The 56,278-nt window shown below is 73.0% G+C and carries 54 protein-coding genes (1 of these 54 cut by a window edge); 36 read left to right on the top strand and 18 right to left on the bottom strand.

Translation table 11 applies throughout. From position 1 onward, the window contains the following. Window positions 1–820, bottom strand: the 5' end (the start) of a protein-coding gene (locus tag ABTW87_RS26520; RefSeq protein ID WP_350653762.1) for a penicillin acylase family protein. It extends 2,432 nt beyond the left edge of the window; only the first 820 of its 3,252 coding nucleotides appear in the window; the start codon lies at window positions 818–820; its stop codon lies beyond the left edge, outside the window. 186 nt (window positions 821–1,006) lie between these two features. Between ABTW87_RS26520 and uvrC the strand changes: the two genes are divergently transcribed. Continuing rightward, window positions 1,007–2,986, top strand: coding sequence for an excinuclease ABC subunit UvrC (uvrC, locus tag ABTW87_RS26515; protein ID WP_350653760.1), 1,980 nt, complete (start codon window positions 1,007–1,009; stop codon window positions 2,984–2,986). A 136-nt stretch (window positions 2,987–3,122) separates the two neighbouring features. Here uvrC and recQ read toward each other — a convergent pair whose 3' ends face one another. Then, window positions 3,123–4,961 carry a DNA helicase RecQ gene (recQ, locus tag ABTW87_RS26510; RefSeq protein ID WP_350653758.1) on the bottom strand — a complete coding sequence of 613 codons (1,839 nt, stop codon included), beginning with the start codon at window positions 4,959–4,961 and terminating at the stop codon, window positions 3,123–3,125. 307 nt (window positions 4,962–5,268) lie between these two features. Here recQ and rapZ point away from each other — a divergent pair, with 307 nt between their 5' ends. The 8 genes from rapZ (at window position 5,269) to ABTW87_RS26470 (ending at window position 12,323) form a co-directional block, all read left to right on the top strand. Further along, window positions 5,269–6,153: an RNase adapter RapZ gene (gene rapZ / locus ABTW87_RS26505; RefSeq protein ID WP_350653772.1), complete on the top strand. Its 885-nt coding sequence runs from the start codon at window positions 5,269–5,271 to the stop codon at window positions 6,151–6,153. Beyond that, window positions 6,150–7,178: a gluconeogenesis factor YvcK family protein gene (locus ABTW87_RS26500; RefSeq protein WP_350653756.1), complete on the top strand. Its 1,029-nt coding sequence runs from the start codon at window positions 6,150–6,152 to the stop codon at window positions 7,176–7,178. The genes rapZ and ABTW87_RS26500 overlap by 4 nt, the downstream gene beginning before the upstream one ends. 54 nt (window positions 7,179–7,232) lie before the next feature. After that, window positions 7,233–8,213: a DNA-binding protein WhiA gene (whiA, locus tag ABTW87_RS26495; protein ID WP_350653754.1), complete on the top strand. Its 981-nt coding sequence runs from the start codon at window positions 7,233–7,235 to the stop codon at window positions 8,211–8,213. A 265-nt stretch (window positions 8,214–8,478) separates the two neighbouring features. Further along, window positions 8,479–9,483, top strand: a complete 1,005-nt coding sequence (gene gap / locus ABTW87_RS26490; protein WP_350653752.1) for a type I glyceraldehyde-3-phosphate dehydrogenase — start codon at window positions 8,479–8,481, stop codon at window positions 9,481–9,483. Beyond that, window positions 9,480–10,679, top strand: coding sequence for a phosphoglycerate kinase (locus ABTW87_RS26485; protein WP_350653751.1), 1,200 nt, complete (start codon window positions 9,480–9,482; stop codon window positions 10,677–10,679). Before gap ends, ABTW87_RS26485 begins: the two co-directional genes overlap by 4 nt. Next, window positions 10,680–11,471, top strand: a complete 792-nt coding sequence (gene tpiA / locus ABTW87_RS26480) for a triose-phosphate isomerase (protein WP_350653749.1) — start codon at window positions 10,680–10,682, stop codon at window positions 11,469–11,471. Window positions 11,472–11,566: 95 nt separating this feature from the next. Further along, window positions 11,567–11,830 (top strand): preprotein translocase subunit SecG, encoded by a 264-nt coding sequence (gene secG, locus ABTW87_RS26475; RefSeq protein ID WP_350653748.1) that lies wholly within the window; start codon window positions 11,567–11,569, stop codon window positions 11,828–11,830. Window positions 11,831–11,972: 142 nt separating this feature from the next. Then, the gene (locus ABTW87_RS26470) at window positions 11,973–12,323 is read left to right on the top strand and encodes an RNA polymerase-binding protein RbpA (RefSeq protein ID WP_350653746.1); all 351 of its coding nucleotides are present in this window, start codon (window positions 11,973–11,975) and stop codon (window positions 12,321–12,323) included. 52 nt (window positions 12,324–12,375) lie between these two features. Here ABTW87_RS26470 and pgl read toward each other — a convergent pair whose 3' ends face one another. The 6 genes from pgl to tkt form a co-directional block, all read right to left on the bottom strand. Then, on the bottom strand, window positions 12,376–13,146 hold the full coding sequence (pgl, locus tag ABTW87_RS26465) for a 6-phosphogluconolactonase (protein WP_350653744.1): 771 nt from the start codon (window positions 13,144–13,146) through the stop codon (window positions 12,376–12,378). Window positions 13,147–13,210: 64 nt separating this feature from the next. After that, on the bottom strand, window positions 13,211–14,224 hold the full coding sequence (locus ABTW87_RS26460; protein WP_350653742.1) for a glucose-6-phosphate dehydrogenase assembly protein OpcA: 1,014 nt from the start codon (window positions 14,222–14,224) through the stop codon (window positions 13,211–13,213). Between the two features lie 34 nt (window positions 14,225–14,258). After that, window positions 14,259–15,776, bottom strand: coding sequence for a glucose-6-phosphate dehydrogenase (gene zwf, locus ABTW87_RS26455; RefSeq protein WP_350653740.1), 1,518 nt, complete (start codon window positions 15,774–15,776; stop codon window positions 14,259–14,261). 37 nt (window positions 15,777–15,813) lie between these two features. Then, on the bottom strand, window positions 15,814–17,463 hold the full coding sequence (locus ABTW87_RS26450; protein WP_350653739.1) for a phosphoglucose isomerase-related protein: 1,650 nt from the start codon (window positions 17,461–17,463) through the stop codon (window positions 15,814–15,816). Then, on the bottom strand, window positions 17,460–18,638 hold the full coding sequence (gene tal / locus ABTW87_RS26445; protein ID WP_350653738.1) for a transaldolase: 1,179 nt from the start codon (window positions 18,636–18,638) through the stop codon (window positions 17,460–17,462). Before tal ends, ABTW87_RS26450 begins: the two co-directional genes overlap by 4 nt. Before the next feature lie 15 nt (window positions 18,639–18,653). Continuing rightward, window positions 18,654–20,792 (bottom strand): transketolase, encoded by a 2,139-nt coding sequence (gene tkt, locus ABTW87_RS26440; protein WP_350653737.1) that lies wholly within the window; start codon window positions 20,790–20,792, stop codon window positions 18,654–18,656. Between the two features lie 264 nt (window positions 20,793–21,056). On the opposite strand from tkt, the gene ABTW87_RS26435 reads away from it, so the two are divergent. The 3 genes from ABTW87_RS26435 to ABTW87_RS26425 all read left to right on the top strand — a co-directional run bounded on the left by ABTW87_RS26435 (window position 21,057) and on the right by ABTW87_RS26425 (window position 23,542). Beyond that, window positions 21,057–22,013, top strand: coding sequence for a heme o synthase (locus ABTW87_RS26435; RefSeq protein WP_350653736.1), 957 nt, complete (start codon window positions 21,057–21,059; stop codon window positions 22,011–22,013). Between the two features lie 262 nt (window positions 22,014–22,275). After that, window positions 22,276–22,611: a hypothetical protein gene (locus ABTW87_RS26430; RefSeq protein WP_350653734.1), complete on the top strand. Its 336-nt coding sequence runs from the start codon at window positions 22,276–22,278 to the stop codon at window positions 22,609–22,611. A gap of 10 nt (window positions 22,612–22,621) precedes the next feature. Further along, window positions 22,622–23,542, top strand: a complete 921-nt coding sequence (locus ABTW87_RS26425; protein ID WP_350653733.1) for an ATP-grasp domain-containing protein — start codon at window positions 22,622–22,624, stop codon at window positions 23,540–23,542. Window positions 23,543–23,855: 313 nt separating this feature from the next. Here ABTW87_RS26425 and ABTW87_RS26420 read toward each other — a convergent pair whose 3' ends face one another. Then, window positions 23,856–24,818, bottom strand: a complete 963-nt coding sequence (locus ABTW87_RS26420; RefSeq protein ID WP_350653732.1) for a COX15/CtaA family protein — start codon at window positions 24,816–24,818, stop codon at window positions 23,856–23,858. 98 nt (window positions 24,819–24,916) lie between these two features. Here ABTW87_RS26420 and ABTW87_RS26415 point away from each other — a divergent pair, with 98 nt between their 5' ends. The 10 genes from ABTW87_RS26415 to ABTW87_RS26370 all read left to right on the top strand — a co-directional run bounded on the left by ABTW87_RS26415 (window position 24,917) and on the right by ABTW87_RS26370 (window position 33,385). Further along, a complete protein-coding gene (locus ABTW87_RS26415) occupies window positions 24,917–25,687 on the top strand; it encodes a helix-turn-helix transcriptional regulator (RefSeq protein WP_350653731.1) in 771 nt (256 codons plus the stop codon). Continuing rightward, on the top strand, window positions 25,684–27,114 hold the full coding sequence (gene sufB, locus ABTW87_RS26410; RefSeq protein ID WP_350653729.1) for a Fe-S cluster assembly protein SufB: 1,431 nt from the start codon (window positions 25,684–25,686) through the stop codon (window positions 27,112–27,114). The genes ABTW87_RS26415 and sufB overlap by 4 nt, the downstream gene beginning before the upstream one ends. A gap of 62 nt (window positions 27,115–27,176) precedes the next feature. After that, complete coding sequence (sufD, locus tag ABTW87_RS26405) at window positions 27,177–28,319, top strand: Fe-S cluster assembly protein SufD (RefSeq protein ID WP_350653727.1); 1,143 nt, start codon at window positions 27,177–27,179, stop codon at window positions 28,317–28,319. Further along, on the top strand, window positions 28,319–28,645 hold the full coding sequence (locus tag ABTW87_RS26400; RefSeq protein ID WP_350653726.1) for a non-heme iron oxygenase ferredoxin subunit: 327 nt from the start codon (window positions 28,319–28,321) through the stop codon (window positions 28,643–28,645). Before sufD ends, ABTW87_RS26400 begins: the two co-directional genes overlap by 1 nt. Continuing rightward, window positions 28,645–29,418, top strand: a complete 774-nt coding sequence (gene sufC, locus ABTW87_RS26395) for a Fe-S cluster assembly ATPase SufC (RefSeq protein WP_350653725.1) — start codon at window positions 28,645–28,647, stop codon at window positions 29,416–29,418. The genes ABTW87_RS26400 and sufC overlap by 1 nt, the downstream gene beginning before the upstream one ends. Before the next feature lie 23 nt (window positions 29,419–29,441). Next, a complete protein-coding gene (locus ABTW87_RS26390; RefSeq protein ID WP_350653724.1) occupies window positions 29,442–30,746 on the top strand; it encodes a cysteine desulfurase in 1,305 nt (434 codons plus the stop codon). Further along, on the top strand, window positions 30,746–31,222 hold the full coding sequence (gene sufU / locus ABTW87_RS26385; protein WP_350653723.1) for a Fe-S cluster assembly sulfur transfer protein SufU: 477 nt from the start codon (window positions 30,746–30,748) through the stop codon (window positions 31,220–31,222). Before ABTW87_RS26390 ends, sufU begins: the two co-directional genes overlap by 1 nt. Next, window positions 31,219–31,644, top strand: coding sequence for a metal-sulfur cluster assembly factor (locus ABTW87_RS26380; protein WP_350653722.1), 426 nt, complete (start codon window positions 31,219–31,221; stop codon window positions 31,642–31,644). Before sufU ends, ABTW87_RS26380 begins: the two co-directional genes overlap by 4 nt. 338 nt (window positions 31,645–31,982) lie before the next feature. Further along, window positions 31,983–32,615 carry a LysE family transporter gene (locus ABTW87_RS26375; protein ID WP_350653721.1) on the top strand — a complete coding sequence of 211 codons (633 nt, stop codon included), beginning with the start codon at window positions 31,983–31,985 and terminating at the stop codon, window positions 32,613–32,615. A gap of 77 nt (window positions 32,616–32,692) precedes the next feature. Then, entirely contained in the window at window positions 32,693–33,385 is a 693-nt protein-coding gene (locus tag ABTW87_RS26370) for an acVLRF1 family peptidyl-tRNA hydrolase (RefSeq protein ID WP_350653720.1), read from the top strand. A gap of 52 nt (window positions 33,386–33,437) precedes the next feature. Here ABTW87_RS26370 and ypfJ read toward each other — a convergent pair whose 3' ends face one another. Then, entirely contained in the window at window positions 33,438–34,352 is a 915-nt protein-coding gene (gene ypfJ, locus ABTW87_RS26365; protein ID WP_350653770.1) for a KPN_02809 family neutral zinc metallopeptidase, read from the bottom strand. A 243-nt stretch (window positions 34,353–34,595) separates the two neighbouring features. Between ypfJ and ABTW87_RS26360 the strand changes: the two genes are divergently transcribed. Beyond that, complete coding sequence (locus ABTW87_RS26360; protein ID WP_350653719.1) at window positions 34,596–36,200, top strand: ABC-F family ATP-binding cassette domain-containing protein; 1,605 nt, start codon at window positions 34,596–34,598, stop codon at window positions 36,198–36,200. 13 nt (window positions 36,201–36,213) lie between these two features. Here ABTW87_RS26360 and ABTW87_RS26355 read toward each other — a convergent pair whose 3' ends face one another. Further along, entirely contained in the window at window positions 36,214–36,813 is a 600-nt protein-coding gene (locus ABTW87_RS26355; protein WP_350653718.1) for a cadmium resistance transporter, read from the bottom strand. A gap of 191 nt (window positions 36,814–37,004) precedes the next feature. Between ABTW87_RS26355 and ABTW87_RS26350 the strand changes: the two genes are divergently transcribed. The 3 genes from ABTW87_RS26350 (at window position 37,005) to ABTW87_RS26340 (ending at window position 40,136) form a co-directional block, all read left to right on the top strand. Then, complete coding sequence (locus ABTW87_RS26350; protein ID WP_007072022.1) at window positions 37,005–37,232, top strand: helix-turn-helix domain-containing protein; 228 nt, start codon at window positions 37,005–37,007, stop codon at window positions 37,230–37,232. Window positions 37,233–37,278: 46 nt separating this feature from the next. After that, complete coding sequence (locus tag ABTW87_RS26345) at window positions 37,279–38,046, top strand: enoyl-CoA hydratase/isomerase family protein (protein ID WP_350653715.1); 768 nt, start codon at window positions 37,279–37,281, stop codon at window positions 38,044–38,046. A gap of 113 nt (window positions 38,047–38,159) precedes the next feature. Further along, window positions 38,160–40,136: an ABC transporter ATP-binding protein gene (locus ABTW87_RS26340; RefSeq protein WP_350653769.1), complete on the top strand. Its 1,977-nt coding sequence runs from the start codon at window positions 38,160–38,162 to the stop codon at window positions 40,134–40,136. On the opposite strand, the gene mug is transcribed toward ABTW87_RS26340, so the two are convergent. The 6 genes from mug to ABTW87_RS26310 all read right to left on the bottom strand — a co-directional run bounded on the left by mug (window position 40,133) and on the right by ABTW87_RS26310 (window position 44,652). Beyond that, window positions 40,133–40,696, bottom strand: coding sequence for a G/U mismatch-specific DNA glycosylase (mug, locus tag ABTW87_RS26335; protein WP_350653713.1), 564 nt, complete (start codon window positions 40,694–40,696; stop codon window positions 40,133–40,135). The two genes, ABTW87_RS26340 and mug, sit on opposite strands and share 4 nt — an antisense overlap. Next, window positions 40,696–41,457, bottom strand: coding sequence for an SDR family oxidoreductase (locus ABTW87_RS26330; RefSeq protein WP_350653711.1), 762 nt, complete (start codon window positions 41,455–41,457; stop codon window positions 40,696–40,698). Before ABTW87_RS26330 ends, mug begins: the two co-directional genes overlap by 1 nt. Window positions 41,458–41,816: 359 nt before the next feature. Further along, window positions 41,817–42,263, bottom strand: a complete 447-nt coding sequence (locus ABTW87_RS26325) for an SCO6045 C-terminal-like domain-containing protein (protein ID WP_350653709.1) — start codon at window positions 42,261–42,263, stop codon at window positions 41,817–41,819. Further along, the gene (locus tag ABTW87_RS26320) at window positions 42,260–43,078 is read right to left on the bottom strand and encodes an MbnB/TglH/ChrH family RiPP precursor modification enzyme (RefSeq protein ID WP_350653707.1); all 819 of its coding nucleotides are present in this window, start codon (window positions 43,076–43,078) and stop codon (window positions 42,260–42,262) included. The genes ABTW87_RS26325 and ABTW87_RS26320 overlap by 4 nt, the downstream gene beginning before the upstream one ends. Next, complete coding sequence (locus ABTW87_RS26315; RefSeq protein ID WP_350653705.1) at window positions 43,075–43,980, bottom strand: TIGR04222 domain-containing membrane protein; 906 nt, start codon at window positions 43,978–43,980, stop codon at window positions 43,075–43,077. Before ABTW87_RS26315 ends, ABTW87_RS26320 begins: the two co-directional genes overlap by 4 nt. 99 nt (window positions 43,981–44,079) lie before the next feature. Next, window positions 44,080–44,652: a TetR/AcrR family transcriptional regulator gene (locus ABTW87_RS26310; RefSeq protein WP_350653703.1), complete on the bottom strand. Its 573-nt coding sequence runs from the start codon at window positions 44,650–44,652 to the stop codon at window positions 44,080–44,082. A 92-nt stretch (window positions 44,653–44,744) separates the two neighbouring features. Here ABTW87_RS26310 and ABTW87_RS26305 point away from each other — a divergent pair, with 92 nt between their 5' ends. The 3 genes from ABTW87_RS26305 (at window position 44,745) to ABTW87_RS26295 (ending at window position 47,410) form a co-directional block, all read left to right on the top strand. Next, window positions 44,745–45,614: a carbon-nitrogen hydrolase family protein gene (locus ABTW87_RS26305; protein ID WP_350653701.1), complete on the top strand. Its 870-nt coding sequence runs from the start codon at window positions 44,745–44,747 to the stop codon at window positions 45,612–45,614. 60 nt (window positions 45,615–45,674) lie between these two features. Then, window positions 45,675–46,319: an HAD family hydrolase gene (locus ABTW87_RS26300; protein ID WP_350653699.1), complete on the top strand. Its 645-nt coding sequence runs from the start codon at window positions 45,675–45,677 to the stop codon at window positions 46,317–46,319. A 155-nt stretch (window positions 46,320–46,474) separates the two neighbouring features. Next, on the top strand, window positions 46,475–47,410 hold the full coding sequence (locus ABTW87_RS26295) for a serine protein kinase RIO (protein ID WP_350653697.1): 936 nt from the start codon (window positions 46,475–46,477) through the stop codon (window positions 47,408–47,410). Between the two features lie 84 nt (window positions 47,411–47,494). On the opposite strand, the gene ABTW87_RS26290 is transcribed toward ABTW87_RS26295, so the two are convergent. Further along, on the bottom strand, window positions 47,495–47,749 hold the full coding sequence (locus ABTW87_RS26290) for a DUF2630 family protein (RefSeq protein WP_350653767.1): 255 nt from the start codon (window positions 47,747–47,749) through the stop codon (window positions 47,495–47,497). A gap of 254 nt (window positions 47,750–48,003) precedes the next feature. On the opposite strand from ABTW87_RS26290, the gene ABTW87_RS26285 reads away from it, so the two are divergent. The 7 genes from ABTW87_RS26285 (at window position 48,004) to ABTW87_RS26255 (ending at window position 56,136) form a co-directional block, all read left to right on the top strand. Next, on the top strand, window positions 48,004–49,341 hold the full coding sequence (locus tag ABTW87_RS26285) for a cytochrome P450 (RefSeq protein WP_350653695.1): 1,338 nt from the start codon (window positions 48,004–48,006) through the stop codon (window positions 49,339–49,341). Next, window positions 49,338–50,231 (top strand): terpene synthase family protein, encoded by an 894-nt coding sequence (locus tag ABTW87_RS26280; protein WP_350653693.1) that lies wholly within the window; start codon window positions 49,338–49,340, stop codon window positions 50,229–50,231. The genes ABTW87_RS26285 and ABTW87_RS26280 overlap by 4 nt, the downstream gene beginning before the upstream one ends. Then, entirely contained in the window at window positions 50,228–51,835 is a 1,608-nt protein-coding gene (locus ABTW87_RS26275; protein ID WP_350653691.1) for a prenyltransferase/squalene oxidase repeat-containing protein, read from the top strand. The genes ABTW87_RS26280 and ABTW87_RS26275 overlap by 4 nt, the downstream gene beginning before the upstream one ends. Window positions 51,836–51,922: 87 nt before the next feature. Further along, the gene (locus ABTW87_RS26270) at window positions 51,923–54,646 is read left to right on the top strand and encodes a sensor histidine kinase (protein ID WP_350653689.1); all 2,724 of its coding nucleotides are present in this window, start codon (window positions 51,923–51,925) and stop codon (window positions 54,644–54,646) included. Between the two features lie 95 nt (window positions 54,647–54,741). Continuing rightward, a complete protein-coding gene (locus tag ABTW87_RS26265) occupies window positions 54,742–55,161 on the top strand; it encodes a roadblock/LC7 domain-containing protein (RefSeq protein WP_350653687.1) in 420 nt (139 codons plus the stop codon). Window positions 55,162–55,166: 5 nt separating this feature from the next. Further along, on the top strand, window positions 55,167–55,553 hold the full coding sequence (locus ABTW87_RS26260) for a DUF742 domain-containing protein (RefSeq protein ID WP_350653685.1): 387 nt from the start codon (window positions 55,167–55,169) through the stop codon (window positions 55,551–55,553). Next, window positions 55,534–56,136, top strand: a complete 603-nt coding sequence (locus ABTW87_RS26255; protein WP_350653683.1) for a GTP-binding protein — start codon at window positions 55,534–55,536, stop codon at window positions 56,134–56,136. The genes ABTW87_RS26260 and ABTW87_RS26255 overlap by 20 nt, the downstream gene beginning before the upstream one ends. The last annotated feature ends 142 nt before the right edge of the window (window positions 56,137–56,278 follow it).

Raw genomic sequence — 56,278 nt, 5'->3', positions numbered from 1 at the left:
GCTTCGGACCGCCGGCGTTTGTGATCGCGTCGAGGTGACCGGCGAGCACGTACTCGCCGGGACAGTTGCGGTTCGCCATGCACGTGCCGATGTAGGCGTTGATGCCGGCGACGTACTCCCGTACGTCGGCGTAGAGCTGTTCGCCGCGGGCGCCGGCCTTGGTCCGCAGCGCCTGCACCTGCGTCTCCAGGTCGGCGTCGGTGTACGGCGAGTTGCGCCAGACGCTCTGCTCGAGCGCCCGGTTGCCGGGCGCGCCCCCGGCGAACGAGGTGAGGGTGCCCCGGCCGACGTGGCGCAGCAGGTCCATCGTGAACAGCCGGTCCTCGGCGCCGGCGTAGCCGGCGCCGAACATCGTGCCGCCGCGGGTGGTGCCGGTGATGTGCGGTACGCCGGTGGCCCGGTCGCGGACGATGCGCACGTCGGCGCGGGGCGAGTAGTCGCGCTCGACCTGGCCGGGCGGCACGCCGAAGGAGGCGTCGTTGAAGAAGGTGCCGATCTGGTCGGCGCGCAGGCCGGCGTAGCCGTAGACGAGGTTGGCGTAGCGGCCGAGCTGGTCGGCGGAGTGCCGGGGGAGGGTGCCGAGCGCCTGGTTTCCGAGGATCTCGACGAGGGTGGCGTTGCCGTTCTGCCCGGGCGGCAGGATGTCGGAGCACTCGCCGAGGCAGTGGTCGTCGGGGTGGAAGGTCGTGACGGAGCCGCGGGCCGCCGAGGTGGCGGGGGCCGCGTTTGCGGGGGTGGCGCCCGCGGGGGTGGCGGTCAGGAGGGCGGCGGTGGTGGTCAGGGCGGTCGCGGCGGCCAGCAGGCGGCGGGGACGGGTCATGGCGATCTCCCGGGGGATGGGGATCAGGACGGGACGGACGGTGCGACGGGACCGGCGAGCAGGACACGAAGAAGTTTCGGTTACCGGATGGTAACGGTCCCGGGTCGGGGATCGGAAGACGTCGATCGGGCAAAGGCGGTGTCGGTGTGACCGGGGCTGTCAGCCCCGCCGACTAGGCTCGATGGCGTGGCTGATCCCTCGACCTACCGCCCCGCGCCCGGCACGATCCCCGAGTCCCCCGGGGTCTACCGCTTCCGCGACGGCACCGGCCGGGTGATCTACGTCGGCAAGGCGCGCAACCTGCGCAGCCGGCTCAACTCCTACTTCGCCGACCCTGTCAACCTGCACCAGCGCACCCGGCAGATGGTCTTCACCGCCGAGTCGGTGGACTGGATCTCCGTGGCCACCGAGGTCGAGGCGCTCCAGCAGGAGTTCACCGAGATCAAGCAGTACGACCCCCGGTTCAACGTCCGCTACCGGGACGACAAGTCCTACCCCTACCTGGCGGTGACCCTCGACGAGGAGTTCCCCCGCCTGCAGGTGATGCGGGGCGCGAAACGCAAGGGCGTGCGCTACTTCGGGCCGTACTCGCACGCCTGGGCGATCCGCGAGACGCTCGACCTGCTGCTGCGGGTCTTCCCGGCGCGCACCTGCTCGGCCGGCGTGTTCAAGCGGGCCGGCCAGGTGGGCCGTCCGTGCCTGCTGGGCTACATCGGCAAGTGCTCCGCGCCCTGCGTCGGCAGCGTCTCCGCCGAGGAGCACCGCGCCATCGTCGACGGCTTCTGCGACTTCATGGCCGGCCGGACCGACACCATGGTCCGCCGGCTCGAGCGCGAGATGAGCCAGGCCAGCGCGGAGCTGGAGTTCGAGCGGGCCGCGCGGCTGCGCGACGACCTGGCCGCCCTGCGCCGGGCCATGGAGAAGCAGACGGTGGTGTTCGGCGACGGCACCGACGCCGACGTGGTCGCGTTCGCCGACGACCCGCTGGAGGCGGCCGTCCAGGTGTTCCACGTCCGCGACGGCCGGGTACGCGGCCAGCGCGGCTGGGTGGTCGAGAAGACCGAGGACCTGACCACCGGTGATCTCGTCCACCACTTCTGCACCCAGGTGTACGGCGGGGAGCAGGGCGAGACCGACGTCCCCCGGGAGCTGCTCGTGCCCGAGCTGCCCGGCGACGCCGACGCGCTCGCCGACTGGCTCTCCGGCCACCGTGGCAGCCGGGTGACCCTGCGGGTCCCGCAGCGCGGCGACAAGCGTGCCCTGCTGGAGACGGTCGAGCGCAACGCGAAGGACGCGCTCGCCCGGCACAAGCTCAAGCGGGCCGGTGACCTGACCACCCGGAGCAAGGCCCTCGACGAGATCGCCGACGCGCTGGGCATGCGCACGTCGCCGCTGCGCATCGAGTGCTTCGACATCTCGCAGATCCAGGGCACCGACGTGGTGGCCAGCATGGTCGTCTTCGAGGACGGGCTGCCGCGCAAGGGCGAGTACCGGCGGTTCATCATCCGGGGCGCCACCGACGACCTGTCGGCGATGTCCGAGGTGCTGCGCCGCCGATTCGCCCGCTACCTCGACGCCCGGGCGGAGACCGGGGAGGCGGGCGTCGAGTCGGCCGACGACCCGGACGCCCCGGCCGGTCAGGGGGTACCGGACGAGCCACGGGTGGGCGCCCTGGTCGACCCGACAACCGGGCGGCCCCGCAAGTTCGCGTACCCCCCGCAGTTGGTGGTGGTCGACGGCGGCGCGCCGCAGGTCGCGGCGGCCGCCCAGGCCCTCGCCGAGCTGGGGGTCGACGACGTGGCGCTGTGCGGGCTGGCCAAGCGGCTGGAGGAGGTGTGGCTGCCCGACGACGACTTCCCGGTCATCCTGCCGCGCACCTCGGAGGGCCTCTACCTGCTGCAGCGGATCCGGGACGAGGCGCACCGCTTCGCCATCACGTTCCACCGGCAGCGACGCTCGAAGCGGATGACCGAGTCGGCGCTGGACAAGGTGCCCGGCCTGGGGGAGGTGCGGCGCAAGGCGCTGCTGCGCCACTTCGGCTCGCTCAAGCGGCTCTCCGCCGCGAGCGTCGAGGAGATCACCGAGGTGCCCGGCGTCGGCCGGCGGACGGCCGAGGCGATCCTGGCGGCCCTCGGCGGCGAGTCGAAGACCCCCGCCGCCGACTGAGGCCGCCCGCACCCCCGACGAGACGGCACCATCGGGGAAGTTGCTGCCTCAGCCGTGCGGGAGGCAGCAACTTCCCCGATATTGCCCGGATCTTGGGTCGACGCGGCGTCGGGCGGTGCGGGCGTGACGGGTCGGGTCAGCCGTCGGCGAGGACCGCGAGGATCTGCTCGCCGTACTTCGCGAGCTTCGCCTCACCGACCCCGCTGACCCGCGACAGGTCGGCCAGGGAGGCCGGCGCGTCGGTGGCGATCTGGCGCAGCGTGGCGTCGTGGAAGATGACGTACGCCGGGACGCCCTGCTCCTTGGCGGCGGCCGCCCGCCAGGAGCGCAGCCGCTCGAAGGTGCCGGCGGCCGCCGGCGTCAACTCGGCGACGACGGTGGCCGCGCCCCGCGGCTTCGCCGACCGGCTCGACGCCGGGCGCGCCGGCTCGCGGCGCAGCATCACCGTGCGGCGGCGCCCGAGCACGTCGCCGCTGGTGTCGGTGAGGGCCAGGGTGCCGTAGTCGCCCTCGACCGCCAGTAGCCCCTCGGCGAGCAGTTGGCGGACCACGCCCCGCCACTCCGCCTCGCTCAGCTCGGTGCCGATCCCGAACACCGTCAGCGAGTCGTGCCCGTGCTGCCGGATCTTCTCGGTGTCGCGGCCGAGCAGGATGTCGACGCAGTGCCCGGCGCCGAACCGCTGGTTGCGCTCCCGGTCCAGCCGGAACACCGTGGAAAGCAGCTTCTGCGCCGGGATCGTGCCGTCCCAGGACTCGGGCGGGTCGAGGCAGGTGTCGCAGTTGCCGCAGGCGGCGGCGGTCTCGCCGAAGTAGTCGAGCAGCTGGACCCGGCGGCAGCGGACCGTCTCGCAGAGCGCGAGCATCGCGTCCAGGTGGGCGGCGAGGTTGCGCCGGTGGGCCAGGTCGCCCTCGGAGGTGTCGATCATCTTGCGCTGCTGCACCACGTCCTGCAGCCCGTACGCGAGCCAGGCCGTCGACGGCAGGCCGTCCCGGCCGGCCCGGCCGGTCTCCTGGTAGTAGCCCTCCACCGACTTCGGCAGGTCCAGGTGGGCGACGAACCGCACGTCGGGCTTGTCGATTCCCATGCCGAACGCGATCGTCGCGACCATGACCAGCCCGTCCTCCCGGAGGAACCGCTGCTGGTGCGCCGTGCGGGTGGCCGCGTCCAGGCCGGCATGGTAGGGCAGCGCGGGGATGCCGTTGTCGACCAGGAACTCCGCCGTCTTCTCCACCGAGGCGCGGGACAGGCAGTAGACGATGCCGGCGTCACCGGGGTGCTCGTCGCGCAGCAGGCCCAGCAACTGCTTGCGCGGCTCGCGCTTGGGGACGATCCGGTACTGGATGTTGGGCCGGTCGAAGCTCGCGACGAAGTGCCGGGCCTCGGCCAGCCGCAGCCGGGTGGCGATCTCGGCCCGGGTGGCGCTGGTCGCCGTCGCCGTCAGCGCGACGCGGGGGACGTCCGGCCAGCGCTCGTGCAGCATCGACAGGTTGAGGTAGTCGGGGCGGAAGTCGTGCCCCCACTGCGACACGCAGTGCGCCTCGTCGATCGCGAACAGCGCGATGCGCCCCCGCTCCAGCAGCTGGACCGTGCCGCGGCCGGCGAGCGCCTCCGGCGCCAGGTAGAGCAGGTCCAACTCGCCGGCCAGGAACGCCGCCTCGACCCGGCGCCGGGCGTCGAGGTCCAGCGTCGAGTTGAGGAAACCGGCCCGGACGCCGACCGCGGTCAGCGCGTCGACCTGGTCCTGCATGAGGGCGATCAGCGGCGAGACCACCACCCCCGCGCCCTCGCGGACCAGCGCGGGGATCTGGTAGCACAGCGACTTGCCGCCGCCGGTCGGCATGAGCACCAGGGCGTCGCCACCGGCCACCACGTGGTCGACGACCTCCCGCTGGAAGCCCCGGAACGCGTCGTAGCCGAACACCCGGCGCAGCACCTGTTCCGCACGGTCGGTCCGCAGGCTCGTGGGGGAGGTCATCCGGGGATTCTACGAGCGCCGACCGACCGGGCCGGTACGGCGCGGCGGCCCGGCCGGCCAGCCGGTGCGGCCGTCGGTGAACTCCCGGGCGGCGGAGTGCCGGCAACGCCCGCGGAACCGGGCGTAACGGGACGAGCAGGTGTTCCGGGCGTCACCCGTGGAATCCCCGCCGGGGTCGCAGCCGTTAGAGTCGCTGACTGACCATGCGCGGCCCGAGTGGCCGCGGCGTCACCGGGGTGGGGGTTTTCAGGTGAGCGAGGCGCGGACGGCGGAGCAGCACGTGCCGGCCGACACGGCCGGGGAGACGATGGGCCGGCCGGCGCCGGCGGAGTCGGACACCACGCTCGTCGTGGTGACCGGCGTCTCCGGCGGCGGGCGCAGCACGGTCGCCCGGGCCCTGGAGAACGTCGGCTACTACGTGGTGGACAACCTGCCCCAGGCCCTCATGCTCGACATGGCCGAGCTGGCGATGAAGGCCGGCGGCGCGGCCCGGCGTACGGCGATGGTGCTGGACGTGCGTTCGCGGGCGTTCTCCACCGACCTGGTGGGTGCGATCCGCGAGCTCAAGGAGCGCGGGTTCGCGCCGCGGGTGGTCTTCGTGGACGCGGACGACGAAGTGCTGATCCGGCGCTTCGAGAGCGTGCGGCGCTCGCACCCGCTGCAGGGCGAGGGGCGCCTCGCCGACGGCATCGCCGTCGAGCGCGGGCTGCTGGAGGGCGCGCGCGACCAGGCCGACGTGATCATCGACACCAGTCACCTCAACGTCAACCAGCTGCGCCGGCGCATCGAGGAGCTGTTCGGCGGCGAGGACGCGCGCCGGCTGCGGGTCACGGTGGTGTCGTTCGGTTTCAAGTACGGCGTCCCGCCGGATGCCGACTTCGTGTGCGACGCCCGGTTCCTGCCCAACCCGTACTGGGTGCCCGAGCTGCGGGAGCACACCGGTCAGGAGGAGGCGGTCAGCTCGTACGTGCTGGGCCAGGAGGGCGCCGACGCCTTCGTGGCGACGTACGCGGACCTGATCAACGCCACCACCGCCGGCTTCGAGCGGGAGGGCAAGCGGTACCTGACCGTCGCCGTGGGTTGCACCGGCGGCAAGCACCGCAGCGTCGCCATCGCGGAGGAACTGGCCGCGCGGCTGCGGCGGATCGGCATCGCCGCCAACGCGCAGCACCGCGACCTGGGGCGCGAATGACGGCCACCCGGGTGGTCGCCTTCGGTGGAGGGCACGGCCTCTCCGCCTCGCTGCGCGCGCTGCGCCGCTGCGCCCCCGAACTCGACCTCGACATCACCGCCGTGGTCACCGTCGGCGACGACGGTGGTTCGAGCGGGCGGCTGCGTGCCGAGCGGGGCGGCCTGCCGCCGGGTGACCTGCGGCAGGCGCTTGTCGCGCTCGCCGGGGACCACCCGTCGACGCGGCGCAGCGCCGGGCTGTTCCAGCACCGTTTCGCGGAGGTCCCGGCGCCGGCGGGCGGTGCCGGGACCGGCGTGGCCGGTCCGCGTACCGCTGACGGCACGGCGCTGCGGGGCGACGGCCTGGCCGGGCACGCGGTGGGCAACCTGGTGCTCTGCGGTCTGATGGAGCTGCTCGGCGACCCGGTGGCCGCCCTGGAGCACGCCGGCGCCATGCTCGGCGCGGTCGGCCGGGTGCTGCCGATGTCGTGCGAGCCGGTGGGGATCGAGGCCCGGGTCCGCGGCGCCGATCCCGCCCGTCCGGACGACGTCACCACCGTCACCGGCCAGCACCAGGTGGCGGTCACCACCGGGCGCGTCGAGTCGCTGCGGCTGAGCCCGGACGCGCCGGCGGCCTGCCGGCACGCCCTGGCGGCCATCGGCACGGCCGACTGGCTGCTGTTCGGGCCGGGCAGCTGGTACACGAGCGTGCTGCCGCACCTGCTGGTGCCGGAGCTGGCCGCCGCCATCGTCGCGAGCCCCGCCCGCCGGCTGGTCACGCTGAACCTCGCGGCCGAGAAGGAGACGTTCGGCCTGTCGGTCGCCGACCACCTGGCTGAGCTGCGGTGGTACCTCCCGGAGTTGAAGGTTGACTACGTGCTCGGTGATTCCAAGGCGGTGGGTGACCCCGAACCGGTCGAGCGTGCGGCAGAATCGCTGGGTGCCCGGCTGGTCCTCGCCCCCGTCGCGGTCACCGACGGCACTCCCCGTCATGATCCGGCCGCCCTCGGCGCCGCTCTGGTGCCGGTCCTGGGCGCCGCTCGTTAGACACGTACGTAATCTCCGGCGACACGCCGGAACCGGTCCGTGAGGGGACGCACAATGGCGATGACGGCGGCGGTCAAGGACGAGCTGAGCCGGGTCGACGTGCCCAAGCCCTGCTGTCGACGGGCGGAGATGGCGGCGCTGCTGCGCTTCGCCGGTGGGCTGCACATCGTCTCCGGCCGGGTGGTCGTGGAGGCCGAACTGGACACCGGCGCGGTGGCCCGGCGGCTGCGGCGGGAGATCGCCGAGGTGTACGGCTACCCCAGCGAGATCCACGTGCTCGCCTCCGGCGGCCTGCGCAAGGGCAGCCACTTCATCGTGCGGGTGGTCAAGGACGGCGAGTCCCTGGCCCGGCAGACCGGCCTGCTCGACGTGCGGGGCCGTCCGGTGCGGGGCCTGCCGCCGCACGTCGTCGCGGCAAACGTGTGCTGCGCGGTCTCCGCGTGGCGCGGCGCGTTCATGGCGCACGGCTCGCTGACCGAGCCGGGCCGCTCCAGCGCGCTGGAGATCACCTGCCCGGGTCCGGAGTCGGCGCTCGCCCTGGTCGGCGCGGCCCGCCGGATCGGCATCACCGCGAAGAACCGCGAGGTGCGCGGCGTGGACCGGGTGGTCGTCAAGGACGGCGACGCCATCGCCGCCCTGCTCACCCGCATCGGCGCCCACGCCAGCGTGCTGGCCTGGGAGGAGCGCCGGGTCCGGCGGGAGGTACGCGCCACCGCCAACCGGCTGGCCAACTTCGACGACGCGAACCTGCGCCGCTCGGCGCGCGCCGCGGTGGCCGCCGCCGCCCGGGTCACCCGGGCCCTGGAGATCCTCGCCGACGACGCGCCGCACCACCTCACCTCGGCCGGCCGGCTGCGGCTGGAGCACCGACAGGCCTCCCTGGAGGAGCTCGGCGCGCTCGCCGATCCGCCGCTGACCAAGGACGCGATCGCCGGCCGGATCCGGCGGCTGCTCGCGCTCGCCGACAAGCGCGCCCGTGACCTGGGCATCCCGGATACCGAAGCGGCCGTCACGCCCGACATGCTCGTGGTCTGATAGGACGGTGGCGGGTTCACGATGCGGTCGGGATCACCACCCGCCGCAGCGCGAGCACGTGCGCTCGGATATGGTCGCTGGGTACGGCAAGGGGGCCGGCACCGGGCTCCTCGCCGTGCTCACCGCCTCGGGCGGTCAGGTCCCTCAGACCGCGGCGGGGCGGCCGAGATGAACCGTCAACGGCCGGCTCCAACGGTCGGCGCACACCATTCCGCCGGCCCTGGGTCACCACGCCGGCGGACCAGAACGCGAGGAGATGGGACCTGTGACCATCCGGGTTGGCATCAACGGCTTCGGCCGGATCGGCCGCAACTTCTTCCGGGCAGTGCTGGCGTCCGGCGCTGACATCGAGGTCGTTGCGGTCAACGACCTGACCGACAACGCGACGCTCGCCCACCTTGTCAAGTACGACAGCATCCTCGGCCGCCTGCCGCACGAGGTGAAGGCCACCGCGGACGAGATCACCGTCGGCGGCAAGACCATCAAGGCGTACGCCGAGAAGGACCCGGCGAAGCTGCCGTGGGGCGACCTGGGCGTCGACGTGGTGATCGAGTCGACCGGCTTCTTCACCGACGCGACCAAGGCGAAGGCACACGTCGACGGCGGGGCCAAGAAGGTCATCATCTCCGCCCCGGCGAAGAACGAGGACGTCACGGTCGTCATGGGCGTCAACCAGGACCAGTACGACCCGGCCAAGCACACGATCATCTCCAACGCCTCCTGCACCACCAACTGCCTGGCGCCGATGGCGAAGGTCCTGCACGACACGTTCGGCGTCCAGCAGGGTCTGATGACCACCATCCACGCGTACACGCAGGACCAGAACCTGCAGGACGCCCCCCACAAGGACCTGCGCCGCGCCCGCGCCGCCGCGCTGAACATCGTGCCGACCTCCACCGGTGCGGCGAAGGCGATCGGCCTGGTGCTGCCGGACCTGAAGGGCAAGCTGGACGGCTACGCGCTGCGGGTGCCGATCCCGACCGGCTCGACCACCGACCTGACCGTCACCGTCGGCCGGGAGACCTCGGTGGACGAGGTCAACGCCGCGATGAAGGCCGCCGCCGACGGGCCGCTGCGGGGCATCCTGTCCTACAACGAGGACCCGATCGTCTCGGCCGACATCGTGACCGACCCGGCGTCCTGCATCTTCGACGCGCCGCTGACCAAGGTCATCGGCAACCAGGTGAAGGTCGTCGGCTGGTACGACAACGAGTGGGGCTACTCGAACCGCCTGGTGGACCTGGTCAAGCTGGTGGGTTCGTCGCTGTGAGCATCCGGACCCTCGACGACCTGCTCGGCGAGGGGGTGTCGGGTCGGCGCGTGCTGGTGCGCGCCGACCTGAACGTCCCGCTCGACAAGCAGACCGGTGACATCACCGACGACGGCCGCATCCGGGCGGTGCTGCCGACCCTGGGCGCGCTGGTCGGGGCCGGCGCGAAGGTCGTCGTCTGTTCGCACCTGGGCCGCCCGAAGGGCAGCCCGGACCCGGCGTTCAGCCTGCGCCCGGTCGCCGGGCGACTGGGCGAACTGCTCGGCGCCGACGTCCGGTTCGCCGAGGACACCGTCGGCGACTCCGCCCGGTCCACCGTGGACGGGCTGGCCGACGGTCAGGTCGCCCTCCTGGAGAACCTGCGGTTCAACAAGGGTGAGACCAGCAAGGACGAGGCCGAGCGGGGCGCGTTCGCCGACCAGCTCGCCGCCTTCGGCGACGCGTACGTCGACGACGCCTTCGGCGCGGTGCACCGCAAGCACGCAAGCGTGTACGACGTGCCGGCCCGGCTGCCGCACGTCGCCGGCCGGCTGGTGCTGCGTGAGGTGGAGGTGCTCTCCAGGCTGACCGGCGAGCCGGAGCGCCCGTACGTGGTGGTGCTCGGCGGCTCCAAGGTCTCCGACAAGCTGGCGGTCATCGAGGCGCTGCTGCCGACGGTGGACCGGCTGCTCATCGGCGGCGGCATGTGCTTCACCTTCCTCAAGGCCCAGGGCCTGGAGGTGGGCACGTCGCTGCTGGAGAAGGAGATGGTCGAGACCTGCCGCAACCTGATGGAGCGCGCGCCGGGCAAGATCATGCTCCCGGTCGACGTGGTGGCCGCGGACGCGTTCGCGCCGGACGCCGCCCACGACACGGTCCGCGTCGACGGCATCCCGAGCCACCGGCTCGGCGTGGACATCGGCCCGGAGACGGTGGCCGGCTTCGCCGCCGCGCTGTCCCAGGCGAAGACCATCTTCTGGAACGGCCCCATGGGGGTCTTCGAGATGGCGCCGTTCGCGCACGGCACCCGGGGCGTCGCCGAGGCGATCACCAAGGCGGACGCCTTCTCCGTCGTCGGTGGCGGCGACTCGGCGGCCGCGGTGCGTGCCCTGGGGCTCGACGAGTCCTCCTTCGGGCACATCTCGACCGGCGGCGGCGCCTCGCTCGAGTACCTGGAGGGCAAGACCCTGCCCGGCATCGCGGCCCTGGAGAACTGAATGGCGAGCACCACCCGCCGGCCCCTGATGGCCGGCAACTGGAAGATGAACCTCAACCACCTCGAGGCGAACCTGCTGGTGCAGAAGCTCGCCGCGAGCCTCACCGAGAAGCAGCTCACCGACGTCGAGACGGTCGTGCTTCCGCCGTACACCGACCTGCGCACGGTGCAGACCGCCGTGGACGGCGACAAGCTGCTGATCGGCTACGGCGCGCAGGACCTCTCGCCGCACGCGTCCGGCGCGTACACCGGGGACATCTCCGGTCCGATGCTGGCGAAGCTGGGCTGCACGTACGTGGTGGTCGGCCACTCCGAGCGGCGGGCGTACCACGACGAGGACGACGCGCTCGTGGGCGCCAAGGTGCAGGCGGCCCTGACCCACGGTCTCACCCCGATCCTGTGCGTGGGGGAGGGGCTGGACGTCCGGGACCAGGGCACCCACGTGGCGCACTGCAGCGACCAGCTCGACGGCGCCCTCAAGGGGCTCTCCGCCGAGCAGGTCACGAAGGTTGTCGTCGCGTACGAGCCGGTCTGGGCGATCGGTACCGGCAAGACGGCCACCCCGGAGGACGCGCAGGAGGTGTGCGGGGCGGTCCGCCAGCGCCTGGCCGAGAACTTCGGCCAGGACACCGCGGACCAGGTCCGGATCCTGTACGGCGGGTCGGTCAAGTCCTCGAACGTGGCGGCCATCATGGCGCAGCCGGACGTGGACGGGGCCCTCGTCGGCGGCGCCAGCCTGGACGCGGAGGAGTTCGCGAAGATCTGCCGGTTCCCGGAGCACACCACCGGCTGATCGCTCGCTATCCTTGGTTCCGCCCGTCCGCCGGCCGGTGCCACCGTGCCCGATCTGCCCGGGCGAGGATCGCAACGAGAGGACTGTCCCCAGCCATGCCGATCTGGTTCGCATACACGTTGATCGTGTTGCTGGTCATCACGAGCATCCTGCTCACCCTGCTGATCCTGCTGCACCGCGGTAAGGGCGGCGGGCTGTCCAGCATGTTCGGCGGCGGGGTCAGCTCCAGCCTGGCCGGGTCGTCGGTCGCCGAGAAGAACCTGGACCGCTACACCGTGCTGGTGGGCATCGTCTGGTTCGCCTGCATCGTCGGGCTCGGGCTGTGGCTGCGACTCCAGCAGACCAGCGGCGTCGCCTGAGCAGGCGCGCCAAGTCGTAGAATCTGCGCGCGGTCCGTCCCCGACGGGCCGCGCGCAGTCCGTTTCCAACCCGCTGCACCGCGTCGCCCGCCGCCACCCCCCTCCGGCGGCGGTTCCCCTCCGACGACAGGAGCGAGCAGCCGTGCGCAACGGTAACGTCCTCCGCGGCAGCCGGGTCGGGTCCACCCCGGCCCGCCCCAGCGAACGCTACGAGCCGGCGCCGTGCCGGCCGGTCACCTACTGGTGCCGCAACGGCCACCACGTCGAGATCCGCATCGCCGCCGAGGCGCCGGTCCCCGAGCTGTGGGACTGCCCGCGCTGCGGGCATCCCGCCGGCCGCGACCCCGGAAACCCGCCGGGCCGCACCCGGTCCGAGCCCTACAAGACCCACCTGGCGTACGTGAAGGAGCGGCGTACCGAGGCGGAGGGCGCGGCGATCCTCGCCGAGGCTCTGGACGCCCTGCGCCGCCGCCGCGGCCGGCCCGAGTGTTAGGAAGGGTCCCTTTTACAACGCCAGGCGTTAACAAGGGGCCCTTCCTTACATCTCAGCGCAGGCTGCGGAAGCGGGCCGGCACGTCCGCCGCGGCGGCCCGGTCGAGCAGCCAGAGGGTACGGCTCGTGCCCTGCACGCCGGCGGCCGGCAGCTGCACCGGGCCCGCCCCGGCGAGCGCCATGCCCACCGCGCGGGCCTTGTCCGCGCCGCTGGCCACCAGCCACACCTCCTCGGCGGTGTTGATCGCCGGCAGGGTGAGGGTGGTGCGGACCGGCGGCGGCTTCGGGCTGCCCCGCACCGCGCTGACCGGGCGGCTCTCGTAGTGCACCGGGTGCTCCGGGAAGACCGAGGCCACGTGCCCGTCCTCGCCCACCCCGAGCATGAGCACGTCGAAGTGGGGGAGAGCGGCGGTGCCCGGGCGGGCCGCCCGGGCCAGCTCCACGGCGTACCGGGCGGCGGCCTCCTCCGGGTCGTCGCCGGTCGGGCCGTCGGAGGCCGGCATCGGGTGCACCCGGGCCGGGTCCAGCGGGACCACGTCCAGCAGCGCCGCCCGCGCCTGTGTCTCGTTGCGCTCCGGGTCGCCGGCCGGCAGGAACCGCTCGTCTCCCCACCACACGTCCACCCGGGCCCAGTCCACCGCGTCCCGGGCCGGCAGCGCCGTCACCGCCCGGTACACGGCGGCGGCGATCCGTCCGCCGGTCAGCACCACGGACGCCTGGCCGCGTTCGGCCTGCGCGTCGAGGAGCCGGACCACCAGCCGGGCCGCCACCGCCTGCGCCAGCAGGTCGGCGTCGGCGTGCACGGCGACGCTAGCCTCGCTCATGCCACCACTCCGCTCGGCCGATCGGTCGGTACCACGGCCGCACTGAACTCGATGATCCGCCCGCTCATGCCTGCGCGGTCCCGGTGTGCGCGGTGACCCCCGCCTCGGCCCGCTGGGCCTCCGCCGGGTCCTTCCAGACGTGCACCCGCTGGACGGGGCGCTCCTCCAGCCCGGTGAGCCCCGCCGCCGCGCCGAGCGCCTCGGCGTACACCTGGTCGGCGTCGAGCCGGCGCAACTCCTCGGCCAGCTCGTCGCCGAGCGGCCGGCGCACCAGCGGCAGGAGCCGGTCCTCCTGGCCGGTACGCCGGAAGACCGCCATGCTGTCGTCGCGGGTCAGCGTCAGCTCGTCGCCGTTGGCGCAGCGCAGCTGCACCTCGTGCATCCGCGGGTGCTCGTCGGTGTGCTCCCACCGCGGTTCGACGCCGAGCCGGGCGGCCAGCCAGCCGCGCATCAGCGCGGCCGTCGGGTCGGTCCGCGGTGCCACCACGGTCGCCTCGGTGACCTCCGCCGCGGTGGTGTCGAACGCACCCGCCACCAGGGTCCGCCACAGCGTGATCCGGGTCCAGGCCAGGTCCGTGTCACCGGGGGCGTAGTCCCGGGCCCGCTGCCGCAGCGCCTCGATCGGGTCGGCGGCCTGCGCCGCGTCGGTGATGCGCCGGTCGGCCACCACGCCGAGAAAGTCGGTCGCGATCTCCGCCGGCGGCTCGCCGTGCCACCAGGTGACCACCGGCACGTCCGGCACCAGCAGCGGCAGCACCACCGACTCGGCGTGCAGGGCCAGCCGCCCGTACATCCGGGTGACCACCGCCTCGCCCGGCCCGAGCCGCCCACCCACGACGATCTCCGCGTCCAGCCGGTTGCGGTCCCGCTCGATGTCCGAGCGGACCACCACCAGCAGCCGGCACGGGTGCGCGGCCGAGGCGATCGTCGCCGCCACCTCCGCCTCCCGGACCCGCTTCTCGTCCACCACCACGATCAGGCTGAGCGCCATGCCGCTGGCCACCCCGCCGGCGCTGCGCCGCTCGGCGGCGAGTGCCTTGACCACCTCGTTGCCGGTGGTGTCCCACAGGCTGATCACAGGAGCCTCCCGGTCCGCTCGCGTCGCTCGGTCGTCACGCCCGCCGCCAGGCGCGGCCCTCGCGGGCCAGCAGCTCGTCGGCCGCGCGGGGCCCCCACTCACCGGCCCGGTACGGCTCCGGCTTCGTGTCCGCCCACGCGTGCTCCAGCGGGTCCACCACCGCCCAGCTCTGCTCGACCTCGGCGGCGTCCGGGAAGAGCGTGCGGTCGCCGATCAGCACGTCCAGCACCAGCCGCTCGTACGCCTCCGGACTGGCCTCGGTGAACGCCTCGCCGTACTGGAAGTCCATCGCGATGTCCCGGACCTCCATCGCGGTGCCGGGCACCTTGGAGCCGAACTTGAGCACCACACCCTCGTCCGGCTGGACCCGGATGACGAGCTGGTTGTTGCCCAGCGACTCGACGTCGGTCGCCTGGAACGGCAGGTGCGGGGCCTTCTTGAACATGATGGCGACCTCGGTCACCCGGCGGGGCAGCCGCTTGCCGGCGCGGATGTAGAAGGGCACCTCCGCCCACCGGCGGTTCTGGATGCCCAGGCGCACCGCCACGTACGTCTCGGTGGTGGAGTCCGGCGGGACGCCCTCCTCCTCGAGGTAGCCGACCGCCCGCTGCCCGGCGACCCAGCCGGGCAGGTACTGGCCGCGTACGGTGCCCTGGCTGACGTCCTTCGGCAGGGTGATCGCCTTGAGCACCTTGAGCTTCTCGGTGCGGATCTCGTCGGCGTCGAAGCTGGTCGGCTCCTCCATCGCCACCAGCGCCAGCAGCTGGAGCAGGTGGTTCTGCAGGACGTCGCGGGCCGCACCGGCCGAGTCGTAGAACCCGGCCCGGGTGCCGATGCCCACGTCCTCGGCCATGGTGATCTGCACCGAGTCGACGTACTTCGAGTTCCACAGCGGCTCGAAGAGGTTGTTGGCGAACCGCAGGGCCAGGATGTTCTGGACGGTCTCCTTGCCCAGGTAGTGGTCGATCCGGAAGACGTCCCGGCGGGTGAAGACGTCGTCGACCAGATCGTTGAGCGCCTTGGCGGACGGCAGGTCGTGCCCGAACGGCTTCTCCACCACCACCCGGCGCCACCCGCCGCACTTCTCGTTGTCGGCCATCCCGGTGCGGGCGAGCTGCTTGAGCACCACCGGGAACGCCGCCGGCGGGATGGAGAAGTAGAACGCCGCGTTGCCCGAGATGCCATGCGACTGGCGCAGGTCCTCGAGGGTGGCGGCCAGGTGGTCGAAGGCGGCGTCGTCGTCGAACGACCCGCCGACGAACTTGATGTTGCCGGCCAGCCGGGCCCACACCTCCTCCCGCCACGGGGTGCGGGCGTGCGCCTTGGCCGCCTCGTGGGCCAGCGACTCGAAGTCGCCGTCGCCCCAGTCGCGGCGGGCGAACCCGAGCACGACGAAGCCCGGGGGCAGCAGCCCCCGGTTCGCGAGGTCGTACACGGCCGGCAACAGCTTCTTGCGGGCCAGGTCCCCGGTGACGCCGAAGATCACCAGGGCGCAGGGCTCCGGGATCCTCGGCAGCCGCCGGTCCTGCGGGTCGCGTAGCGGGTTCGTCACACCGTCTCCTCGCTCCGCCTCGTCACGTCGGTCATCGTCACGCGCGCAGTGCCCCCACCGCATCCAGCAGCTGGGCCACGCCCGTGGACCGGTCGGTCAGGTGCAGCCGCAGCACCGGGCGCTCCCGGCCGGCCAGCGCCTGCCGGTCGCCGGCGGCCTGCGCCGCCTGCAGCTCCCCGAAGGTGTACGGCTTACCGGGCACCGGCAGATCAACGTCGACCGCACCGGTGATCTGAAGGAAGCTGCCCACCTGCGGGCCCCCCTTGTGGTACTGCCCCGTGGAGTGCAGGAACCGCGGACCCCATCCGAAGGTCACCGGCCGGCCGGCCACCTCGGCCAGCGCCGGCCGCAGCCGGGCCGCGTCCACGTCGGCGAACCGGTCGAGGTACGCCATCACCGCGAGGTATCCGTCGTCGCCGAGCCCGTCGACCAGCCAGCGCAGCACGCCCGCCAGGTCGCCCGGCGCGCCCGCCGGGGCGTACACCTCGATGGCCCCGTCGGTGAACGACGGCGTCTCGGCCGGCGGGCCCCCGGCCAGGATCTTGTTGGTGTTCTCCTTGCTCTCGGTGACGTTCGGCTGGTTGAACGGGTCGATGCCGAGCACCACGCCGGCGACCGCGGTCGCGTACTCCCAGGCGAGGAACTGCGCCCCGAGCGGGCCGTTGACCGCCACGTCCGGCTCGCACCCGCCGCCGGGCACCGTCCCGGGGGCCAGCGCCCCGCCGTACGTCACCGTGAGCACGTCGTCGCCGGTGGCGCCCGGGCCGGTCGGCGACTCGACGACGACCGGCAGGATGCCGACGCCCGACTTGCCGGTCGACTCGGCGATCAGCTGCTCGGCCCAGTCGCCCAGCCCGTCGATGCCGGTGCCGTCGGAGACCAGCGCGATTTTGTCCCGGCCCATGGTGGCCGCGGCGCCGAGGGCGGCGCCCAGCGCGAGCGCCGGATTGTCCCGCTCGCCGTTGAGCGAGGCGGCGAGCGCGTCGGCCTGGTCCAGCAGTTCGGCCACCTCGACACCGGCCAGCGCGGTGGGCACCAGCCCGAACGCGGTGAGCGCGGAGAACCGCCCGCCGACGTTCGGGTCGGCCAGCACGGTGAACGCGCCCATCTCGGCGGCGGTCGCCTCCAGCGGGGAGCCCGGGTCGGTGACGACGACGAAGTGTCGTCCGGCCTCCGCCTCGGTCATCCCCGCGTCCAGGAACGCCTGCCAGTACGCCCGCCGGTGGCTGTCGGTCTCCACCGTCGAGCCGGACTTGCTGGCCACCACGACGACCGTGCGCTCCAGCCGGTCGGCGAGCGCCGCCCGCACCTGCCCCGGGTCGGTGGTGTCCAGGATGGTAAGCGGCCGGCCGAGGGTACGGGCGATCACCTCCGGGGCCAGCGACGAACCGCCCATCCCGGCCAGCACCACGTGGTCCAGGTCGCCCAGCTCCGCGGTCAGCTCGGCGAGCTGGGGGAGCAGGTCCCGGCTGCGGGCGTGGGTGTCGACCCAGCCCAGCCGGATCTTCGCCTCGGCCTCCGCGTCCGGGCCCCACAGGGTCGGGTCCTTCGCGGCCAGCCGGCCCGGCACGCCGTTCGCGACGACCGCCGCCCGGGTGGAGGCCGCCGCGGCCTTGTCGACCGCGTCGGCGCCGTGCACGGTGAGACCGGCAGCCGTCTCGGCCGGCTGCGCGAGAAGCTCGCTCATGCATTTCCTCCGGCCTGCTCGGCGGCCTGCGCGTTGGGCTTGGCGGCGTCGCCCGGGTGGCCGATGCCCCGGCCGGCGGCGGCGAGCGACTTGCGGACGCCGTCGAGCAGCTCGTTCCAGCTCGTCTCGAACTTCTCGACGCCCTCGCGCTCCAGGGTCTCGATCACGTCGGTCATGTCCACCCCGACCGACGCCAGGTCCGCGAAGACCTGCCGGGCGTCGTCGTACGCCCCGGTGACGGTGTCGGCGCGGGTCTCGCCGTGTTCGGCGTACGCGTCGATCACCGACTCCGGCATCGTGTTGACCGTGCCCGGTGCGATCAGCTCCTCGACGTAGATGACGTCCCGGTAGTCCGGGTTCTTCGTCGAGGTGGACGCCCACAGGGGCCGCTGCGGGTGCGCTCCCGCGTCGGCGAGGGCCTGCCAGCGGGCGGACGAGAAGACCTCGCCGTACCGCTCGTACGCCAGCCGGGCGTTGGCGACCGCGGCCCGACCGAGCAGCGCCCGGGCCTGGTCCGAGCCGATCTTCTCCAGCCGCTTGTCGACCTCGGTGTCGACCCGTGAGACGAAGAAGGACGCCACCGAGCCGATCTTCGACAGGTCGTGGCCGTTCGCCTTCGCCTGCTCCAGGCCGGCGAGGAACGCCTCCATCACCTGCGAGTACCGGTCCAGGCCGAAGATCAGGGTGACGTTGACGCTGATCCCCTCGGCGAGAGCGGCGGTGATCGCCGGCAGGCCCGCCTCGGTGGCCGGGATCTTGATGAACAGGTTCGGCCGGTCGACAAGCCACCAGAGCGCCTTCGCCTCGGCGACGGTCTTCTCCGTCTCGTACGCCAGCCGCGGGTCCACCTCGAGCGAGACCCGCCCGTCCACGCCGGCCGTCGCGTCGTACGCGGGGCGCATCACGTCGCACGCCCACCGGACGTCGTACGCGGTCAGGTTGCGCACCGCCTCCTCGACGTCCACCCCCCGGGTGGCGAGGTCACGCAGCTGCCAGTCGTACTCGTCGGCGTCGCTCAGCGCCTTGGCGAAGATCGTCGGATTCGTGGTCACGCCGACGAGGTGCTTCTCCCGGCGCAGCTGGTCCAGCCCGCCGGAGCTCAGCCGTACCCGCGAGAGATCATCGAGCCAGACCGCCACCCCCGCGGCGGTGAGCTCACCCAACCTGTCCGTCATGCCGTCACGCTCCCCTCAGTTGCCGGTGGTGTAGCCAGTGATGTCGCCGACGCGGGCCAGCGCCGCGTGCGCGGCGGCCACGATCCGGTCGGGGGCGAACCCGAACTGCTCGAACAGCACCGAGTGCGGGGCGCTCGCCCCGTAGTGCTCCAGGCTGACGCACTCGCCGCTGTCGCCGACGAGCGCGCGCCACGACATGGCGACGCCCGCCTCGACGCTCACCCGTGCCTTTACCCCGCGTGGCAGGACCGACTCCCGGTACGCCTCGTCCTGCTCGGCGAACCACTCCTGACACGGCATCGACACCACCCGGGTGGGGGTGCCGTCGGCCTCCAGCCGCTCCCGGGCGGTGAGGCAGAGCTGCACCTCCGACCCGGTGCCGATGAGGATCACCTGCGGCTTGCCGCTCGACGCCTCGGCCAGCACGTATCCGCCGCGGGTGACCCCCTCGGCGCCGGCCAGGGCCGAGCGGTCCAGGGTCGGCAGCGCCTGGCGGCTCAGCGCCAGCGCGGTCGGCCGGTCGGTGTGCTCCAGGGCCTGCCGCCACGCCCAGGCGGTCTCGTTCGCGTCGGCGGGGCGCACCACGTCCAGGCCGGGGATCGCCCGCAACGCGGTCAGGTGCTCCACCGGCTGGTGGGTCGGGCCGTCCTCGCCGAGGCCGATCGAGTCGTGCGTCCAGACGTAGACCACCGGCAGCTTCATCAGCGCCGCCAGCCGCACCGACGGGCGCATGTAGTCGCTGAAGACGAGGAACGTGCCGCCGTACGGGCGGGTGCCGCCGTGCAGGGCGATGCCGTTGAGGATCGCTCCCATCGCGTGCTCACGGATGCCGAAGTGCAGCGTGCGGCCGTACTCGTGGCCCGGGAAGTCCTTGGTGGCGTGCACGGCCGGTACGAAGGATGGCTCGCCCTTCATCGTGGTGTTGTTGCTTTCGGCCAGGTCGGCCGAGCCGCCCCACAGCTCCGGCAGCACCGGCGCGAGCGCCTCCAGCACCTTGCCGGACGCGGCGCGGGTGGCGATGCCCTTGGCGTCGGCCGGGAACTCCGGCAGCGCGTCCGCCCAGCCCTCCGGCAGCTTCCGCCCCGCCAGCCGGTCGTACAGGGCCCTGCGCTCGGGGTTTTCCTGCGCCCACGTCTCGAAGCCGGCGGTCCACTCGCGCTGCGCCTGCGCGCCGCGCTCCATCACCTGCCGGGCGTGCTTGAGGACCTCCTCGTCGACCTCGAAGGTGCGCTGCGGGTCGAAACCGAGGATCTCCTTGGTGGCGGCGACCTCGTCGGCGCCGAGCGCGGAGCCGTGGATCTTGCCGGTGTTCTGCTTGTTGGGCGCCGGCCAGCCGATGATCGTGCGCAGCGCGATGAACGACGGGCGGCCGGTCTCGGCCCTGGCGGCCAGCAGCGCCCGGTGCAGCGCCTCCACGTCCTCGTGGTAGTCGCCCTGGTCGGCGTCGCCGCGGCGCCAGTCGACGGTCTGCACGTGCCACCCGTACGCCTCGTAGCGGGCGGCCACGTCCTCGCTCTTCGCGATGCGGGTGTCGTCCTCGATCGAGATCTCGTTGTCGTCGTAGATCACGCAGAGGTTGCCCAGCTGCTGGTGACCGGCGAGGGCGCTCGCCTCGTGGCTGATGCCCTCCTCGATGTCGCCGTCGGAGGCGATGCACCAGATGTCGTGGTCGAAGACCGAGGCGCCCGGCTCGGCCTCGGGGTCGAACAGGCCGCGCTCGCGGCGGGCCGCCATCGCCATTCCCACGGCGTTGCCGAGGCCCTGCCCGAGCGGGCCGGTGGTGGTCTCCACACCCGGGGTGTGCCCGTGCTCGGGGTGCCCGGGGGTGAGCGAACCCCACTGCCGCAGCGCCTTCAGGTCGTCCAGGCCCAGCGGGTAGCCGGAGAGGAACAGCTGGATGTAGAGCGTGAGGCTGGAGTGCCCGGCGGACAGCACGAAGCGGTCCCGCCCCGGCCAGGTCGGATCGGCGGGGTTGTGCCGCATCACGCGGTTGAAGAGCAGGTACGCCGCGGGCGCGAGGCTCATCGCGGTGCCCGGGTGACCGTTGCCGGATTTCTCGACGGCGTCCATGGCCAGCACGCGGACCGTGTCGACAGCCCGGCGGTCGAGGTCGGACCAGTTCAGCGGGGGATGCTCGGATCGGTTGGCAGCCACGTTGGTTGTGCTCCTCGGCAGATGGGCGGAACCCTCACTGGTGACCCTATCGAGCGGTCCTAAACGTCCGCCCGGGGATCTCTGCATGCTGTTCTGTACGGCTCCGGGTGGTTCCACCGTTCGATCGAGGGTGTGACGCCTCGCACCGTTGCCGGGTCGCCCGGGCAGCCAAAACGACAGCGCGTAGTGTGTGGGGCGGCGTCCGGGCCCCGAGCGGGACCGGCCGATCCGACCTCCCCCGCCGACGCCGGAAGGTGGCAATCCGTGAGCATGATCACCGAGCGCCCCGTCAGCACTCCTGCCGGGCAGCCGGTGCGCACGGCGGCCACCGAGTCAACGACCGGCCCGCGGGACCTGCGGGGCGTGGTCGCGGCGTACGTGGCGCTGACCAAGCCGCGGATCGTGGAGTTGCTGCTGGTCACGACGGTGCCGGCGATGATGCTCGCGCACGGCGGCATGCCGTCGCTGTGGCTGGTGGCCGTGGTGCTCGTCGGTGGCTCGCTCGCCGCCGGTGCGGCCAGCGTCATCAACTGCTACATCGACCGGGACATCGACCAGGTGATGCGGCGCACGAAGCGGCGCCCGTTGCCGGCGCACACCGTGTCGCCCCGCAACGCGCTGGTCTTCGGCGTGACGCTGGCGGTGGTCTCGGTCGTCCTGATGGCCGTGTTCACGAATCTGCTGGCCGCCGCTCTGACCCTGGCCGCGATCCTCTACTACGACCTGGTCTACACCCTCTGGCTGAAGCGGACCACGGCGGCGAACACGTTCTGGGGCGGGGCGTGCGGCGCCGCCCCGGTGCTGATCGGCTGGGCCGCCGTCACCGGCACGCTCGCGCCGGCGGCCTGGGCGCTGTTCGGCGTGGTCTTCTTCTGGCAGATGCCGCACTTCTACCCGCTCGCGATGAAGTACAAGGACGACTACGCGCGTGCCGGCGTACCGATGCTGCCGGTGGTGGCGTCGACCCGCCGGGTCAACGCCGAGATCCTGATCTTCGCGTGGCTGACCGTGCTGACCTCGCTCGCGGTCTGGCCGCTCGGGATGAGCGCGGTGTACGGGGTACCGACCCTGGTCGTGGGCGCCGTCTTCCTGGTCGAGGCGCACCGGCTCGCGGGCCGCGCGGCGCGGGGCGAGGCGGTCAAGCCCATGCGGCTGTTCCACTGGTCCACGACATACCTGACCATCCTGTTCGCGGCCGTCGCCCTGGACGCGCTGATCTGACCGGGTGTCGTCCGGAGCCGGACAGATCATCGCGATCGATGAGCTGTCCGGCTTTTGACAATGAGACAGAGGTATTTCGCACACATCCGGCGTGACCTGCGTGTTCACTTCTGCGCAACTTTGTCGCGGCGAAATCATGAAGGATGTACCGATATATCCCGCCAAATCGCCTGTGGTCTTCCTTAAACCTCAAGGTAATTGGCATCACAAAAGGTTCACGGAAGTCGCCCGCCCGGGTGCGAGTCTGCTTAGGCTTCGCGTCATGGCAGATGGTTCCGATACGACGCTGACGGCTGAGCAGACCGCCAACGACCCGGCCCCGAGCGGCCTGGTCGCCGGTATCAAGTCGTTCGCCGCCGGACACGGCGGGGCGAAGGCGGTCATCGAGTACGTCGGCAAGCGCGGCGCACGCATCGTCCTCGTCGGCTCCGACGGAGCCTGGGGCGACCAGTTCGCGGACGACACCGTCGTCGCGCGGCAGGCGTGCGCCAAGGCGGGAGTCACCGTCGAGAACGCCTGGGAGCGTGAACTGATGGACCAGATGCGTCCGAGCAACGACCTCTGGCGGTCGATGGCCCGGCGCACGATGGCCCGTTGAGATAACTGAATTGTCCAATCACCACCAGTCGACCCGGGGGAAACCCCGGGTCGCTCTCGTCACCTGTGCCGCCCTGCCCGAGCTGGAGGACGACGACCGCCTGGTCCTCGCTCCGCTCGCGGCCCGAGGCATCACCGCCGAGCCGGCCGTCTGGGACGACCCGGCCGTCGACTGGGCCGCGTACGACCTCGCGGTGCTCCGCTCGCCCTGGGACTACATGTCCCGGCGGGACGAGTTCGTCGCCTGGGCGGCGGCCGTGCCCACCCTGGTCAACCCGGCGGACGTCGTCACCTGGAACACCGACAAGCGCTACCTCGACGAGCTCTCGGCCGCCGGAGTGCCCACGGTGCCCACCTCCTGGGTCGCGCCCGGAGCGGAGTGGGACCTCCCCGCCGAGCACGGGGAGTACGTCCTCAAGCCCGCCATCAGCGCCGGCAGCCAGGACACCGGCAGGTACGACCTGGCCGACCCCGAGCACCGGGAACTGGCCCGGACACACGTCCGGCGGCTCGCCGCAGCCGGACGGGTCACGATGGTCCAGCCGTACCTGTCCGCGGTCGACACCGAGGGGGAGACGGCGCTGCTGTTCGTCGCCGGGCCGGACGGGCTCGCCTTCAGCCACGCCATCCGCAAGGGCGCGATGCTGACCGGCCCCGACCTGGGCGTGGACGGCCTCTACAAGCCCGAGCGGATCACCGCCCGTACCGCCACGCCGGAGCAGTTGGCGGTGGCGGAGAAGACGCTCGCGGCCGTGCCCGGCGGGCCGGACCGCCTGCTGTACGCCCGGGTCGACCTGATCCCGGGCGCCGACGGCACGCCGGTGCTGGTCGAGCTCGAGCTGACCGAGCCGTCGCTGTTCCTCGGGCACGCCGCCGGCGCGGCCGACCGCTTGGCCGACGGCATCCTCGCGCACCTCGACCGCCGCACCTGACGCGGGGACGCACCGCGCGGGGACCACAGCCCCGCCGAGCGCCCGCGCGGCAGGCCCGCCGTGCGCCCGGCAGGCCCGCCGAGCGCCCGCGCGGCAGGCAAGATCGCGCTCGAAGAGCGAAGTAGTGGCCTCTGTTGGACGGGGAGGCCACTACTTCGCACTTTCAGCACGATCTTGGCGCTTGGCGCTTGGCGCTTGGCGCTGGGCGCTGGGCGCTGGGCGCTGGGGCGCGTGCGGCGCCAGGGCGCGTGCGGCGCTTGGCGCTGCGCACGGCGCGGGGACGCGGGCGCTCGGCGTGCGGCGCGGGGCGGTGTCAGGCGTGGGCCGGGACGGAGGGCTCGGCCTCGAGGGTGGGGGTCGGGGCGGCGGCCGGGTGACGCTCGCGGGTCGACCAGAGCACCGACAGGGTCGCCAGCAGCACCAGGCAGGAGCCGAGCATGTGGGCGCCGACGAGGAGCGCCGGCAGGTCGGTGAAGTACTGCACGAATCCGATCACGCCCTGGCCGAGTTCGACGGCCACCAGCACCAGCGCCGCCCGGTAGGCGCGCTCCGCCCCGACCGCCCGGAACGCGAAGACCAGGGCCACCGAGAGGCCGATCAGCAGGAAGACCCCGTCGGCGTGGATCTGGGAGATCTGTTCCGGGTCGAGGCCGTTGCGGGCCGCTCCGCCGTCCCCGGCGTGTGGGCCGCTGCCCGTGACCCAGGTGCCGACGACCAGCACGGACGCGCTGACCGCGGTGGTGATCACGGCGAGGGTGCGCAGCGGGCCGGGCGCCGTGGGCGTGACCGGGCCGTCCGGCTCCCCGGTCCGCCGCCAGAGGGCGTACGCGGCCGCGATCACCACCATCGAGGCGAGGAAGTGCAGCCCGACCACCCACGGGTTGAGGTTGGTGAGCACGGTGACGCCGCCGATGACCGCCTGGGCCGGGATGCCGAGCAGCACGCCGACCGCGAGCGGCAGCAGGCCCCGCCGGCGGGGACGGTGCAGCAGGACGGCGACCACCACGGCGAGCGCGACGACGCCGACCGCGAAGGTGAGCAGGCGGTTGCCGAATTCGATCACTCCGTGCACGCCCATCTCGGGCGTCGTGGTGTACGACTCGTCGGTGCACCGGGGCCAGGTGGGGCAGCCGAGACCGGATGCGGTCAACCGGACGGCCCCACCGGTGACGACGATCGCGACGTTCGCGACGATGTTGGCGAACGCCAGACGGCGCAGCAGGGTGCTGGAGACCGGGAACCGGACGGCAGGAGTCACGACGCAAATCCTACGCACCGTAGTGGAACCCGATCGGGTGACTCCGCCGGCGCGGTGGTTCGGATCACCGGACCCCGGGTTTGCGGGCCCCGGGCGAATTACGTAACGTTGGCGTTGTGAAAAACGCGGCGGGGGCCTCCGGGCACTGGCCGGCGCCCGTGGGGGCCGCCGGTCAGCCGGGTGCGCTCCAGTCTGCCGCGTCCGACCTGTCGACCCGCGACCGGGTCACCCAGTTGCTCCTGGAGCGGGGCGCCACCACCGCGGCGCAGCTGGGGCACGCGCTCGGGCTCAGCCCGGCGGCGATCCGTCGGCACCTCGACGCCATGCTCGCCGAGGGGGACGTGGTCGCCCGCGAGCAGGTGGTGCGGGGGCACCGGGGGCGGGGCCGCCCGGCAAAGGTGTTCCTGCTGACCGAGGCCGCGCGGGTCCGCTGCGGCACCCACCACTACGACAACATGGCGACCGCGGCGCTGCGCTGGATCGCCCGCAGCGGCGGCTCGACGGCGGTGGCGGCGTTCGCCGCCGAGCAGGTCTCCGCGTTGGAGGCCCGGTGTCGGGCCGCCATGGAGGATGCGGGCGACGACCCGCTCGCGCGTGCCGAGGCGCTCGCGGGAGCGCTGACCGCCGAGGGCTACGCTGCGAACGCGTCCACGATCGCCTCCGGTGGCCAGTTGTGCCAGCACCACTGCCCGGTGGCGCACGTGGCCGCCGAATTCCCCCAGCTGTGCGAGGCCGAGACCGCGGTGATCTCCCGTCTGGTCGGCACCCACGTGCAGCGCCTGGCCACCATCGCGCACGGCGACGGGGTGTGCACCACGCACATCCCGGCCCAGCCGGGGCGTGCCCAGTCCGGAAAGACCGTCACCACTGTGAGGACAGATAGATGACCGAGCAGATCGTCCAGCCCCTGACCCAGGAGGAGCAGCTCGCCGCCCTCGGTCGCTACGAGTACGGCTGGGCCGACCCCGACGTGGCCGGGGCCTCCGCCCAGCGCGGCCTCAACGAGGCGGTGGTGCGGGACATCTCGGCCAAGAAGAACGAGCCGGCCTGGATGCTCGACCTGCGCCTGAAGGGCCTGCGGTTGTTCGACCGCAAGCCGATGCCGGCCTGGGGCGCCGACCTCACCGGGATCGACTTCGACAACATCAAATACTTCGTGCGGTCCACCGAGAAGCAGGCCACCAGCTGGGAGGACCTGCCCGAGGACATCAAGAACACCTACGACCGGCTGGGCATCCCGGAGGCGGAGAAGCAGCGGCTGGTCGCCGGCGTCGCGGCGCAGTACGAGTCCGAGGTCGTCTACCACAAGATCCGTGAGGACCTGGAGGAGCAGGGTGTCGTCTTCCTCGACACCGACACCGCCCTCAAGGAGCACGAGGACCTCTTCAAGGAGTACTTCGGCACGGTGATTCCGGTCGGTGACAACAAGTTCGCCGCGCTGAACACCTCCGTGTGGTCCGGTGGCTCGTTCATCTACGTGCCGAAGGGCGTGCACGTGGAGATCCCGCTGCAGGCCTACTTCCGGATCAACACGGAGAACATGGGCCAGTTCGAGCGGACGCTGATCATCGTCGACGAGGGCGCGTACGTGCACTACGTCGAGGGCTGCACCGCGCCGCTGTACTCCTCCGACTCGCTGCACAGCGCGGTCGTGGAGATCATCGTCAAGAAGAACGCCCGCTGCCGGTACACGACCATCCAGAACTGGTCGAACAACGTCTACAACCTGGTCACCAAGCGTGCCGTCTGCCACGAGGGCGCGACCATGGAGTGGGTCGACGGCAACATCGGCTCCAAGGTCACCATGAAGTACCCGGCGGTCTACATGACCGGCGAGCACGCCAAGGGCGAGGTGCTCTCGGTGGCGATGGCCGGTGAGGGCCAGCACCAGGACGCCGGCGCCAAGATGGTGCACGCCGCGCCGCACACCTCCTCGACCATCGTCTCCAAGTCGATCGCCCGGGGCGGCGGCCGCACCTCGTACCGGGGTCTCGTCCAGGTGCTGGAGGGCTCGCACAGCAGCCGGAGCACGGTCAAGTGCGACGCGCTGCTGGTCGACACCATCTCCCGCTCGGACACCTACCCGTACGTCGACATCCGCGAGGACGACGTGTCGATGGGGCACGAGGCGACCGTCTCCAAGATCAGCGACGACCAGCTCTTCTACCTGATGAGCCGGGGCCTGAGCGAGGACGAGGCGATGGCGATGATCGTCCGCGGCTTCATCGAGCCCATCGCCAAGGAGCTCCCGATGGAGTACGCGCTGGAGCTGAACCGCCTGATCGAGCTCCAGATGGAGGGCGCGGTCGGCTGACGCCGCCCGCCCGCCCGCCCGACCAGCACCAGACACCGTCGTCGCAGAACAGCAAGGAAGAGATGACTACCCAGGCTTCCGCGCCGCCCAGCACCAAGTCGCAGGCGCTCCGCTCGTACGACGTCGCCGACTTCCCGGCCCTCACCGGCCTGGAGGAGGAGTGGCGGTTCACCCCGCTCAAGCGCCTCCGCGGCCTGACCGGCGGGGCGCAGGCGGCCACCGGCACGGTCCGGCACGAGCACGGCGACCTGCCGGCCGGCGTGACCGTCGAGCGGATCGCGAAGGACGACCCGCGCGTCGGCAGTGTGCTCACCCCGATCGACCGGGTCAGCGCGCTGGCCTACGGCGGTGCGGCGGAGGCGCTGCTGGTGCAGGTCGCCCGCGAGGCCGTCGTGGCCGAGCCGGTGACCCTGCGGGTGGTCGGGCAGGGCGCGGACGGCCTGGCGCTCGGGCACACCGTCGTCGAGGTGGGGCGGTTCGCCGAGGCGACCCTCGTGCTGGAGCACGTCGGCTCGGCGACCCTCGCCGACAACGTCGAGGTGACGGTCGCTGACGGTGCCAAGCTGACCCTGGTGACCGTTGCCGACTGGGCCGACGACGCCGTGCAGGCGCAGCACCTCAAGGTCAAGCTGGGCCGCGACGCGCGGGTGCTGCACGTCCAGGTCAGCCTCGGTGGCGACCTGGTCCGCCAGTACACGACCGTCGAGTACACCGAGCGCGGCGGCGAGGCCGAGCTGTACGGCGTCTACTTCGCCGACTCGGGCCAGCACCTGGAGCACCGCCAGCTGGTCGACCACTCGGTGCCGGACTGCCGCAGCTACGTGGGCTACCGGGGCGCGCTGCAGGGCGAGAGCGCCCGCACGGTCTGGGTCGGTGACGTGCTGATCCGCGCCGAGGCGACCGGCACCGACACGTACGAGATCAACCGGAACCTGCTGCTCACCGACGGCGCGCGGGCGGACTCCGTACCCAATCTGGAGATCGAGACCGGCGAGATCGCCGGCGCCGGCCACGCGAGCGCGACCGGCCGCTTCGACGACGAGCAGCTGTTCTACCTGATGGCCCGGGGCATCCCGGAGGCCGAGGCCCGCCGCCTGGTGGTGCGCGGCTTCTTCGCCGAGCTGCTCAACAAGATCCCGGTGGAGTCCCTGCGCGAGCGCCTCGGCGAGGCGATCGAGGCGCGCCTCACGAAGGCCGGCGCCTGATGATCAAGATCTGCTCGACCGAGGACGTGCCGAAGGGCACCGCGATCAGCGCCGACGTGGACGGCACGCAGATCGCAATCGTGCACGGCGAGGACGACGTCTTCTACGCCGCCTACGACGAGTGCTCGCACGCCGCCGTCCCGCTCTCCGAGGGCGAGGTCGAGGGCTGCACGCTGGAGTGCTGGCTGCACGGTTCCCGCTTCGACCTGCGGACCGGCGAGCCGACCGGGCTGCCCGCCACCGAACCCGTACCCGTCTACCCCGTCGAGATCCGCGACGGCGACATCTACGTCAGCCTGACGCCGAGCAATGGAGTGACCCGATAATGAGCACCCTGGAGATCCGTGACCTGCAGGTGTCGGTCAAGCTGCCCGAGGGTGAGCTCAAGCCGATCCTGCACGGTGTCGACCTGACCGTTAAGTCGGGGGAGACCCACGCCATCATGGGCCCGAACGGCTCCGGCAAGTCCACCCTGGCGTACTCGATCGCCGGCCACCCGAAGTACGAGATCACCGGCGGCTCGGTGACCCTCGACGGCGAGGACGTCCTCGAGATGTCCGTCGACGAGCGGGCCCGCGCCGGCCTCTTCCTGGCCATGCAGTACCCGGTCGAGGTGCCCGGCGTGTCGGTGGCGAACTTCCTGCGCACCGCCAAGACCGCGATCGACGGCGAGGCGCCGAAGCTGCGCACCTGGGGCGGCGAGCTGCGCGGCGCCATGGAGCGCCTCCAGATGGACCCGGCGTTCGCCCAGCGCAACGTCAACGAGGGCTTCTCCGGCGGTGAGAAGAAGCGGCACGAGATCGTGCAGCTCGAGCTGCTCAAGCCGAAGATGGCGATCCTCGACGAGACCGACTCCGGTCTCGACGTCGACGCCCTCCGGGTGGTCAGCCAGGGCGTCAACCGGGTCCGTGAGACTGGCGACACCGGCCTGCTGCTGATCACCCACTACACCCGGATCCTGCGCTACATCAAGCCGGACCACGTGCACGTCTTCGTCGCCGGTCGGATCGTCGAGGAGGGCGGCCCGGAGCTGGCCGACAAGCTCGAGGAAGAGGGTTACGAGCGGTACGTCGCCGGGGCCGGTTCGGCGCGGGCCTGACCTCAAGGAAAGGTCGGTCGACGATGACGACCATCGCGATCCCGCCGGGCATGCCGCAGTACGGCGACGTGCCGCGCTACGACGTCGCCGCCGTGCGGGCCGACTTCCCGATCCTCGGACGGGAGGTCAACGGGCACCCGCTGGTCTACCTGGACAGCGCGAACACGTCGCACAAGCCACGGCAGGTGCTCGACGTGCTGCGGGAGCACTACGAGCGGCACAACGCCAACGTGTCGCGGTCGGTGCACACGCTGGGCACCGAGGCCACCGAGGCGTACGAGGCGGCGCGGGCCAAGGTCGCGGCGTTCATCAACGCCCCGAGCGTGGACGAGGTGGTGTTCACCAAGAACTCCACCGAGGCGATCAACATCGTGGCGTACGCGTTCTCGAACGCGTCGCTGCGGCCGGACGCCGACCCGCGGTTCAAGCTGGGCCCCGGTGACGAGGTGGTGATCTCCGAGATGGAGCACCACTCGAACATCGTCCCGTGGCAGCTGCTCTGCGAGCGCACCGGAGCGACCCTGCGCTGGTTCCCGGTCACCGACCACGGCCGGCTCGACGAGTCGGGCCTGGACGACCTGGTCACCGAGCGGACGAAGATCGTCTCGATGGTGCACATGTCCAACATCCTCGGGACCGTCAACGCGACGTCGCGGATCACCGCGCGGGTCCGCGAGGTGGGCGCGCTGCTGCTGCTCGACTGCTCGCAGTCGGTGCCGCACATGCCGATGGACGTCGTCGACTACGACGCGGACTTCATCGTCTTCACCGGTCACAAGATGTGCGGCCCGACCGGCGTCGGCGTCCTCTGGGGCCGGGCCGAGCTGCTCGCGGCGATGCCGCCGGTGCTCGGCGGCGGGTCGATGATCGAGACCGTGGCCCTGTCCGGGTCCACCTTCGCCGCCCCGCCGGCCCGGTTCGAGGCGGGCACCCCGCCGATCGCCGAGGCCGTGGCGCTCGGCGCGGCGGTGGACTACCTGACCGGCATCGGCATGCGGGCCATCCAGTGGCACGAGAAGCAGCTGACCGCGTACGCGTTGGACGCCCTCGCGACCGTGCCCGGGCTGCGGATCTTCGGCCCGACCGTGCCGGTGGGCCGCGGCGGCACGATCTCCTTCGCCCTGGGCGACGTCCACCCGCACGACGTCGGCCAGGTCCTCGACTCGCTCGGCGTGCAGGTGCGGGTCGGGCACCACTGCGCCCGCCCGGTCTGCACCCGCTTCGGGGTGCCGGCGACGACCCGCGCGTCGTTCTACCTCTACACCACCACCGAGGAGATCGACGCCCTGGTGGCGGGCCTGGAGCAGGTGCGGAAGGTGTTCGACTGATGCAGCTCGACCAGCTCTACCAGGAGATCATCCTGGACCACTACAAGCACCCGCACGGCCGGGGCCTGCGCGACGCGGACGACCCGGCGACCACCGTCGCCGAGGCGCACCACGTCAACCCGACCTGCGGTGACGAGATCACCGTCCGGGTGGCCACCGACGGCGAGGTGCTGCACGACGTCTCGTACGAGGGAATGGGCTGCTCGATCAGCCAGGCCTCGGCGAGCGTGCTGCACGAGCTGCTCACCGGCCGTGGGGCCGGCGAGGCGTTCTCGGTGCACGAGGCGTTCGTGGAGTTGATGTCCGGCCGTGGCCAGGTCACGCCGGACGAGGATGTGCTCGGCGACGGGGTCGCGTTCGCGGGCGTCGCCCGCTACCCCGCCCGGGTGAAGTGCGCGCTGCTGCCCTGGATGGCGTTCAAGGACGCCGCGGCACGCGCCGGCGTGGGCGTCAGCCCGACGGAGGTGAAGGCATGAGCGAGAACACCGCGACCGAGGCCACCCCGGAGGCCGGCGAGGGAACGACCGGCGCGGTCGTCCCGGGTGCCGCCGACGGCGGCGCGCCGGCGGCCGGCAAGGCCGCCGTCGCCGACATCGAGGAGGCGATGAAGGACGTCGTCGACCCCGAGCTGGGCATCAACGTGGTCGACCTGGGCCTGGTGTACGGGGTGCACGTCGACGACGAGAACGTCGCCACCCTGGACATGACCCTCACGTCGGCGGCCTGCCCGCTGACCGACGTGATCGAGGACCAGGCCCGGACCGCGCTGACCACCGGCCCGGGCGGCGGCCTGGTCAACGACATCCGGATCAACTGGGTGTGGCTGCCGCCGTGGGGCCCCGACAAGATCACTGATGAGGGGCGCGACCAGCTCCGCTCCCTCGGCTTCAACGTCTGACCGGTCCCGGCCGGTCGGATCGGGCGCGGTTCCCCACCCGGGGTGCCGCGCCCGACGCGTCGCCGGGCCCGGTCCGCGCCGCTCGCCGCTCGCCGCTCGCCGCGACCGGCGGTCGGCCGGTCCCGCCCGGACGTCATCGGAGGGTCCCGCACGCCGGAGAACCGAGGTCGCCAGCACGGAGCTGACCCGGGCCGGATATCAGTGGCCGTGCGGCGGACCGTGGCGCAGGATGGCGACGTGATCGAGACGTACCCCCGGCAGGTCCCCGTCCGCGCGGCCACCGCCGCGCGTCGACAGCGGACCGTGCCCGGGTCCGGCCCGGTCCGCCGTGCGTCGTCGTGACCGGGGCGTTCCTGGCCGGCCTCGTCGCCGGCTACGGAGTGGCGATCCCGGTGGGCGCGATCGCGGTGCTCATCATGGGACTGGCCGCGCGTACCTCGTTCCGCGTGGGCGCCGCCGCGGCGTTCGGCGTCGCCACGGCCGACGGCCTCTACGCGGCGGTCGCCGCGCTCGGCGGGGCCGCCCTGGCCGCCCTGATCACGCCGATCGCCGGCCAGATGCGGGTGGTGGCCGCTGCCGTGCTGCTCGGCCTCGCCGCGCACACCGCCTGGCGCGCCCTGCGTTCCCGGCACCGGCCGGCCACCGTCGATCCCGGCCGGCGGGGCGGTCTGGAGACGCCGCCCAGGGCGTTCGCCGGGGTGCTGGCGCTGACGCTGCTGAACCCGGCGACCGTGGTCTACTTCGCCGCGCTCGTCCTGGGCCGGCGGGACGCCGCCGACCCGGACCCGGCGGTCGCCGCGGCGTTCGTAGTCGGGGCGTTCCTGGCGTCGGCGAGCTGGCAACTGCTGATCGCCGGGGGCGGCACCCTGGTCGGTCGGGCGCTGGCCGGCCCACGCGGCCGGCTGGTCACCGCGCTGCTCTCCAGCGCCATCATCGCGGCCCTGGCCGCCGCCACACTCCTCGCGGGCTGACCACCGCACCTCCGCTCCCGGTGGCTCGCGGGGAGGGGCGGCGGCGAAGGGGTGGGTGGGGGGCGTAGGTTCGGGTCATGACCAGCCGACCCGCAGCCGGTGGTGGTCGGTGGGTGGACGTCGACCCGGCCCGGATCCGCCGCTGGATCGACGGCTTCGCCGGTCGGCACGGCCCGGCGGAAGCGACACCGGAGGCTTACGGGCTGCTGCTGGCCGCTCCGGACGGGGCGACCGCCGAACTGCACGCCCCGCCCGGTGCGCCCGCCGCCGCCGACCTCGACGGCTTCGTGGCCGCTGCGACCGCGGATCGCCGGATCGGGCTGCTGCTCGCCCGCAAGGGGGCGGTGGCGGTCGGCGTCGCCGAGGGGGAGCGGCTGCCGGTGCACAAGGTGGACACCCGCTACGTGCAGGGCCGCACCGCCGCCGGCGGGTGGTCCCAGCAGCGGTTCGCCCGGCGGCGGGACAACCAGGCGAAGGCGGCGCTTGCCGACGCGGCGGACCTGGCGGCGCGGCTTCTGCTTCCGGAGGCCGACCGCCTGGACGCGGTGGTCGTAGGCGGCGACCGGCGGGCGGTGGACGCGGTGCTGGCCGACCGGCGACTCGCCCCGCTGGCCGCACTGCGCGCCGACCGGCTGCTCGACGTCCCCGAGCCTCGGCACGCGGTGCTGCTCGCCGCGGTGACCGCCGCCCGGGCGGTCCGGATCCTCGTCCGCGACGCACCGGACCAGCCCGGTGGTAAGGAAGGGCCCCTTGTTAACACTTTGGGGTGAGAAGGGTTCCCTTCTCTACCGTAGGCGTTAACAAGGGGCCCTTCCTTGCACCTCAGAGGCCGGCGCGGAACGTGTCGCAGGACTTCGGGTCGCCGGTCTCGTAGCCCCGGGTGAACCACTCGCGGCGCTGCTGGGACGAGCCGTGCGTGAACTCGTCCGGGTTCACCGGCCGGTTGGCGCGCTCGGAGATCGCGTCGTCGCCGATCTTCTCGGCGGTGTCGATCGCCTGGGCGATGTCCTGCTCGGAGATGCTCTTGAAGATCTTCTGGCCGCTGTCGTCGGCGGTGCCGGTGGCGTTGCGCGCCCACGCGCCCGCGTAGCAGTCGGCCTGCAGTTCCAGCCGGACCGACAGCTCGTTCGCGCCGTCCGGGTCACGCTGCTGCTGGCGGCGTACCTGCTCGTTGGTGCCGAGCAGGTTCTGCACGTGGTGGCCGTACTCGTGGGCCAGCACGTACGGCTGGGCGAACTCGCCCTCGGCGCCGAGCTGCTGGGCCAGCACCTGGTAGAAGGTGAGGTCGATGTACACCTGCGCGTCGGCGGGGCAGTAGAACGGCCCCACCCCGGAGTCGGCCTGCCCGCAGGCGGTGTTGACGGCCTGGCTGAAGAAGACCGTGTCGGTGGCCCGGTACTGCTCGCCGAACGCCTCGGGCAGGGCGGTGCGCCAGTACGCCTGGATCGAGTTGACGTACAGCGTGTTGCGGCAGTCCAGCTGCTGGAGTGCGTCGTCGGCGGAGCACTTCTGCTCCAGGGAGGTGTTGTCGCCCTGCTCGCCGCCGCCGTCGATGGCCGCGTTCAGGCCGAAGCCGCCGCCGACGAGGGCGACAAGCACGGCGATGATGATGCCGACAATGCCCCCGCGCCCGCCGCCGATCGGAATGGGGATCCCGCCGACGCCACCGCCGCCCCCGGACCCCCGCCGGTCGTCCACCTGGCTGGTGTCGATCCGCGCGTTCTCGTTCAGCTCCATGTCAACCCCGATCACCGTCTGAATCCGTTTGTGGTTGCGGTACCGGACCGGGTCCGGACGTCCGTTTCGGTACCCGATGATCTTGACCGGTAATCCGGCGGGCGGGTCGGGACGCGCCCGGTACACTTGCCGCGTGCTGCTCTGCGAAGGCTGAACCGCCCCGCGCCGACGGTCCTCAGGCCCGCCGGCGCTCTCGCGTGCCCTGAGTCAGCCCTTCCAGACCTCGAGAGCGAGTCCCCCGACATGATCACTGCCACCGGCCTGGAGCTCCGTGCCGGCGCCCGGATCCTGCTGTCCGACACCACGCTGCGGGTGCAGCCCGGCGACCGCATCGGCCTGGTCGGCCGCAACGGCGCCGGCAAGACCACCACCCTGAAGGTCCTCGCCGGCGAGGGCCAGCCGTACGCCGGCCAGCTCGACCGGCGCAGCAACATCGGGTACCTCCCGCAGGACCCGCGCACCGGCGACCTCGAGGTGACCGGCCGCGACCGCGTGCTCTCCGCCCGGGGCCTCGACGTGCTGATGGCCCGGATGAAGGAACTGGAGGCGCAGCTCGCCGAGGCGGCCGACGACAAGCTGGTCCGCCGCTACGGCGCGCTCGAGGACCAGTTCGCCTCCCTGGGCGGGTACGCCGCCGAGGCGGAGGCGGCCCGCATCTGCGCCAACCTCGGGTTGCCGGACCGGGCCCTGGCGCAGCCGATCGGGACCCTCTCCGGTGGCCAGCGCCGCCGTATCGAGCTGGCCCGGATCCTGTTCCGCGACGCGGGTGACAACGGCGGCGGCATCCTCCTGCTCGACGAGCCGACCAACCACCTGGACGCCGACTCGATCACCTGGCTGCGCGGGTTCCTCGCCAACCACAAGGGCGGCCTGATCGTGATCTCGCACGACGCGTCGCTGCTGGAATCGGTCGTGAACAAGGTCTGGTTCCTGGACGCCACCAGGTCGGTGGTGGACGTCTACAACCTCGGCTGGAAGGCGTACCTGGAGGCGCGGGAGACCGACGAGCGGCGCCGCCGCCGGGAGCGGGCCAACGCCGAGAAGAAGGCCGGCGCCCTGATGGCGCAGGCCGACAAGATGCGGGCCAAGGCCACCAAGACGGTCGCCGCGCAGAACATGGCCCGGCGGGCCGAGCGGCTGCTGTCCGGCCTGGACGAGGTACGCGTCGCCGACAAGGTGGCGAAGGTGCGGTTCCCGACCCCGGCGGCGTGCGGGAAGACCCCGCTGACCGCCACGGGGCTGTCGAAGTCGTACGGGTCGCTGGAGATCTTCACCGACGTGGACGTCGCCGTGGACCGCGGCTCCCGGGTGGCCATCCTCGGGCTCAACGGCGCGGGCAAGACCACCCTGCTGCGGATCCTGGGCGGGCTGCTGGAGCCGGACACCGGCGAGGTACGGCCGGGGCACGGGCTGCGGCTGGGCTACTACGCCCAGGAGCACGAGACGCTGGAGGTGGAGCGGACCATCCTCGAGCACATGCGCAGCGCGGCCCCGGAGCAGAGCGACACCGACCTGCGGAAGATCCTCGGCGCGTTCCTGTTCTCCGGCGAGGACGTGGACAAGCCCGCCGGCGTGCTCTCCGGCGGGGAGAAGACCCGGCTGGCCCTGGCCACCCTGGTCTGCTCCGGTGCCAACGTGCTGCTGCTCGACGAGCCCACGAACAACCTCGACCCGGTCAGCCGCGAACAGGTGCTCGACGCCATCGCGCGTTACCCGGGGGCGATCGTGCTGGTCACGCACGACCCCGGCGCGGTGAGCGCCCTCAAGCCGGACCGGGCGATCCTGCTGCCCGACGGCGACGAGGACGCCTGGAGCGACGACCTTCTGGAACTGGTCGAGCTGGCCTGACCGGGGTTCCCGGTCAGCGGGCCAGTTCGAGCAGGTGGCCGACGACGCCGGAGGTCGCCAGGATGGCCACACCGATCGCGACGAAGACCGCCGGCACCAGCCAGTGGCCGACGCGCCGCACCAGCCGGATCACCCGGGGGTGGCCGCCGAGCCATGCGCCGACCGCGCACCACAGGGCGATGAGCACGACGAAGATCAGCAGGAACACCGCACTGTCGGCGGGGCCGAGCGCCCGGAACACCGGCACGTAGACCGCCACGTTGTCGGCGCCGTTGGCGATCGTCACGCCGGCCACGCCGAGCGTCCCGCCCACCACCGTGGGTGCCTCGTCGTCGTCCCGGTCGAGCAGCGCCCGGACACCCAGAGCGATGGGCAGCAGCCCGAGCAGGCCGGTCCACGGGTCGGGCACGACCAGCAGGCCGGCCGCCATCACGGCGCTGGCCAGGGCGAGCGCCCCGATGCCGAGGTACTGCCCGGCGACGATCTGGCTGGGGCGGGGCCGCCCGGTGGTGCGGGCGGCGACGAAGAACATCGTCAGGATGACGATGTCGTCGACGTCGGTGGCGGCGAACACCACGAGCGCGCCCCCGGCCGTGCCGAGAAGATCGATCACGTCAGGAGGGTACGTCGGTCGTGGCGGGCGGCCGACCGGTGGCCGAACGGCTGTGGGTCACCCTATCGGGTAGCTGACATCGCGCAGCGTGTCGGTTGGCGAATAGTTGATATCTGGCGCATGATCGTTCGAGGCGGTCTAATAGGTGGGACCGTATCCGAACCGCACAGTCTGGGACGTGAGGACACAGCATGGCAGCCACCGGCACAGCCACCAGCACTGAGAAGGGTCGCCGGATCGTCGGAGCCGAGCGCCAGACGCTCGCCAAGGACCTGGTAAAGCGGTACACCGGGGGAGAGAGCATCCGCGCCCTCGCGGCCTCGACCGGCCGTTCCTACGGGTTCATCCACCGGGTGCTCACCGAGTCCGGGGTGCAGCTGCGGCAGCGCGGCGGCGCCCGGCGCCGCAAGAAGGCGTGACCCGCCCCGAAGCGTCGTCCATCAGCGCCGTTCCCCGGGCCGCCCGGTGACCGCCGAGGCGACCGGGGTCCGGCTCGACTGCGACGGGCCGATCGCGACGGTGACGTTGTGTCGGCCCGACGTGCTCAACGCACAGACCCCGGCGATGTGGCGCGCGATGAGCGACTTCTCCCGGGACCTGCCCGGTGACGTGCGCGTCGTCGTGGTGCGTGGGGAGGGCCGAGCGTTCTCCGCCGGCCTCGACCTGTCGGTGGCCGGCGCGTCCGGGCCGGGCTCCTTCGCCGAGCTGTCCACCCTGCCCGAGCAGGAGTGCGCGGACCGCATCGCCGAGTTGCAGGCCGCCTTCACGTGGCTGCACCGGCCCGATCTGATCTCGGTCGCGGCGGTGCAGGGGCACGCGATCGGGGCCGGCTTCCAGCTGGCGCTCGCCTGTGACCTGCGGGTGCTCGCCGAGGACGCCCGACTCTCCATGGCCGAGGTGACGCTCGGCCTGGTGCCCGATCTCGCCGGCACCAAGCGTCTGGTGGAGCTCGTGGGCTATTCGCGGGCCCTGGAGATCTGCACCACCGGGCGGCGGATGGACGCCGCCGAGGCGGACCGGATCGGCCTGGCGACCTTGGTGGTGCCCGCCGGCGAGCTGGACGGTGCGGTCCGCGACCTGACCGCCGGGCTGCTCGCCAACAACCGGGACGCGGTGGTGGAGATCAAGGCGCTGATCGCCGGCGCCGCCGACCGGACGCACGCGGAGCAGCAGCGGGCGGAGCGGGAGGCGCAGACCCGCCGGCTGCGGGACCTCGCCGGGCGCGGAGAATAGTAAGGACCGTTCGGGAAGATCCGGGTTACCGCCGAGGTTGTCACAGTCGTCGGGAGAATTGACTGGGACGGCGCGGTCGGCCCGATGACCCGGAGGTGAGTGTGTCCAATCCGATGTCCGGCGGCGGCATGGGCGGGTGGAGCATGCTCCGGTCGATGCGCAGCCGCGACGAGATCTCCAGCCACCGCCTCCAGCGGGGCGTCGCGCGCCGGATCGTCGCCTTCGCCGGGCCGTACCGGCGGGACATCGTCGTCTTCCTGGTGACCGTGGTGCTGGCCGCGATCATCGGCGTCGCCACCCCGGTGCTCGCCGGTGACGTCATCGACGCGATCACCCGGGGCGGCTCGGCGGCCGGTGACCTGGTGGTGCGGCTGGCCCTGGTCATCGCCGCACTGGCGGTGGCCGACGCGCTGCTCTCGCTGGCCCAGCGGTGGTATTCGGCCCGCATCGGCGAGGGCATCATCCTCGACCTGCGCACCCGAGTCTACGATCACGTTCAGCGGATGCCGCTGCAGTTCTTCACGCGTACGCAGACCGGCGCGCTGGTCAGCCGGCTCAACAACGACGTGCTGGGCGCCCAGCGGGCATTCACCTCGACGCTGTCCGGGGTGGTCAGCAACGTCATCCAGCTGGTGCTCACCGCCGCGGTGATGTTCACCCTGTCCTGGCAGATCACCGCGCTGTCGCTGGTCCTGCTTCCGGTCTTCATCATCCCGGCCCGCCGCGTCGGCCGGCGGCTCGCGGAGATCACCCGCGAGTCCTACAACCTCGACGCCAAGATGAACGCGACGATGACCGAGCGGTTCAATGTCTCGGGGGCGCTGCTGGTCAAGCTCTTCGGCCGGCCCGACGAGGAGGCGCGCCGGTTCGCCGGGCGGGCCGAGCGGGTACGCGACATCGGCATCCAGTCCGCAATGTACTCGCGGACGTTCTTCGTGGCCATGCTGCTGGTGGCCTCGCTCGCCCAGGCTCTCACCTACGGCCTCGGCGGGTGGCTCGCCGTCACCGGCAGCGTCAGCGCCGGCACGGTGGTGACGCTCGCCCTGCTGCTCACCCGCCTCTACGGCCCGCTCACCGCGCTGTCGAACGTCCGGGTCGACGTGATGAGCGCGTTGGTCTCCTTCGACCGGGTCTTCGAGGTCCTCGATCTCCGGCCGGCCATCACCGAGAAGGCGGACGCGGTGCAGGTGCCCCGGGGCGCCGGCCGGGTCGAGTTCCGGGACGTGCGCTTCCGCTACCCCAGCGCCTCGGAGATCTCACTCGCCAGCCTGGAGGAGGTCGCCGCCCTGGACCGGACGGTCACCGAGCCGGTGCTCCGCGGCGTGTCCTTCAGCGTCGAGCCGGGGCAGATGGTGGCCCTGGTGGGACCGTCCGGTGCCGGCAAGTCGACGCTGTCCATGCTGGTCTCCCGCGTCTACGACGTGACCGACGGCCAGGTGCTGGTCGGCGACGTCGACGTCCGCGACGCCACGCTCGACTCGCTGCGGGACGAGATCGGTGTGGTCACGCAGGACTCGCACCTGTTCCACGAGACCATCGCGGAGAACCTGCGCTACGCCAAGCCGGACGCCACCGACGACGAGCTGTGGGCCGCGCTGGCCGGCGCCCAGGTCGCGGACCTGGTGCGCGCCCTGCCGGACGGCCTGGACACGGTCGTGGGCGAGCGCGGCTACCGGTTCTCCGGCGGCGAGAAGCAGCGCATCGCGATCGCGCGCCTGCTGCTGAAGGCGCCGTCGATCGTGATCCTCGACGAGGCCACGGCCCACCTCGACTCGGAGAGCGAGGCGGCGGTGCAGCGGGCACTGTCGGTGGCGCTGACCGGGCGTACCGCGCTGGTCATCGCGCACCGGCTCTCCACCGTCCGGGACGCCGACCAGATCCTGGTCCTCGACCAGGGGCGGATCGTGGAGCGGGGCCGGCACGACGAGCTGGTCGCCGTCGGCGGCCTCTACGCCGAGCTGTACCGGACGCAGTTCGCCGTCGTCGACTCGCCCGCGCCGTACCAGGACGCGACCGGGCCGGAGCCGGTGGCCGTGCCGATGCGGCCGTACCTTGCCGACGAGGCGCTGCCCCCGGCCGCCGCGAACTAGTCCCGGGCGACGGCGGCCCGCAGCTCGCCGAACGCGGCGCCGAGCGACTCCGGGGTGAAGTGCGCGTTCAGCCCACTGGGGTTGGGCAGCACCCAGAGCCGCGCGCCGGCCAGCGCCTCCGGCTGCGGGCCGAAGCCGGCCTTTGGCCGGGCGAACCCGATCCGGTACGCCGTCACCCCGACCACCGCCACCCACCGTGGCCGGTAGCGGGCGACCTTGCCGGCCAGGACGTCTGCGCCGGCGACGAGTTCGGCGGCGGCCAGCTCGTCGGCCCGGGCGCTGGCCCGCGCCACCATGTTGGTGACGCCCAGCCCGTAGCCGGGCAGCTCGTCCTGCTCACTCGGGTGCAACTGGCGGGGGGTGAACCCGCCCCGGTGCAGTGCCGGCCAGAACCGGTTTCCGGGCCGGGCGAAGTGCCACCCCGTGGCCGCCGACCACAGCCCGGGGTTGATCCCGACGAACAGCACGTCCAGACCGGGCGCGATGACGTCCGGGAGGAGGCGATCGGCCGCCGCGGCCAGCTCCGCACGCGTCGGTCGCGGGTAGTGCGGTCCGGCCATCACAGGTCCCGCAGCGCGCCGCCGTCCACCGGCAGGGTGATCCCCGTCAGGTAGCTGGCGGCGGGGGAGAGCACGAACGCCGCCACCCGGCCGAACTCGGCCGGCTCGCCCAGCCGGCGCAGCGGGATCGCCGCCTCCGCCTCGGCCCGGGCCCGCTCGGCGTCGCCGCTCGCCGCGAGCAGCTGGGCGTTCCGGTCGGTCAGGATCCGCCCGGGCAGCAGCCCCACCACCCGTACGCCCCGGGGGCCGTACTCGTCGGCGACGTCCTTGGCCACTCCGGCCAGGCCGGGACGCAGGCCGTTGGAGATGCCCAGGCCAGGGAGGGGCGCCCGGGCGGAGGTGGACAGGACCAGCCCGATCGCCCCGCCGTCGGTCAGCGCTGCGGCGACGGCCCGCACCGTCCGGACGGTGCCGAGGAACACCGTCTCGAAGGCTCGCCGCCACTGCTCGTCGGTCACCGACGCCGCGCTGCCCGGTGGCGGACCACCGACCGAGACCAGCGCGCCGTCGAGCCGGCCGAACGCCTCACGGGCGGTCGCCACCAGGCTCTCGGGCAGGTCAGGGTCGGACAGGTCGCCGGCGACCCCGATCGCCTGCGCCGGACCGCCCAGGCGCCGCGCGGCCTCCTCGACCGCGTCCGCGTCGCGAGCGGAGAGGACCACCCGGGCACCGTCGGTGACGAGACACTCGGCGGCCGCGTACCCGAGCCCGCGGGAGGCCCCGGTCAGGATGTACACCCGGTCGGTCAGTCCCAGATCCATGCCGCTGATCCTGCCGCATCTGTCCGACGTACGCGCTTTGGAGCTGATGTCGTGGGTGGATCGCCGCGACGTCCGGGATGTCGCCGGGGCCGCGCCAGGGCCGGGGCCGTCGCCAGGGCCGGGGCCGTCGCCAGGGCCGGGGGTGACCGCCCCGATGACGCTTCCGGATCAGCTCCAAAGCCGGAGCGGGTCGGCATCGACGAGGAGCGTCCGCAACCGGGAGCGGGCCGCCGGCCGCACGGGGGTGCCGTCGACCTCTACCCACACCACAAATGCCGCCGCGGAGGGCGCGGCAGCGCCGGCCCGGCGATGTCGCCGCAGGCGGTGTGGTGGGCGTCGAGCCGCCCGGGCACGGGATCTCAGCGGCGGGCGGGGCGCAGCAGGCGTACGCGGCCGGCGAGTTGGACCGCGACGGCGCCACCGGCACGCCCCCAGCCCGGCGGGCGGCGCGGCCGGGGCGCGCTCCGCCCGTCGTAGCGGTGACCGGCCTCCCGGACGGCCAGCTCGTCCGCGCCCAGCGGCGGCAGCGTGCCCGCGTCGCGCAGCTCGCGGGCGAGGTCCCAGCCGTCGCGCAGGGAACCGGCGGTGGGTCGTCCGTCGGCCCAGCGCGCGAAGACCTCCGGCCACCGCGGGCCGAGCCCGGCGGCGAGCAGCGGCCAGTGCCGGGCCACCTCGCCGGCCCGCTTGCGCAGCAGGGCGGTACGCGCGGCGGCGAGCGGACCCGGCGCGAAGCCCGGCGGCGCGGGCGCCCCGGCGACCAGCGCGGCGACGAGCGCGGCCTGACGGGCGGCCAGGTCGCCGCTCACGTGACCACCGGGAATCCGGAGGCGGCGGCGAGCGCGTCCAACTCGGCGCGCAGCGCGTCGGCCGGCGGATAGTGCCCGTCGCGTTCCAGCAGCAGGGCCGGCGGCCGGTGCCGTGCGCACAGCTCGCCCACCAGGTCGAGCACCGCGCGCGGCACGGGGTCGGTGTGCGTGTCGTGGTAGAAGCCGCCGTGCTCCGCCCCGCCGGCCACGTGCGCGTACGCGATCCGTTCCAGCGGGAGCCGGTCCAGCAGGTCGAGCGGGTCGGCACCCCGGTTGCGGGCGTTGGCGTAGACGTTTGCGACGTCGAGCAGCAGCAGCGCGCCGGTGCGGTCGAGGATCTCGGTGAGGAACGCCGCCTCGTCCAGTTCGTCGTCGGGCCAGTCGAACAGGGCCGCGATGGGTTCCAGCGCGATCGGCACCGGCAGGTCGGCCTGCGCGCGGGCGACGTTGGCGCAGACCGCCGCGACGGCGTCCCGGCTGCGGGGCAGCGGCAGCAGGTGGCCGGCGTCCAGGCCGCCCGCACGGACGAACGCGATGTGTTCGCTCACCAGGGGCGCGCCGGTCAGGTCGGCGACCGCGGCCAGGTGGGCCACCCGGGCCGGGTCGACCGGCTCGGCGCCGCCGAGGGACAGCCGCACCCCGTGCGGTACGACGGTGACGCCGCGCTCCCGTAGGGCGGCGAGCCCGTCCGGCAGCGGGCCGGCGGCCGGCACCGACTCCGCGATCACCTCGACGAAGCGCAGCCCGGGCAGGCCGGCGACGAAACCGGCGATCTCCGGTCGCCAGCCGAGGCCCACCCCGGCGGGGCCGCTCATCCGCCGCACCCGCCCCCGCCACAGCCACCGCCGCCCCCGCAGGAGCCGCCGCCACCGCCGCTGTCGCCACCGCCGCCCGCACAGCTGCCCGAGGCGCCGCCGCTCGTGAGCGCCTGCCGCTGGATCTCCGCCTGCTCGGCGAATCCCGGGTCCATTGCCCACAGGGTGGCCGTGCCGAAGAGCGCCACACCCATCGCGGCGCCGGCGGCGCCGTACGTGGCGTACGCCGGCGCGGAGCGTGGCGCCAGGTACGTGTGCTCGCGGCGCAGCTCGCGCAGTGCCCGGCTGGCGGCGCGCGTGCGCCACGGCCGCCGGTACAGCAGGATCGTCGCGAAGAGCAGCGGGAACTGGGCCAGGAACAGCCAGCCCACCGGCCGGTCGTTGGACAGACCGGCGAAGAGCCGCAGGGTGCCGAGCGCGAGCAGGGCGGTGAGCAGCAGCGGGGCGACGCGCAGCGCGGCCCGCTGCTCCGCGGTCAACGCCAGTCCGCGCTGTTCGAGGCCGGCGCGCAGCTCGTCGAGGGCCTGCCGCACCCACTGGTCGGCGCGCAGCTCACGGGTGCGCAGGCTCCGGCCGGCGGCGACGTGGATCGCCTGGTCGAGCGGAGTGGTGCCGACGGGCAGCGGGCCGCCGGTGGCGAGACGCCCGCCCGGGGCCACGCCGATCGCGCCGCTACTGCGCAGCCCGCCGAGGGAGGTCAGCACGGCCAGCGGCGCGCCACCGCTGAGGTAGGCGACCTGCTGCGGGCCGAGCGGGCCGGTGCCGGTCGACGGGCCGCGCAGCAGCCGGGCCCGTTGGATCAGGCCGCCGACGACGAGCAGGGCCGCGGCCAGCAGGTAGAGCCGGAGGAACACCGGGCCGGGGATGCCCCAGGTGTCACCGGGTGCGGCGAGGACGGTCATGCGCTGCTCCTGTCACGAGAGGGCGGCCCCATTGTGGAGCAGTCCCGCCATGCCGGATCCGCCAGCGACGTCCAGTTACCGGACCGCAACGTGCCGCCGTCAGCGGCGGCGCACCGCCTCCTCCACCAGGTCGAGCACCGGCCCGAGGTCACCGGCGGGCCGGCCCATCGCCAGGTGCAGCACCAGGCCGTCGTACGCCAGCTCGAGGAACTGGGCCAGCACGTCGATCGGGACGTCGTCGCGCAGCACGCCGGCCTCCCGCTGCCGCAGCAGGCGGTCGCGGGTCGCCTCCGCGATCGCCGCCGACCGCTCCGCCCACCGCTTGGCGAAGGCCGGGTCGGTGCGCAGCCGGCGCGACACCTCCAACTGGCTGCCCAGCCAGCCGGTCGTGTCCGGGGAGACCGCGCGGGCCAGCAGGTCCCGCATCACCTGCACCAGGCCGTTGCGGGCGACGGTCTCCACCATCGCCGCGGCGTCGTCCTCGGCGACGGCGAGGAAGAGCGAGTCCTTGTCGCGGAAGTGGTGGAAGATCGCGCCCCGGGACAGCCCGGTCGCCTCCTCGAGCCGGCGCACGGTGGCGCCCTCGTACCCGTGCCGGGCGAAACAGGCCCGCGCGGCGGCGAGGATCTCCTGGCGGCGCGCGTCGAGCTGGTCCTGACTTACTCTGGGCACGCGTCGATCGTGTCAGGTGACCCCGCTCCCCGCAAACCGTACGTACGGCTTGGTGTCCTCGTACCGGCGGCCCGCCGGTTAGGATCCGGCCCGTGACGCCACCCCCCGCCACCCCCGCCCCGCCCACCGCGCCGCTGACCGTCGCGGCGGTGCAGTCCGAACCCGTCCCCGGCGACGTCGCCGCGAACGCGGTCACCGCCGCCGCCCTGGTCCGCCGGGCCGCCGCCGAGGGAGCCCGGGTCGTCGTCCTGCCGGAGCTGTACCTCCCCGCGTACCATCCGCCGGCCCTGGCCGCCGACCCGGCCGGCACCGACGTCGTGGCCGACGCCGCGCGGCGCGTCGCCGACCCCCGCCTGACCCCGCTGCGTGAAGCCGCACGCGACGGCGGCGCGGTGGTGGTGGTCGGCGCGGCGGTCCGGCAGCCGGACGGCCGGCGGACCATCTCCGCCCTCGTGACCGACCGGGCCGGGAACGTCCGCGTCGGATACGACAAGCAGCAGCTCTGGGGCGGCGAGCGGGAACTGTTCGACCCCGGCGACCGGGGGGCCACGCTTGTCGTCGACGGCTGGCGGCTCGGCCTCGGCATCTGTTACGACGGCTGTTTCCCGGAGCACGGCCGGGCGGCCGCGGCCGACGGGGCGCACGGCTACCTCTGCCCGAGCGGCTACCTGGCGGGCTCCGAGCACCGGCGGGACCTCTACTACGCCGCCCGCGCCCTGGACAACACGATGTACGTGGTGTTCGCGAACGCGGTCGGCGGCACCGACCCGTGGCGGTTCAACGGCGGCGCGGCGGTGTACGACCCCGAGGGCCGCGCATTGGCGCGCGGCGCCGACACCGGGGAGGCGGTGCTGGTCGCCACGCTGGACCCGGACGCCCTGGCCCGCACCCGGGCGGCCCACTCCATGCTGCTCGACCGGCTTCCGCACCAGGGGTCCGCCCGGGCCTTCCTCACGGCCTGACCGAGGGTGGCGGGCCCTGGGCCCTGTCGGGGGGACACGTCGGTCCCGTAAGGTGCCCGAGTGCCGCTGCTCCTCCTCGACCTGGACAACACCCTGCTCGACCGGGAGGGTCCGTTCCGCGCCTGGGGTGAGCGCTTCCTGGCCGAGATCGGCGCGCCCGCCGACGACATCGACTGGCTGCTGTCCATCGACGCGGACGGGCTGACCGACCGGTGGGACATCGCGGACGCGATCCGCGACCGGTACACGCTGCGCATTCCGTCAATCGACCTGGTCGAGGAGTTGCACGACGGGGTGGTCGCCTTCTCCCGGCTGGACCCGCTGGTGGCCTGTGCCCTGCGGATCGCCGACGACGCGGGCTGGGTGCCGGTGGTGGTGTCGAACGGCGCGGTGCGGCAGCAGGAGGGGAAGATCCGGCGTACCGGGCTGGACCGGTACGTCGCCGACTGGGTGATCTCCGAGGAGGCCGGGGTCAGCAAGCCGAACCCGCGGATCTTCGCGCTGGCCGCCCAGCGGGTGCGGATGTCGCTGCGGGGTGCCTGGGTGATCGGGGACGGCCCGGAGGCGGACATCGGCGGCGCGACGGCCGTCGGGCTGCCCAGCGTCTGGCTGCACCGGGGCCGTACCTGGACCGACACGCGGTTCGCCCCGACGTTCACCGTCGACAGCACGATCGCCGCCATCGCGGCGGTGCTCGGGGCGTAAATCGGTTGCCCCGCCGGGCCCCGGGCGGCGAGCATGGTGCCGCATCGGGTACCCGAGCGTGTCCGCCGGGTCGAGGAGAGGGGGTCGGTCATGGCCGTCTTCGCAGGTCGCTTCCACCGGCCTCCAACAACCTCGACCAAGGGACCTTCACCGCAGTGCGCGATCACGACTTTCCGGCGCCCGAACGCCGTACCCGCGGCAAGCGCCGCTTCGACGACGACGAACCACATTTCCTGAAGCGCGGCCGGCCCGCCCAGCCGCTGCTCGCCGACCCCGACACCGAGCCGGACCCGGAGACGGGCGAGACCTGGTCGTCCTGGGACGGCGCGGTCCACGGCCCGCAGCCGCGCCCGGAGTGGCTGGTCACCGATCTGGCCGCCAAGGACACCGAGCTGGGTGTGCTCAAGACCGGCAAGGAGGCGGACGTCCACCTGGTCCGCCGGGCCGTGCCGGGCACCGACCGGTCCTGCCTGCTGGCGGCCAAGCGGTACCGGGACGCCGACCGCCGGCTGTTCCACCGGGACGCCGGCTACCTGGAGGGGCGGCGGGTCCGCCGGTCCCGCGAGATGCGGGCGATGGCGGGGCGGACGGCCTTCGGCCGCCAGATGATCGCCGGTCAGTGGGCGGCGGCCGAGTTCGCCGCGCTCGGCCGGCTCTGGGAGATCGGCGCCCGGTACGGCACGGTCGCCGTGCCGTACCCGGTCCAGCTGCGCGGCACCGAGCTGATGCTCGAGTTCATCGGCGACGCCGACGGGGGCCGGGCCGCGCCCCGGCTGGCGCAGCTGCGCCCGGAGGCTGACCAGCTGCGTGACCTGTGGGAGCAGCTCGTCGGGGCGCTCAGCGTGCTGGCCCGCGCCGGGCACGCGCACGGGGACCTGTCGCCGTACAACCTGCTCGTGCACGAGGGGCGCCTGGTGCTCATCGACCTGCCCCAGGTGGTCGACCTGGTCGCCAACCCGCAGGGGCCGGAGTTCCTGGCCCGGGACGTCCGGGTGGTCGCCACCTGGTTCGCGGCCCGCGGGCTGCCGGCGGCGCAGGCCGACCCGCTGGTCCTCACCGAACAGCTGCTGCGCGAGGCGGGCCTGCGCTGACCACGACGGTCCCGGGCGGCCACGCCGGCCGCCCGGGACCGGGTGTGGCTCCGGGGCGTGGTTCGGGCCGCACCCCGGCCCGTGTCACTGGAGATAACGCTCGACCTCCGGCACCGGGCGTACGCCCTGCGCGTCCGGGTCGCCGTGGGTGGTCCGCGCGGCACGCCGGCGGCGTAGGAGGTCCCAGCACTGGTCCAGGGACTCCTCCAGCTCGCGCAGGCGGTTGCGGCCCTCCTCGTCGGTGCCCGCCTCGTTGGCCTGGGCGTCGGCGCGGAGCCGGTGCTCCTCGTCGACCAGCTCGGAGATCCGCTTCAGGATGGTCTTGTCGTCCATGACCATGAGCCTGGCACAGCACGGCGGCCCGCGCCCGGATTCGCCCTCCGGGCCGGTCGGATCGGCCGGCCGCAGATCCCGTTCGCCGGTTTGCTTCACGGCGGGAATGTCCATCACAAGAATTCTTCACAACAAGACTAGAGATGTTCACGTCCGTGATGGCATGCTCACGCAACGGAAGTGATTCCATCCAGAAAAGGGGAGCAGTAGCAGTGGCACCGTCAGAGTCTCCTCCGGACGGTCTCCGCCGACCCGGTTCAGTGCCACTCCGACACGTGCTGCCAGCGCTGTTGCGTGAACCGGCCCGGGCCCTGGTCGAGTGCGGGGAGCGGTCCGGCGGCGAGGTGGTGAAGCTCAACCTCGGCTCGTTCCGGCCCTACCTGGTCACGCATCCCGAGCACCTGCAGCGGGTGCTGCGGGACCGGTCGGAGAACTACGTGCGAGCCGGCGACGGTCTCCAGTGGCGGCCGCTGAAGCGCCTCTTCGGTGAGGGCATCCTCAGCGACGGGGACCACTGGCGGGACAGCCGCCGGACCCTCCAGCCCCTGTTCACCGCCCGCCGCATCGAAACCCTGGTGGACCGCCTGGCGGTGGCCGTCGAGGAAGCCGTCGACGAGTTGGACGCCCCGGCGCGCACCGGGGCCACCGTGGACATGGGCCGCGAACAGGCCCGGATCGTCTGTTCCGCGATCATGAAGGTCTTCTTCGGCGACCGGATCTCGGTTCCGGATGCGATGCGCATCATGGCAGCGCAGGACGCCATCGCCTGGTCGGTGATGCCGCGACTGCTCGTGCCCTGGGCGCCGCTGTCCCTGCCGATGCCCGGTGACCGCGCGTTCCGCCGGGCGGTACGGCTCATCGACGAGATCCTGCTACCCATCGTCCGCGCCGCCCGCAGTGACGGCGACCCGGAGGCCGACGACATCATCACCACCCTCTGGCGTGGACGGAACGGCGACGGTGGGGGCCTCGACGAGCGGCAGGTCCGCAACGACACCGTCTCCATGGTGGCTACGACCACCGAGACCACGATCAGCGTCCTCACCTGGCTCTGGCCGCACCTCGAGCAGGATCCGGTGGTCGCCGGCCGACTCCAGGAGGAGATCGACCGGGTGGTCGGGGGCGGGCCGGTCCGCCGGGAGCACCTCGGCCAGCTGCGGTACACCCGGCAGGTCCTGGACGAGTTGCTGCGCCTCTACCCGATCGGATGGCTCTTCCCCCGCCGAGCCGTGGCGGCCGACGTCATCGGTGGGGTGCGGATCCCCGCCGGCGCGACGTTGGTCGTCAGCCCGCTCATCACCCATCGGATGTCGGCGTTCTGGGACCGGCCGGAGGTCTTCGACCCGGACCGCTTCGCCTCGGACCGGGTCCGCCAACGCCATCACTACGCCCACTTCCCCTTCGGCGGGGGCCCCCACAAGTGCATCGGGATGCACCTGTTCTACCTGGAGGCCACCCTGATCGTGGCGACCCTGCTCACCCGCTTCCGGATGCACTCCCGGAATCACCAGATCCCGGGCATCAAGGTGGCCGCCGCCCTGCGGCCCCTCGACCGGGTCGAAGTGACCCTGCGCCCGGTCACGAGCGTCGCCGCATGAGCGCCGGGCCGGGCTCTCCCGTCCTCGATCAGCTGGCGCAGGCCGCGGAGCAGGGCCGCATCTGTGCCCTCGCGGCCGACGGCCAGCGGGACCTCCGGCGGACGGCTGAGCGGTATCCGCAACTCTTCCCCGCCCCGCCCTTCGACCCGGCGCTGTTCGGCTCGGTGGCCCTGGCCATCTCCTTCGGGGCTCCGGAGTGTGAAGCCGAACACCTGCGGCTGACCAACCGGACCGTCCTGTGGGGTTTCGCCGTGGACTGGCTGGTCGACCACGAGGCCACGTCCCGGGCCGAGATCGACTCACTCGCCGACGCCTGCCTGGCAGTCGCGGACGGCGCTCCGCCCGCGGCAGACCAACCGCTCGCCCGTCTCCTCGCCGAGATACGGGATGAACTGGTCACGTCGCCCGGCTACCTGCCGCACGCGCCGGTCTGGCGGGACCAGGTGCGGACCGTGTTCGCCGCCATGGCCCGGGAGTGGGACTGGCGGCGCAGCGGGCACCGGCCGAGTCTCGACGACTATCTCCGCAACGCCGCCAACCTCGCCTGCACGGTCGTCAACGTCACGCACTGGATCCGCTCCGGCGATCCGGAGACCCTCGCCCACCTCGGCGAGCTGGTGACGGTGAGCGATCAGGTGCAGCAGGTGCTCCGGCTCGTGAACGATTTCGGCACGTATCAGCGGGACCGACGCTGGGGTGACCTGAACGCGCTCGATCTGGTGGCGGATCGGGCCGAGGTCGAGCAGCGCCTCGACGTCCTCCAGGCCACCGCCCGCCGGTCGATCGACGGCCTGTCGGTGTCCTGCCCGGAACCCGCCGACTACCTGGCCCGCCAGATCGGCTTCAGCTCCGGCTTCTACCGGCTCGCCGACTACTGGGGTGACCTTTGACGACCACCACGGTCCCGGACACCGGCGACGGGCTGGCGGCGCAGGCGCGGCACCTGCTGTCGACGATGGAGCGGGACCGGGCCGGTGGGGTCACCCCGTCGGTGTACGAAACGGCTCGGCTGATCAGTGACGCGCCCTGGCTGGCCGGCCACCGTCGGAGGCTGGACTGGCTGATCGCCGCCCAGCACGGCGACGGCAGCTGGGGCGCCGGGGACGGCTACGCGGTGGTGCCGACCGTGAGCGCGGTGGAGGCGCTGCTCGCCACCCTTCGTCGGCACGAGGCTGACGATGGGCTCGCGCCCGAGGTGCCGGCCGCCGCCGGCCGAGGGCTGGCGGCGCTGGCCGCCATGGTGGCCGCGCCTCCGCGACTGCCCGACACGCCGGCCGCCGACCTCATCGTGCCGGCGCTGGCCGACCGGGTGAACGAGCACCTGGCCTGGTTCGCCGGCCGGCGCGCCCCGGCGTTTTGGGGCGCGGTGGGCCAACTCCCGGCCGGGGAGCGCGGTCGGCTGGACAGGTTGCGGTCGGGACTCGCCCGCGGCGGGCCGATCCCGACGAAGCTGCTCCACGCTTACGAGGTGCTCGGACCGGCGCTGCGACGCCGGGCGGACGTCGTTCCGGTGGCGGGCGCGGTGGGCGCGTCGCCGGCGGCCACCGCCGCCTGGCTCGGCACCGGCGAGGGCGTCGACCCGTCGGTCACCGCGTACCTCCTGGAGGCGGTCGGGCGGCCGGCCGGACCGGTGCCGTGCTGTACGCCGGTGGCGGTCTTCGAACGGGCCTGGGTGCTCGCCAACCTGACCCGGGTCGGACTGCCGGTCCACCCTCCGGAGGCGCTCGTCGGCGAGCTGATGGCGGCCCTGAGCGGCGCCGGCGCCGCCACCGGACCGGGGCTGCCGGCCGACGCCGACACCACCTCCGTCGTGCTGTACGCCCTCGCGCGGCTCGGCCGGCCGGTCGCACCGGACAGCCTTGCGGCCTTCGACCTGGGCAGCCACTTCTGTACCTGGCAGGGCGAGGACGGCCGGTCGACCACGACCAACGCGCACGTGCTGGAGGCACTCGGGTGGCACGCGCAGCACTCACCGGGCGGGACGCGCCGGCAGGCCGCGCGGGTCGCCGCCCTCGGCGTCTGGCTGCGGGAGCGGCAGGAACCGGCCGGCTGTTGGGGCGACCGCTGGCACGCCTCGCCGTACTACGCGACCGCAAGCGTCGTCGCCGCGCTCGACCGGTACGCGCCGGCCGAGGGCGACGCGGTGGACCGGGCGGTCGACTGGGTCCTCGCCACCCAGCGGGCCGACGGGAGCTGGGGCCGGTGGGCCGGTACCCGCGAGGAGACCGCCTACGCCCTTCAGGTGCTCCTGGGGGTGCGGCGTCCGCTCCGGCCGGTGGTGGTCGAGGCGGCCCACCGCGGTCTGCGTCACCTCGGCTCGGCCGATCCCGACGCGATCGATCCTCCATTGTGGCATGACAAGGATCTCTACGCGCCGGTACGGATCGTGCGGTCCGCGGTGCTGGCGGCCCGGCACCTCGGGTCGGTACGCCTCGGACCGGATCGGGCGGTATCGCGGGAGCCGGCCGTCAGCGTCATGATCAGCAGCGCTTGAGCGACGGGTACGGACGCTGCTAGCGTGCGCCGGGGTCAAGGTGCATTGTCGCGCTTCGACATCTCGAACACGGCCAGGGACGGTGCAATGGCTTCACGCGGTGCAAACCTCCGTACCAAGGTCATCGCCCTGCTCGCTTCGCTGGTCGCGCTGTGGAGCTTCACGGCCTGGGTCACCGTGCGCGACGGCGTGAACCTGGTTGGCGTGCAGGCGTTGGACACAAACGTCTTCGAGCCGACCGAGCCGCTCCTGCTGCAGTTGCAGCAGGAGCGGCGGGAATCGGTGGTCTACCTCGGACGGCCCGACGAGGCGCGCCGCGCGGCACTGACCGAGGTGCGGCAGCGCACCGACGAGCTCGCCGCCGTGTTCCGTGAAGCGACCGGGCGGTGGCAGGTGGAGCTGCTCGGCAGCGACGCCCTTCACCGGCGCATCGACCACCTGATCAACGGCCTCGACGGGCTGGCCGAGGTCCGGGCCGCCGTCGACGGCCGGACGGTCGACCGGACCGACACCAACGCCGCCTTCACCGGGGTCATCGAGTCGATCTACCGGGTCTACGACGCGCTCGGCAATCTGGACGACAAGCAGATCGCGGAGGACACGGCGGCGCTGATCGTGCTCAACCGCGCCCGCGAGCTGCTGGCACAGGAGGACGCGCTGATCGCCGGGGCGCTTGCCGCCGGGCGGCTCACCCCGGCCGAGCAGGCGCAGTTCACCCGGATCGTGGGAGCCCGGCAGTTCACCACAGCCCAGGCGCTGGTCCGCCTCCCCGCGGCCGATCAACGTCGATACGAGGCCATGGCGACCGGAGACACCTTCCGCCGGCTCGGCGACCTGGAGAACCGGGTCATGCAGGGTCCCCGCTCGCCGGCACCGATCACCGCGACCGAATGGAGCGACACCACCGGGCCGGCGCTGACCGAGATCGGTGATGTCGTCCTCGCGGGCGGGGACGACATCGTCGAGCGGGCCACCCCGGTCGCCGTCGGCGTCATCCTGCGCCTCGTGCTCGCCGCCGGCCTCGGTCTGCTCGCCGTCATCGCCTCGATCGTCGTGTCGATCACCACCGCCCGGGCCCTGGTCCGGCAGCTGGAGCGGCTGCGGGAGGCCGCGTTCCGGCTCGCCCACGAGCGGCTGCCCGGCGTGGTCGAGCGGCTCGGCCGCGGCGACGACGTCGACGTCGCCGCCGAGGCGCCGCCGCTGGAGTTCGGCGACGACGAGATCGGCCAGGTGGGCAAGGCGTTCAACGCCGTCCAGGAGACGGCGATCCGCACCGCCGTCGAGCAGGCCGAGCTGCGCCGCAACGTGCGTGAGGTGTTCCTCAGCCTCGCCCGGCGTACGCAGGCGCTGGTCCACCGCCAGCTCACGCTCCTGGACGCGATGGAGCGGCGCGAGCAGGACGCGGAGGAGCTGGAGGACCTGTTCCGGGTGGACCACCTCGCCACCCGGATGCGGCGCAACGCCGAGAACCTGATCGTGCTCTCCGGCGCCACTCCGGGCCGGGCGTGGCGGCGCAACGTCCCGATGGTGGACGTCGTGCGGGGCGCGGTGGCCGAGGTGGAGGACTACACCCGGGTGACCGTGCTGCCGATCGGCGCGGTCTCGCTCGCCGGCCGGGCGGTCGGTGACGTCATCCACCTGCTCGCCGAGCTGATCGAGAACGGCCTGTCGTTCTCGCCGCCGCACACGATCGTCGAGGTGCGGGGCCAACTGGTCGCCAACGGCTTCGTCATCGAGATCGAGGACCGCGGCCTCGGCATGAGCGAGGAGGACCTCGCCGCCGCGAACCAGCGCATCGTCGACCGGTCGGAGCTGAACCTCGCCAACGCCTCACGGCTCGGCCTGTACGTGGTGAGCCGGCTCACCGAGCGGCACGGCGTGCGGGTGCAGCTGAAGGAGTCGGCGTACGGCGGCACGACCGCGGTCGTGCTGATCCCCGCCGAGCTGGTGACGGCGGAGCACGACCCGAGTGCCTCGGGCGGCTTCCTGGCGGGTGCCGGCGGCCCGGCGGCCCTACCGGCCGGCGGGAGTGGCGCCGCGGTGGAAAAGCGTCCCGCCCCGTCGGCTCCGGTCGCTCTGGTCGAGCCGCCGGTCGCGCCGCGCCCCCGGCCGGCACCCGAGTCCGACGGTGGCGCCGACGGCGGGCTGCCGGTGCGGTCGCGCGGACAGGCCCTCGCCGAGGCGACCACCGACGGGCTGCCCGTCCGGCGCAAGGGCGGCACGGCGGCGCTGGACGGCCCGACGATCCCGACCGGCCTGCCGGTCGCCGCCGCGGCCGCCCCGGACGCCCTCGTCGAGGAGCAACCCGCGGCCTCGGCGCCCGCCGGGCCCGCGGCACCGGTCGACGGCGCGCCGGCCGAGCTGGACGCCCCGACCGCCGCCAGCGAGCCGCCGGCCGAGAATGCGGAGGCCGCCGGGCCGGCGTCGACGATCGTGGACGCGACCGAGCCGGTTGAGGAGGCGGAGGCCGCGGGGCCGGCGGCGTCGACGATCGGGGACGCGACCGAGCCGGCGAGCGATCCCACCGCGAGGACCGTTCCGGCGAAGCCGGCCGGGACGCCGGAGCAGCCGGCGCAGACCGAGTCGGGGCTGCCGGTACGCGTGCGGCAGGCCAGCATCGCACCCGAGCTGCGCGACGAACCGGCCGAGACCGAGGCCGTCGACAGCGTGCGCGCACCGGAGCAGGTACGCCGGATGATGAGCTCGTACCAGAGTGGGACCCGTCGGGGCCGCACCGACGCGGCCCGGCTGCTCGGCGCGGGTGACCCGCCGGACGCGGGCCCCGACCCGGGGGACCAGCAGGCAACCTGATCGGCACCGCCGGGCGAGGCGTCGCGGACGCCCCCGGCGTGACAGCCAGCCGAAGACGAGCCGGCGAGCAGCGCCGGGGGAGAAGAGGGCGACGAGTGACGCAGAAGACGGCTTCGACGGCCGACCTGACGTGGTTGCTGGACGATCTGGTCGGCCGGGTGAAGCAGGCCGAGCATGCGGTCGCGTTGTCGACGGACGGCCTGCTGATGGCGTCCTCCCGAGGGTTGACCCGGGACGACGCCGAGCATCTGGCCGCGATGGCGGCCGGCATCCAGAGCCTCGCGCGGGGCGCCGGCAAGCGGTTCGGTGGCGGCCAGGTGCAGCAGACGATCATCGAGATGCAGTCGTCGTTCCTGTTCGTCACGGCGGCCGGCCGCAACGCCTGTCTCGCCGTCCTGGCGAGCGAGGACGCCGACGTGGGCCTGATCGCGTACGAGATGGCGATGCTTGTCACCCGCGTCGGCAAGTACGTCGCGTCGCCGTCGCGTGCCGAGCAGCCGGCCGCCGGGAAGTAGCGGCGATGCCGGTCCAGGGAGAGTCCGCGGAGCACCAGTGGGTCGACGACCATGCCGGGCCGGTGGTGCGCCCGTACGCGGTGACGCGCGGCCGGGCCCGCCCGGTCGCCGGCACGTTCGATCTGATCTCCTTGGTGACCGCCACCCGGGCGGACGTGACGCCGGAGATCGGCCTGGGCCCGGAGCACGTGGCCATCGTGGGGCTCTGCCAGCGGGTGCAGTCGGTCGCGGAGATCGCCGCCCACCTGGACCTCCCGGTGGGCACCGTCCGGGTCCTGCTCGGTGACCTCATGACCCGGGACCTGGTTCAGGTACGCGAGCCGCGGACGACGGCCGGCCTTCCCGACAACAGCGTTTTCGAGGCGGTTATCAATGGACTACGGGCCCTCTGAGCGGCCGGCGGGAACGCCGACCATGCCCACCGCGCTCAAGATCCTGATCGCGGGCGGCTTCGGCGTCGGCAAGACGACGATGGTCGGCGCCGTCAGCGAGACCCGCCCGCTGCGGACCGAGGAGGTGCTGACCGAGAGCGGCATCGGCGTCGACGACCTGTCCGGTGTGGAGGACAAGACGACGACCACCGTCGCCATGGACTTCGGCCGGATCACCATCAGCGACGACCTGGTGTTGTACCTGTTCGGCACGCCCGGCCAGGACCGCTTCTGGTTCGTCTGGGACGAGTTGTCGCTCGGCGCGATCGGTGCGGTGGTGCTGGCGGACACCCGCCGGTTGGCCGACTGCTTCCCCTCGATCGACTACTTCGAGGGGCGGGGCACGCCGTTCGTGGTGGCGGTCAACTGTTTCGAGGGTGCCCGGCAGTACCGGTTGGACGAGGTGCAGGCGGCGCTCAACCTGGATCCGGGCGTGCCGGTGCTGCTGTGCGACGCGCGGGAGAAGGAGTCCGGCAAGGAGGTGCTCATCACGCTTATGGAGCACGCCATGAAGGCCCTGGAGGCCCGCCGCGACGCCGACTGAGTCGGTCTCTACCGCGCGCCTGCCGCGGCGACGCGCCGGGTTGTGCCGCAGGTTCGGGGAAGTTGCTGCCTCCGTCTGGGTCGAGGCAGCAGTTTCCCCGAAGGTGTCGCCTGGTGGCGTGGGCGGGGGCGACGAAAGGGCC

The sequence above is a fragment of the Micromonospora sp. NPDC126480 genome (genome assembly GCF_040302465.1).
Classification (GTDB): Bacteria; Actinomycetota; Actinomycetes; order Mycobacteriales; family Micromonosporaceae; genus Micromonospora.
Note: the sequence above shows the minus strand (reverse complement) of the source record. Positions and strands in the feature narration are given on the sequence as shown.

Excerpts from the sequence above, each read along its gene's own strand:
- recQ (WP_350653758.1), bottom strand. The coding sequence starts at position 4,961 with ATGACCTCCCCCACGAGCCTGCGGACCGACCGTGCGGAACAGGTGCTG.
- rapZ (WP_350653772.1), top strand. The coding sequence starts at position 5,269 with ATGGGCCGGCCGGCGCCGGCGGAGTCGGACACCACGCTCGTCGTGGTG.
- ABTW87_RS26500 (WP_350653756.1), top strand. The coding sequence starts at position 6,150 with ATGACGGCCACCCGGGTGGTCGCCTTCGGTGGAGGGCACGGCCTCTCC.
- whiA (WP_350653754.1), top strand. The coding sequence starts at position 7,233 with ATGGCGATGACGGCGGCGGTCAAGGACGAGCTGAGCCGGGTCGACGTG.
- tpiA (WP_350653749.1), top strand. The coding sequence starts at position 10,680 with ATGGCGAGCACCACCCGCCGGCCCCTGATGGCCGGCAACTGGAAGATG.
- secG (WP_350653748.1), top strand. The coding sequence starts at position 11,567 with ATGCCGATCTGGTTCGCATACACGTTGATCGTGTTGCTGGTCATCACG.
- pgl (WP_350653744.1), bottom strand. The coding sequence starts at position 13,146 with ATGAGCGAGGCTAGCGTCGCCGTGCACGCCGACGCCGACCTGCTGGCG.
- ABTW87_RS26450 (WP_350653739.1), bottom strand. The coding sequence starts at position 17,463 with ATGAGCGAGCTTCTCGCGCAGCCGGCCGAGACGGCTGCCGGTCTCACC.
- tal (WP_350653738.1), bottom strand. The coding sequence starts at position 18,638 with ATGACGGACAGGTTGGGTGAGCTCACCGCCGCGGGGGTGGCGGTCTGG.
- ABTW87_RS26430 (WP_350653734.1), top strand. The coding sequence starts at position 22,276 with ATGGCAGATGGTTCCGATACGACGCTGACGGCTGAGCAGACCGCCAAC.
- sufB (WP_350653729.1), top strand. The coding sequence starts at position 25,684 with ATGACCGAGCAGATCGTCCAGCCCCTGACCCAGGAGGAGCAGCTCGCC.
- sufD (WP_350653727.1), top strand. The coding sequence starts at position 27,177 with ATGACTACCCAGGCTTCCGCGCCGCCCAGCACCAAGTCGCAGGCGCTC.
- ABTW87_RS26400 (WP_350653726.1), top strand. The coding sequence starts at position 28,319 with ATGATCAAGATCTGCTCGACCGAGGACGTGCCGAAGGGCACCGCGATC.
- sufC (WP_350653725.1), top strand. The coding sequence starts at position 28,645 with ATGAGCACCCTGGAGATCCGTGACCTGCAGGTGTCGGTCAAGCTGCCC.
- ABTW87_RS26390 (WP_350653724.1), top strand. The coding sequence starts at position 29,442 with ATGACGACCATCGCGATCCCGCCGGGCATGCCGCAGTACGGCGACGTG.
- sufU (WP_350653723.1), top strand. The coding sequence starts at position 30,746 with ATGCAGCTCGACCAGCTCTACCAGGAGATCATCCTGGACCACTACAAG.
- ABTW87_RS26380 (WP_350653722.1), top strand. The coding sequence starts at position 31,219 with ATGAGCGAGAACACCGCGACCGAGGCCACCCCGGAGGCCGGCGAGGGA.
- ABTW87_RS26370 (WP_350653720.1), top strand. The coding sequence starts at position 32,693 with ATGACCAGCCGACCCGCAGCCGGTGGTGGTCGGTGGGTGGACGTCGAC.
- ypfJ (WP_350653770.1), bottom strand. The coding sequence starts at position 34,352 with ATGGAGCTGAACGAGAACGCGCGGATCGACACCAGCCAGGTGGACGAC.
- ABTW87_RS26360 (WP_350653719.1), top strand. The coding sequence starts at position 34,596 with ATGATCACTGCCACCGGCCTGGAGCTCCGTGCCGGCGCCCGGATCCTG.
- ABTW87_RS26350 (WP_007072022.1), top strand. The coding sequence starts at position 37,005 with ATGGCAGCCACCGGCACAGCCACCAGCACTGAGAAGGGTCGCCGGATC.
- ABTW87_RS26340 (WP_350653769.1), top strand. The coding sequence starts at position 38,160 with ATGTCCGGCGGCGGCATGGGCGGGTGGAGCATGCTCCGGTCGATGCGC.
- mug (WP_350653713.1), bottom strand. The coding sequence starts at position 40,696 with ATGGCCGGACCGCACTACCCGCGACCGACGCGTGCGGAGCTGGCCGCG.
- ABTW87_RS26330 (WP_350653711.1), bottom strand. The coding sequence starts at position 41,457 with ATGGATCTGGGACTGACCGACCGGGTGTACATCCTGACCGGGGCCTCC.
- ABTW87_RS26320 (WP_350653707.1), bottom strand. The coding sequence starts at position 43,078 with ATGAGCGGCCCCGCCGGGGTGGGCCTCGGCTGGCGACCGGAGATCGCC.
- ABTW87_RS26315 (WP_350653705.1), bottom strand. The coding sequence starts at position 43,980 with ATGACCGTCCTCGCCGCACCCGGTGACACCTGGGGCATCCCCGGCCCG.
- ABTW87_RS26290 (WP_350653767.1), bottom strand. The coding sequence starts at position 47,749 with ATGGTCATGGACGACAAGACCATCCTGAAGCGGATCTCCGAGCTGGTC.
- ABTW87_RS26280 (WP_350653693.1), top strand. The coding sequence starts at position 49,338 with ATGAGCGCCGGGCCGGGCTCTCCCGTCCTCGATCAGCTGGCGCAGGCC.
- ABTW87_RS26270 (WP_350653689.1), top strand. The coding sequence starts at position 51,923 with ATGGCTTCACGCGGTGCAAACCTCCGTACCAAGGTCATCGCCCTGCTC.
- ABTW87_RS26260 (WP_350653685.1), top strand. The coding sequence starts at position 55,167 with ATGCCGGTCCAGGGAGAGTCCGCGGAGCACCAGTGGGTCGACGACCAT.
- ABTW87_RS26255 (WP_350653683.1), top strand. The coding sequence starts at position 55,534 with ATGGACTACGGGCCCTCTGAGCGGCCGGCGGGAACGCCGACCATGCCC.